The 57,671-nt window shown below is 38.0% G+C and carries 46 protein-coding genes and 2 pseudogenes (1 of these 48 running past the window's edge); 40 read left to right on the forward strand and 8 right to left on the reverse strand.

Annotated elements, in window-relative coordinates; genetic code table 11:
• Positions 1-115: 115 nt before the first annotated feature.
• Positions 116-1,642, reverse strand: coding sequence for a hypothetical protein (locus ACJ2A9_RS00005; protein ID WP_441419548.1), 1,527 nt, complete (start codon positions 1,640-1,642; stop codon positions 116-118).
• A gap of 298 nt (positions 1,643-1,940) precedes the next feature.
• Between ACJ2A9_RS00005 and ACJ2A9_RS00010 the strand changes: the two genes are divergently transcribed.
• Complete coding sequence (locus tag ACJ2A9_RS00010; protein ID WP_441419549.1) at positions 1,941-2,153, forward strand: hypothetical protein; 213 nt, start codon at positions 1,941-1,943, stop codon at positions 2,151-2,153.
• Between the two features lie 257 nt (positions 2,154-2,410).
• Here the strand turns inward: ACJ2A9_RS00010 and ACJ2A9_RS00015 are convergent, their stop codons facing one another.
• Both ACJ2A9_RS00015 and ACJ2A9_RS00020 read right to left on the reverse strand, forming a co-directional pair.
• Positions 2,411-6,757 (reverse strand): hypothetical protein, encoded by a 4,347-nt coding sequence (locus ACJ2A9_RS00015; protein WP_441419550.1) that lies wholly within the window; start codon positions 6,755-6,757, stop codon positions 2,411-2,413.
• Between the two features lie 59 nt (positions 6,758-6,816).
• Positions 6,817-9,798, reverse strand: coding sequence for a hypothetical protein (locus ACJ2A9_RS00020; RefSeq protein ID WP_441419551.1), 2,982 nt, complete (start codon positions 9,796-9,798; stop codon positions 6,817-6,819).
• A gap of 365 nt (positions 9,799-10,163) precedes the next feature.
• Here ACJ2A9_RS00020 and ACJ2A9_RS00025 point away from each other — a divergent pair, with 365 nt between their 5' ends.
• The 4 genes from ACJ2A9_RS00025 to ACJ2A9_RS00040 all read left to right on the forward strand — a co-directional run bounded on the left by ACJ2A9_RS00025 (position 10,164) and on the right by ACJ2A9_RS00040 (position 13,753).
• The gene (locus ACJ2A9_RS00025; protein WP_441419552.1) at positions 10,164-10,352 is read left to right on the forward strand and encodes a hypothetical protein; all 189 of its coding nucleotides are present in this window, start codon (positions 10,164-10,166) and stop codon (positions 10,350-10,352) included.
• Positions 10,353-10,588: 236 nt separating this feature from the next.
• Entirely contained in the window at positions 10,589-11,206 is a 618-nt protein-coding gene (locus ACJ2A9_RS00030; protein WP_441419553.1) for a hypothetical protein, read from the forward strand.
• A gap of 1,063 nt (positions 11,207-12,269) precedes the next feature.
• A complete protein-coding gene (locus ACJ2A9_RS00035; RefSeq protein ID WP_441419554.1) occupies positions 12,270-13,112 on the forward strand; it encodes a hypothetical protein in 843 nt (280 codons plus the stop codon).
• Between the two features lie 152 nt (positions 13,113-13,264).
• On the forward strand, positions 13,265-13,753 hold the full coding sequence (locus ACJ2A9_RS00040; RefSeq protein WP_441419555.1) for a hypothetical protein: 489 nt from the start codon (positions 13,265-13,267) through the stop codon (positions 13,751-13,753).
• Positions 13,754-14,004: 251 nt separating this feature from the next.
• Here ACJ2A9_RS00040 and ACJ2A9_RS00045 read toward each other — a convergent pair whose 3' ends face one another.
• The 3 genes from ACJ2A9_RS00045 to ACJ2A9_RS00055 form a co-directional block, all read right to left on the reverse strand.
• The gene (locus ACJ2A9_RS00045; RefSeq protein WP_441419556.1) at positions 14,005-15,126 is read right to left on the reverse strand and encodes a DUF3466 family protein; all 1,122 of its coding nucleotides are present in this window, start codon (positions 15,124-15,126) and stop codon (positions 14,005-14,007) included.
• A gap of 477 nt (positions 15,127-15,603) precedes the next feature.
• On the reverse strand, positions 15,604-16,869 hold the full coding sequence (locus ACJ2A9_RS00050) for an IPT/TIG domain-containing protein (RefSeq protein WP_441419557.1): 1,266 nt from the start codon (positions 16,867-16,869) through the stop codon (positions 15,604-15,606).
• Positions 16,870-17,826: 957 nt separating this feature from the next.
• A complete protein-coding gene (locus ACJ2A9_RS00055; RefSeq protein ID WP_441419558.1) occupies positions 17,827-18,831 on the reverse strand; it encodes a DUF3231 family protein in 1,005 nt (334 codons plus the stop codon).
• A 646-nt stretch (positions 18,832-19,477) separates the two neighbouring features.
• Here ACJ2A9_RS00055 and ACJ2A9_RS00060 point away from each other — a divergent pair.
• The 21 genes and pseudogenes from ACJ2A9_RS00060 (at position 19,478) to ACJ2A9_RS00160 (ending at position 41,314) form a co-directional block, all read left to right on the forward strand.
• Entirely contained in the window at positions 19,478-20,269 is a 792-nt protein-coding gene (locus ACJ2A9_RS00060) for a hypothetical protein (protein WP_441419559.1), read from the forward strand.
• A gap of 1 nt (position 20,270) precedes the next feature.
• Positions 20,271-20,732, forward strand: a complete 462-nt coding sequence (locus ACJ2A9_RS00065; RefSeq protein ID WP_441419560.1) for a hypothetical protein — start codon at positions 20,271-20,273, stop codon at positions 20,730-20,732.
• 116 nt (positions 20,733-20,848) lie between these two features.
• Positions 20,849-21,337: a CBO0543 family protein gene (locus ACJ2A9_RS00070; RefSeq protein ID WP_441419561.1), complete on the forward strand. Its 489-nt coding sequence runs from the start codon at positions 20,849-20,851 to the stop codon at positions 21,335-21,337.
• 450 nt (positions 21,338-21,787) lie between these two features.
• Positions 21,788-22,081 (forward strand): annotated as a pseudogene (locus ACJ2A9_RS00075) (transposase); the annotation flags it as partial.
• 186 nt (positions 22,082-22,267) lie between these two features.
• Positions 22,268-23,770 (forward strand): amidase family protein, encoded by a 1,503-nt coding sequence (locus ACJ2A9_RS00080; protein ID WP_441419562.1) that lies wholly within the window; start codon positions 22,268-22,270, stop codon positions 23,768-23,770.
• Positions 23,771-23,812: 42 nt separating this feature from the next.
• Positions 23,813-24,013 (forward strand): annotated as a pseudogene (locus tag ACJ2A9_RS00085) (hypothetical protein); the annotation flags it as partial.
• Between the two features lie 416 nt (positions 24,014-24,429).
• Positions 24,430-24,837 (forward strand): hypothetical protein, encoded by a 408-nt coding sequence (locus tag ACJ2A9_RS00090; RefSeq protein ID WP_441419563.1) that lies wholly within the window; start codon positions 24,430-24,432, stop codon positions 24,835-24,837.
• Positions 24,838-25,304: 467 nt separating this feature from the next.
• Positions 25,305-26,015 carry a FadR/GntR family transcriptional regulator gene (locus tag ACJ2A9_RS00095; RefSeq protein ID WP_441419564.1) on the forward strand — a complete coding sequence of 237 codons (711 nt, stop codon included), beginning with the start codon at positions 25,305-25,307 and terminating at the stop codon, positions 26,013-26,015.
• A gap of 218 nt (positions 26,016-26,233) precedes the next feature.
• Positions 26,234-27,337, forward strand: coding sequence for a TRAP transporter substrate-binding protein (locus tag ACJ2A9_RS00100; protein WP_441419565.1), 1,104 nt, complete (start codon positions 26,234-26,236; stop codon positions 27,335-27,337).
• Between the two features lie 148 nt (positions 27,338-27,485).
• Positions 27,486-27,995: a TRAP transporter small permease subunit gene (locus tag ACJ2A9_RS00105; protein ID WP_441419566.1), complete on the forward strand. Its 510-nt coding sequence runs from the start codon at positions 27,486-27,488 to the stop codon at positions 27,993-27,995.
• Positions 27,992-29,296, forward strand: coding sequence for a TRAP transporter large permease (locus ACJ2A9_RS00110; RefSeq protein WP_441419567.1), 1,305 nt, complete (start codon positions 27,992-27,994; stop codon positions 29,294-29,296). Before ACJ2A9_RS00105 ends, ACJ2A9_RS00110 begins: the two co-directional genes overlap by 4 nt.
• Positions 29,297-29,373: 77 nt before the next feature.
• Complete coding sequence (locus ACJ2A9_RS00115; RefSeq protein ID WP_441419568.1) at positions 29,374-30,285, forward strand: DMT family transporter; 912 nt, start codon at positions 29,374-29,376, stop codon at positions 30,283-30,285.
• 57 nt (positions 30,286-30,342) lie between these two features.
• Positions 30,343-31,221 carry a dihydrodipicolinate synthase family protein gene (locus ACJ2A9_RS00120; RefSeq protein ID WP_441419569.1) on the forward strand — a complete coding sequence of 293 codons (879 nt, stop codon included), beginning with the start codon at positions 30,343-30,345 and terminating at the stop codon, positions 31,219-31,221.
• 86 nt (positions 31,222-31,307) lie between these two features.
• A complete protein-coding gene (locus ACJ2A9_RS00125; RefSeq protein WP_441419570.1) occupies positions 31,308-32,750 on the forward strand; it encodes an aldehyde dehydrogenase family protein in 1,443 nt (480 codons plus the stop codon).
• Between the two features lie 387 nt (positions 32,751-33,137).
• Complete coding sequence (locus ACJ2A9_RS00130; RefSeq protein WP_441419571.1) at positions 33,138-33,944, forward strand: GntR family transcriptional regulator; 807 nt, start codon at positions 33,138-33,140, stop codon at positions 33,942-33,944.
• A gap of 31 nt (positions 33,945-33,975) precedes the next feature.
• Positions 33,976-34,818 (forward strand): fumarate hydratase, encoded by an 843-nt coding sequence (locus tag ACJ2A9_RS00135; RefSeq protein WP_441419572.1) that lies wholly within the window; start codon positions 33,976-33,978, stop codon positions 34,816-34,818.
• A gap of 11 nt (positions 34,819-34,829) precedes the next feature.
• Positions 34,830-35,387: a FumA C-terminus/TtdB family hydratase beta subunit gene (locus ACJ2A9_RS00140; protein ID WP_441419573.1), complete on the forward strand. Its 558-nt coding sequence runs from the start codon at positions 34,830-34,832 to the stop codon at positions 35,385-35,387.
• A 114-nt stretch (positions 35,388-35,501) separates the two neighbouring features.
• Positions 35,502-36,869: an adenylosuccinate lyase gene (gene purB / locus ACJ2A9_RS00145; protein WP_441419574.1), complete on the forward strand. Its 1,368-nt coding sequence runs from the start codon at positions 35,502-35,504 to the stop codon at positions 36,867-36,869.
• Positions 36,870-36,896: 27 nt separating this feature from the next.
• Complete coding sequence (locus tag ACJ2A9_RS00150) at positions 36,897-37,940, forward strand: TAXI family TRAP transporter solute-binding subunit (RefSeq protein WP_441419575.1); 1,044 nt, start codon at positions 36,897-36,899, stop codon at positions 37,938-37,940.
• Positions 37,941-37,983: 43 nt separating this feature from the next.
• The gene (locus ACJ2A9_RS00155; protein ID WP_441419576.1) at positions 37,984-39,948 is read left to right on the forward strand and encodes a TRAP transporter permease; all 1,965 of its coding nucleotides are present in this window, start codon (positions 37,984-37,986) and stop codon (positions 39,946-39,948) included.
• A gap of 328 nt (positions 39,949-40,276) precedes the next feature.
• Entirely contained in the window at positions 40,277-41,314 is a 1,038-nt protein-coding gene (locus tag ACJ2A9_RS00160; RefSeq protein WP_441419577.1) for an Rpn family recombination-promoting nuclease/putative transposase, read from the forward strand.
• 225 nt (positions 41,315-41,539) lie between these two features.
• Here the strand turns inward: ACJ2A9_RS00160 and ACJ2A9_RS00165 are convergent, their stop codons facing one another.
• Together ACJ2A9_RS00165 and ACJ2A9_RS00170 are read right to left on the reverse strand one after the other, a co-directional pair.
• On the reverse strand, positions 41,540-42,388 hold the full coding sequence (locus ACJ2A9_RS00165) for an MBL fold metallo-hydrolase (RefSeq protein ID WP_441419578.1): 849 nt from the start codon (positions 42,386-42,388) through the stop codon (positions 41,540-41,542).
• Between the two features lie 188 nt (positions 42,389-42,576).
• Positions 42,577-42,867: a DUF3055 domain-containing protein gene (locus tag ACJ2A9_RS00170; protein WP_441419579.1), complete on the reverse strand. Its 291-nt coding sequence runs from the start codon at positions 42,865-42,867 to the stop codon at positions 42,577-42,579.
• A gap of 958 nt (positions 42,868-43,825) precedes the next feature.
• On the opposite strand from ACJ2A9_RS00170, the gene ACJ2A9_RS00175 reads away from it, so the two are divergent.
• From ACJ2A9_RS00175 to ACJ2A9_RS00240, 14 genes are all read left to right on the forward strand, one after another.
• Complete coding sequence (locus tag ACJ2A9_RS00175) at positions 43,826-44,887, forward strand: tetratricopeptide repeat protein (protein WP_441419580.1); 1,062 nt, start codon at positions 43,826-43,828, stop codon at positions 44,885-44,887.
• A 58-nt stretch (positions 44,888-44,945) separates the two neighbouring features.
• Positions 44,946-46,343 carry a M28 family peptidase gene (locus tag ACJ2A9_RS00180; protein ID WP_441419581.1) on the forward strand — a complete coding sequence of 466 codons (1,398 nt, stop codon included), beginning with the start codon at positions 44,946-44,948 and terminating at the stop codon, positions 46,341-46,343.
• 244 nt (positions 46,344-46,587) lie between these two features.
• Positions 46,588-47,337 carry a DUF6904 family protein gene (locus tag ACJ2A9_RS00185; RefSeq protein WP_441419582.1) on the forward strand — a complete coding sequence of 250 codons (750 nt, stop codon included), beginning with the start codon at positions 46,588-46,590 and terminating at the stop codon, positions 47,335-47,337.
• Positions 47,338-47,407: 70 nt separating this feature from the next.
• Positions 47,408-47,842, forward strand: coding sequence for a DUF6398 domain-containing protein (locus ACJ2A9_RS00190; protein ID WP_441419583.1), 435 nt, complete (start codon positions 47,408-47,410; stop codon positions 47,840-47,842).
• 737 nt (positions 47,843-48,579) lie between these two features.
• Positions 48,580-49,752, forward strand: coding sequence for an ABC transporter substrate-binding protein (locus ACJ2A9_RS00195; protein WP_441419584.1), 1,173 nt, complete (start codon positions 48,580-48,582; stop codon positions 49,750-49,752).
• Positions 49,753-49,825: 73 nt separating this feature from the next.
• A complete protein-coding gene (locus ACJ2A9_RS00200; protein WP_441419585.1) occupies positions 49,826-50,710 on the forward strand; it encodes a branched-chain amino acid ABC transporter permease in 885 nt (294 codons plus the stop codon).
• Positions 50,711-50,716: 6 nt separating this feature from the next.
• Positions 50,717-51,709 (forward strand): branched-chain amino acid ABC transporter permease, encoded by a 993-nt coding sequence (locus ACJ2A9_RS00205; RefSeq protein WP_441419586.1) that lies wholly within the window; start codon positions 50,717-50,719, stop codon positions 51,707-51,709.
• Positions 51,693-52,466, forward strand: a complete 774-nt coding sequence (locus ACJ2A9_RS00210) for an ABC transporter ATP-binding protein (RefSeq protein ID WP_441419587.1) — start codon at positions 51,693-51,695, stop codon at positions 52,464-52,466. Before ACJ2A9_RS00205 ends, ACJ2A9_RS00210 begins: the two co-directional genes overlap by 17 nt.
• Positions 52,459-53,160, forward strand: a complete 702-nt coding sequence (locus ACJ2A9_RS00215) for an ABC transporter ATP-binding protein (RefSeq protein ID WP_441419588.1) — start codon at positions 52,459-52,461, stop codon at positions 53,158-53,160. The genes ACJ2A9_RS00210 and ACJ2A9_RS00215 overlap by 8 nt, the downstream gene beginning before the upstream one ends.
• A gap of 199 nt (positions 53,161-53,359) precedes the next feature.
• The gene (locus tag ACJ2A9_RS00220; RefSeq protein WP_441419589.1) at positions 53,360-54,076 is read left to right on the forward strand and encodes a (Fe-S)-binding protein; all 717 of its coding nucleotides are present in this window, start codon (positions 53,360-53,362) and stop codon (positions 54,074-54,076) included.
• Positions 54,077-54,091: 15 nt separating this feature from the next.
• Positions 54,092-55,558 (forward strand): LutB/LldF family L-lactate oxidation iron-sulfur protein, encoded by a 1,467-nt coding sequence (locus tag ACJ2A9_RS00225; protein ID WP_441419590.1) that lies wholly within the window; start codon positions 54,092-54,094, stop codon positions 55,556-55,558.
• Positions 55,515-56,222, forward strand: coding sequence for a LutC/YkgG family protein (locus tag ACJ2A9_RS00230; RefSeq protein WP_441419591.1), 708 nt, complete (start codon positions 55,515-55,517; stop codon positions 56,220-56,222). The genes ACJ2A9_RS00225 and ACJ2A9_RS00230 overlap by 44 nt, the downstream gene beginning before the upstream one ends.
• Before the next feature lie 319 nt (positions 56,223-56,541).
• Positions 56,542-57,414, forward strand: a complete 873-nt coding sequence (locus ACJ2A9_RS00235; RefSeq protein ID WP_441419592.1) for a LysR family transcriptional regulator — start codon at positions 56,542-56,544, stop codon at positions 57,412-57,414.
• A gap of 226 nt (positions 57,415-57,640) precedes the next feature.
• Positions 57,641-57,671 carry the beginning of an AEC family transporter gene (locus tag ACJ2A9_RS00240; protein WP_441419593.1) on the forward strand. 896 nt of this gene lie beyond the right edge of the window, so the window shows 31 of its 927 coding nt (coding positions 1-31); its start codon is at positions 57,641-57,643; the stop codon falls past the right edge of the window.

The following is a 57,671-nucleotide window of genomic DNA, read 5'->3' on the forward strand; positions in this document are numbered from 1 at the left end:
GAATAGGACTAATCACAATGATTAGTCCTATTTTTTTTTTTCGGGGCCTTAGCTCAGCTACGAGCTAAACGTCCGTTGTATTAACTACGAAATACTTCGTTAAAAGATTTTTGTTTTAGATTGTGATTGGAACTGTTTTACTCCAGAGAAATCCAGTTATGTCTTGGGAGGTGGGGACGCGTGTACCGTCGGTTGCAGATACATAAAGGTTTGTATATTTTGGTATCCACGATACATCAATTTTAGTTGTGAAGCTGCTGGTAACGGAATTGGTAAAAACACGATATTCATTGGATGGACTTTCCACAATGATACGGATTCCATTTGAACCAGGTTTAAAATCGGTTCCAGTGACTAATATCGTACCATTCTCCTTAGTTACTTTGATTCTAGGTGTTCTAGGTGGTAATTCATATCGAGTCCAGCGTTTTCCTTCCTCCCAATACGCTCCTTGTATAGAGTCGTCTAAACCCATCCACCATACATCCATGATGTTTTCCTTTCTCGACACAGCGGTGATACTTCCACATACATTATCAGCGTTACTACTTGGAGCGCCTATTAAATTATATTGCTTCCATTGTGCTCCATCTTCCCAATATGCACCTTGTACCGTGTTATGAACCCCAGTCCACCAAATATCTATAATATTTTCCTTTCTCGACACAGCGGTAATAGTTCCCTCCAACAAGTTAGCACTATTTTTGGGGGCTATTTCATATCGAGTCCAGTATCCTCCTTCAACATAATAAGCTCCTAGTACCTCACCATTTGCCCCCATCCATACTACATCTACGATACCTAGCTTTCTCGACACAGCAGTGATTCCACCTGTGGAAGCAGTACCTGCTGGGGCTATTTCATATTGATTCCAGTGCCCTCCTTCAATATAATAAGTCCCTTGAATCTCTCCGTTCGCCCCCATCCATATTACATCTATTATGTCTGGCATTCTCGACACAACAGTGATCCCACCTATGGAAGCAGTACCTGCTGGGGCTATTTCATATTGAGCCCAGGTTTCTCCTTCTTCATAATAAGCCCCTTGTACCTCTCCATTTACCCCAATCCATACTACATCTATAGTGTTTTTCTTTCTCGATACGGCTGAGATCCCGGTTGTGGAAGCGGTACCTGCTGGGGCTATTTCATAACGAGTCCAGGGTTCTCCTTCAACATAATAAGCCCCTTGTACCTCTCCATTTGCTCCAATCCATACTACATCTATGATATTTTCCTTTCTCGACACAGCTTTGATTTTATCGTTACCAAAGGAAGCACTACCTGCAGGAGCCAATTCATAACGAGTCCAGCGTTCCCCTTCCTCCGAATACGCGCCTTGTATCGATCCGTTTAGTGCAATCCACCATACATCTATGATGCCTGGACTCCTCGACACAGCTGTGAGGCTTGTTAGGTTTTCGCAGCTGCGCAAATAACGGGAGTCACCCGATGAATTCCAATGCTGTTTAAATGGGGTTGCCTTTAGATCAGGGGTAAGGACCATTTGGTAATTCTGGGGTATTTGCCCATGGGTTGGCAACATCAGTTGTTCCGTATTCATCTGAGATGGTATACAAAAATATGGATTACACTGTTGTCCCGAATATTTATTTAATGGCATACCATAGTAAGGCATCATCTATGTTCCTCCTCTGTTATTAAAAGGTAGTCATATAACCATATTTATTGTATGACCTGATTTTCCAAAAGGTGAAATCATTAATTAGTTATAACGAGGGTAATTATCTGCTATTCAACTAGTACTTTAATACAGAAGGTAACAAAGTAAGGTATACATTTGGGGCCACTAAACCAATCATCTCAATATTAGTTGGAAGGAAAGTACACCGACCGGGGTGCCATCTTATCACTCTAATTTTTGACACACATATATATATTGAAAGTACTGTCTAATATAGGAAAGGAAGGTATAAAAAATGGATCAAAGAAATGGAGATAGACAATATGGTTGGCAAGGTGTGTATGGTGGTGAAAACGCCGGTTGGGGCGGTTGGTATCGTAGTTGGAAAGGTGGAAAGGGAGGTCATGGTGCTCGGAAAGGTGGAAAGGGCGGTTATGACGATTGGAAAAGTGGAAAGGGAGGTCATGGTGCTTGGAAAGGTGGAAAGGGTGGTTATCGCGGTTGGTAGTTAGTAAAAACAAAAGCGATCCAAATTATAACTACTGTCCTTTCAGACTTTTTGGAACAATTACTTACGAAAAAGAGTTGTCTATCAGCTCTTTTTCTCATATCCATCCAAAACTCATTGCAAGCACATAAAAAAGCAAGGGCGGTAGATATTTTCACCCTTGCATATTTATTTTTCCTTAATTTACTCATTCATACCAATTTAAAACACTTAACACTACCAATCACTATTCCTTTATCGTTGTAACAATTGCAATTTTACAAGTAAATGATATCCATATATACTGTACGTTTATAGGTTTGCGTATGTTGTTCACCATGAAATATATCAATTTCTTCGACAACTAGCCGTAATGGATATCCTTGATTTTCCTCTGGAATGACTACTTCACCTTCCCATATGACTACACCATTCCCATCTGGGGAGCCCGGATGGATCACTATTTCATCTAAGTTCGGTACGTCCTCCCAACCTAAGGTCTCATCCTCAATCTCAGCAAGCTGATATTGAACTTGGACATTCATCAAACTCGTCGCAGGAGCCGCCGTATTATCTTGTAAGTTTATGATCTTTTTAGAATAGGTTACACCGCTTACCGAGACATTGTAGACGCCAGGATGATTTGGGTTCCGTGTGACAGTTAAGGAACGATCAGGTGCAGTTTGAACGATGTCTGCAAGAACTACGGGTGATATGCGTAAATCAGCAGGCACGATCAACGAATTTGGTTGGAACCGGACAAGGGCTAGTCGGATAAACGGGTAGTAGGCATTACCGGTATCAAGATCTAGGTCACAGTACCACATCTTGCGTTCACGATCCCAATCTACTTCGTAGCAAACTACCTTTACAGGCTGATTAGGAAGTTCAAATAAATGAACATCATAAACCTCTTTATAATTCTTAAAGTCTTCTATGGTCGGCAGTGGGAGTATAGGTGAATCTCGAATGGGATCTTGACCCCAAAAAGTCAAGTAACTGTAAAGAGCTTCTTCTCGATTAGGTACTTTATTTTCAACTAAAACAATACCCAGCATCTCACCGTTTCCGGAAGACCACCATGGGCGGTCAAGATAAAGCCGAACACCTCCCCTTCGTACACTCGTAACTTCTCCATCATCCTCATTCATTTGCTGCCAAGAAAAAGTAGGCAAGACGTATTTAACTAAAGGATTAGAAGGCCTGGCTGTGCTAAGGACGTCTATTTCAATCTCTTGAGTTTCTCGTACAAGGTCCTCATTTGGCATGCTTGGTAAGAAGTACTCACGGAAGCGTGTTGTAGCCCTGACTTTGTAGCGGACACGTCGGTACTTCGTATCCCCAAATCCGTGTTTCTCCACTTTGCTTGCCAAATTCATTTGTTCCTGATTTTCTGGAGTCACAAGTCCTTGTAACAGGTTCCTATATACAGTTTCCGCCTCATAACTGTTGAAGACAAGGCGTGATTCGTATTCCTCTAAATGTAAGGCATTTGGGTTGTCTTTAACGAATACCTCTTTTCCGTGATCTAGCCAAATAGGTAATTCCATCACATGATCACGGAAGGGGACGGGCTCTAATTCTGGTTCAACTTTCGTTATATCATCAACTCTTTCTGTCCATTCAGCAAGAATATCAACTTTGGAAGTGCTTGGGATATGAACATAGATGTTTCCAAAGAGATATGCTTCGGTACTATTCTCCTCACGTGCTCTTATTTGAAGAGTAGGTTGCGAAGGAAAATCGAGTGGTTGTTGAACGGCGTGAACAAGAGTGATTTCTCGAAAAGGGGTGAACAACCAGGTGCGACCATTTAAGATGTCTTTTTCTAGTTCCAACAACTCCTGATCGGTCCAATTGGTTTTATCTTCCTTCACCCACTGTAAAAGTCCCATAGCCTCAAGATTTCCTCCAAACCTTGAGCTAACGCGAATGCCGGAAGCTATACTTGCCTTTGGAAGTTGGATGGTAAGAACTCGGTTTTTTTCGTCCCAAAAAGGTCCAAAAGATCCTTCAACTATACGAATGCGGAACGGTTTAACCTCATACCAAGGATTTGCTTTTAAGTCAATGTAAAACGATTCCCCGGGATCAAGACCGGGTAGTCCGTGAAAAACCACACCAGAGGCCCATGGATCTGGTAAGTAAGGAAGAATCAGCTGCCTCTCAGTGTGAACTGCGTAGCCATCGGTCGATGAAGGATCTGACCCAGTGCGAATAAAGCGCACGGATGGTAACGAAACATCGTTGAATGATCCAGCCTCACGTGTAGCCAAGTAATATACATCCTGTATGACCCTGCGAACCTGATCCGGATGCATGCCGCTTTTCTTAGCATCAAGGGCTGCATCCAGCAGCCCATGCTCCTCAATCATCTGAAGTGAGGCTTTAGGTGGTGCCACATGCCTGTCGTTAAAAGGCTGATAGACAGGGTTGGCCGCAGCATATTCTTCTGTTGATTTGTTATAGTTGCTTCGAATAACCAGCCTTTCCAATGATTCACCTTCCGCATAGGCAGTCGTATCAGGATTATTCAGATTACCACTAGGGCTATACAACTGTCTAGGAACAAGTTCCGGAGGATTAACGGGATCAAAGCGGAGGTACTTAAGGTAACCTATAGGTGATTGATTAAGTAATAACGCTGCTTCAATCTTTTTTGCTTCCTCCAAATTTGGTCCATTGCCTGCTAAATCAACTGTTCGGACACGGAATGTATAATCCTTTCCAAAACGGAGACGAGGTAAGGTTCCATACTCGACCATGAAATCTGTCTCTAGTCCAAGACGCGTCATAGCAGTGTTTTTAACTTGCTGTGGCATAGTATCAGGTTCGTCAGGATTTGGCGCACTTGAACTTGCGCTGATACTCTTGCCAGGGCGAGGTGCTGATAAACTCCAACCATCCCAAGTGAAAAGAGACTCGTGAATGTAAAGTTCCTTAACGGGATCATTAGATTCAGGAGAACTTGTGACACTTGGTTGTATAAAGCCCTCGTCAATAATCTCGAAAGACCCTGGAGCGTTAAGTATTTTATATTGGCCAAACCGCCGATGCAGTGAATACCTATTTTCATTTTGATCAATGACATCTAGACGGTACCCGCGTAAAAGATCTTCTGCATACAGGGGGTTATCCGGTTCGGGAGGACCACTGATAAACATCTGGTTCAATTTTGCTGAGCCGTTAAAAATATCATTTAAATGCTGGGCATTCTTGTTACGTACAACCGAGATACCACCGTTACGCATGGGTGAAACTCCGGACTCTTCGTTTGTATCAATGGGTTTGTCGGTCACCTCTTTTCTATTTTGAGCCGCTATACTTGCCGCAAGATTCAAGGTTTTGAGTGCAGCACCATCAACATCAACTTGAACCAATTCAACATCCTCTTTTTTAGGAATCCAAATACCTCCATCTATTTCGTTTGTAGAAGAGTGGGCAGTAAATAGGTTTAAACCATTTTCCTCCCTATAATGATATGCCGTCCATGGACAATAGTCTTCCGTCCATGAATGGTCTTCCGGCCAGGAAGTCAGATTATCATTTTGGCGAGTAGGGAATTGAGAAGACCAACTAGGAACGATACGCAGTTTAAACTTGCCGGGATCGTTATTTGTTTTCGGTATAGAATCAGCTGGTATATAAAGGTCTATTATCAGTCCTAAGCGTCGTAAAATCTCTGGAAAATCACCTAAGGCTGAGAGCATTTGATGGAAGTCGATTTCTTCCTCAAAGTGAGCTTTGGCTTCAGGACCATCAGGTAGCGGAGTTGGTTGAGTCCAGGCTGGGCGATAGTGAAAAAGCATGGTACGGTAATAAGCATCTTGAACATCATTATCACGGGGGTAGCCTGGATATGGGACTCCGGGACCTGGTGGACCAGTTGGAGCTGTTGGACCTGTTGGACCTGGTGGACCAGTTGGACCTGTTGGACCTGTTGGAGCTGTTGGACCTGGTGGTTCTTGAGTAAAAGGAAATGGCGGTATAATCGCATCTCCTGTTGTTCCTGAATCACGACGCCTACGAGCTTCGACTTTGGCTTCTTCAAGAGACTTGTTTAACAGAAGGCTTAAGCCTTTTTCAGTATTTACCTTATCGTAAAAGAGATCTTGGAGTTCGACCAGTTCATAGATTAATCGATAGATACTTACACATTCTTCATTCGAATCATCCCTTGGAGGGATCATACAAGGTAAGTCATTACGTGCTTCTTTAACAAGGTTTTGATAAAAATTCTTTAGATGATCCAACACGTTTTTAACTGGATAACTTACGATAGGCCGGTTGGAATAGTCATCAAATTCGTACGTGTGAACGGGAATATCTGACTTAAAAAGTGAACTCCAAAGCGGTTGAATGGGAGGTGGTGAAACCCTGTATGCTGGTACCACCTTCTTCTGTGTTCCGTCAGCCACCTCAATTGAAAATGTCGCTCGGTCTGGCTGCATACGATATGCCCAGTTGAGAAAATCAGGAAATGAAGCCAATGTTACCCCTTCATTCGAATCATTCGAACGTAATCGTGGGTTTACGAAAACAGAAAGTCTTAAATTTCGGTTATTTCCATCCATCGTCATTCCATTGGGGAGAGCAATCCAAAGAAGACTTTGAGTCGTAGCCATAAAAAACTCCTTTATCATTTATTTTAATAGATTGAATGTAGTTTACAGATTAATTACTTCTACGCAAATGCCATGCAATATTTTTCCCATTCATAGGGATAGCCACCTTCATATTCAGGGCCCATTATTTGAGCAAAAGTAGGATCCCCTTTTGGTCCTGCGAAACTCCGTTCAACAGTGAGGTTGATGCTCTTACTAAAAAATGCGATCTTAACGCCAACCGTTAAAGTGGCTTGCCCCCAGACTTCTACATTCGTATTTTCCTTCTTACGGATAGTTAGACCTAGGTAGAACTCAACAGTAACCGAAACCAGACCTAGAACACTCACATTGCCGCCACAGCGCAGGTAGCCAGTAAGCTTTACTTCATCCCCGGCCATACCGAAGTATATGCCTGCCATCACATAAACACCGCCACTGGCCACTCCTAGATTTATGCTTATATTCCCACCAAATTCAATGGATGCCTCAATTCCTTCTATTCCTTTAGCACTGAGTGCAAGACTAAAGAAACCTCCTCCTGCAAAGCCCATTACCGAGACATTGAATGGCTTTTGGCGCTCCGAAATGGAAAATTTTACACCAGCAGGCTGATCGACAAAGGGTAGAGACAGAGCTGCACTAAGATCGATATTCTCAAAGCTGAAAATACCAACACCGAAAGACGGGATACCCAGTGTGAAACCTGATGTAACGCCAGTTGCTGACACATCTATGAAAGGTGGGTCGGAAAAGGCATTAGGCGGTATGATGTTTTTTATTGTTTCTACAAATTCAAGCGGCCCCTGGAATATCAGGTCGAGGCCTTCTGCACTGACATCCATTTTCTTACCGTTCTCAGCTGTAAACCTTAACTCAGAAAATTTAAGCAACATGGCACCGACAAATTCCAAAGCAAACTCTTGTAGCTTGCCTAGTACCATGTAGGTAGGAGGGCTACCGTCGGGCGCAGTTACCATTTGTACATTTATGCTTAGTTGAGCATCGTTCCGAAATCCTGTAACCTCTTTTTGTGTTATGAAACGAAAGAATGCGTTCTTATCATCAGGCCAGTTTTTAATACTGGGCTTCCACAAATAACGTGTTTCTATGGCATCATTTGGCAGTAGTCGTTTCGTTAGCATAGGGGCTACTAGCTTAAAATTTGGATCATCGACTTTCTTTATTAATTCGTCGGGTGTTAAAGTTGATTCTATCTCCTTTATTTTTAATGGATCAAAGCTTACTTCTTCTAGAATATCCTTAAGTGTAATACCTCCCAGGAATTTGGCATTATCTAACATGCTTGCTGGGTTGAACTTGCCTAATTTTATATCGTCTGGGTTAGCGACAGGGCCGAGCGCTCTTGACAATCCCTCAATCGATGTTTTGGGTGTGATTAGGCCGCCGGCTTTCTCTGTAGGTAAGGAAAGGTCTAGTTTAGCAAGCTTCGCAAAAACTTCACCTTTATTCAATGTTGCATCAAACCCATGATCTAAGTACGTTTTTTCAAATTCAATAGATTTTTTATCTAATTTCCGACCTGTTACCTGTTCAGCAGCAGGAATGTTCACTTCCGCTGACTCCACTTGCGGAAGAAACCCAGGTTGAAAGTATGGCAACTTCAAGTCACTTAACACTTCTTTTTTTTCACCTATAACAGGTTGTGCCATAAATTTCACTGTTGCTGTTTCGAGTGTAGTCTTACCCTTACTGTCAGCGTCAGTATTAGTAAAGGCAATAGGCTGGTGGTTTAAAGGGACATTTCGTAAATTTGTGTAGCTATTATAGATATCTACTATTTCTTGCCAATTTGGCGGTTTCTCATTGAATGGAACGCACAGTAGAGGCCGTTCAAACGAAACAATGTTCCCATCCCAATCTTCTGCGACCATTTTGAAGCGAAATGGTTCGTCTTTCTCTTTATTCTTCTCGGTAGGCCAGAAAGGCGTAGCGGGGCCTAAGTTCTTAGGCCAAGGATATTTTTCACTAGGAACCAGCTTGGGAGTTGTCCGTGTGGTGATTTTTATCCACTTAAATGGCATTTCTCGACGGCCGTGCTTGTAAACAGGTTCTAGTGTTTCGTAATTTTTCATAGGCTCTCGGACTTCGAGGTATTTATATTGTCGAAGAACTGCTTGTGCACCGTTCTGCCCGTTTGGAATACCGTTAAATTGTCGTTCTGTGATGGTAACTATAGATACCAGATGCCCTGTATCACAAAGAAAGGCCTTCTCTACAGTTTTAACAAATTGGTCTCTGCCCTGGGTCATAATGTGCTGCCATTGCTCTAGGGATAAACCACCTTTATAACCAATTGGGTAATTCCATGCAGCCTCAAAGTTAGCCCAAGCTCCTGCAGAAGAAAGCATCAGTCGTCGTATATTGATAGGACTTGGTTGGTATTCCGAGAAAGCTGTTGTCAACCGTACAATCTGATTAAGGTTCTCCTGGGTTAGGGTTTTATTTTCAATTGGAATATGGCGATTTGACGTAGTAATAAGATGCGTTTTGCCGCCTTCACGTACTAAGTTTTCGTTTTCTTTCTTCTTTTCTCCAAGTTGTGTATGCCATAACACAAATCGACCATCTTGACCCTGTGATCGAATGATATTATACCAAACGCCTGATTCGTCAGGAGAAAGATAGAGACCCGTCGGGATTTCCAGTGCAGTCTTTCCCTCAAAAATCTTCGGGTTAGGTAGGGAATCTGGCATTGGGAGATCTGGTAGTTTTGGCAACACGGGTTTGTAATCCTTCCAGTTTAACAAAGTTTCCAGTGTGAACGGCCATTTGTCTTCATAGTCAGGAAGCTCGAACACTAGGCGGCTTGGTCCGGAAAGCATGGCTTTGATTGGAGTATTTATATTTACATTTTCTGGGAATACCTCTTCTACAATATGCTGTGCGGGAAAGTGAACGATTAAGACTGCCGGTTCACCTGCATTACTCCTGGCAAGGTGTAGAGGAGATCCTTCAGTGTGTATGTTGACTAGTTCAAACCTCAGGACTAGAAAGTCTTCTTTCCGTAAAACTCGGATAAAAAGATTATCATTAGACACAAATTTCTCTCCCTTCTTTAGTAAAAAAAGGATTGGCATGTCATCATAGCAGGTGGCTTAATTAAAATGCAAGATTCATAAACAAAAATATGCATTGAGGAAATGTGATAGACCATAAATTTCCAAATTGTAGGACCGTCTAAATTGTAGAATTTTACCCATATGCCTCTATGTAATCCACTCCAAATGATAAACGCATTGTGTTATTTTATAATTTTGTTTTAATAATAAATTTTTCAGTATCGAAAAGGATTTTAAAATGACATCGGAGAGGGAAATAAGCGAACTAGCTGGACTTAATAAAATTCACTGATATAGACGAATTGAATAAAATAAGAGGGAACAAATGAAAGGGGGAGATAAAGATGGATAGCTATCTTTACAAACGTACTTATGTAACATTAACAGATGGCTCTGACTTTTGGTACTATCCGACTTTGATTCAAAGTTCTTCAGTTGCAGGATACCGTTGGGATGGGCTCCGTTGGGTGGAAAACAGAATTGACTTAAGAAGAATCCGTTGGTTTAATTGTTTGGAACGAACGGAGGAATAGGGGGAATAGAATCTTAAGTAAACCAAACCAAACATTTAATTTCTCAATATATTTCTGTCTTTGTATTAGCGTTCATGTTTATTTTTGAAATAACGGCAGTTGTATCATCTTCATTCAAAACCTATATAACAAAATGGCCACATAACCAAAGCAAAACTAATAAAGGATCCATAAATTGGTTTTCCTTAAGAAAGGGAGTAATAAAATTAATGGAACGAAGAAGGAGAAATTTCTCGATGAATCATATGGCCACAAAAGAATCTGCTAGGTACTATTATCCTCCTAACTACCCGCATTCAAAAACTTCTCAATACTCAGCAATGCCGTTCAATCCTTACAACCTGTATGGATTCCAGCAGAATACATCCTATTATGGTCCGTATAATCCGAAAAATCGACAAACCGCGGGGGCTGTAGCTACAGGTATTTTAACCGGAATCGCTAATGCTAAATCAGCCGTAGACACTGCAGCAAATATCATTAAGCAATTAAATCAAACACGATCAGTGATACTTGAAATTAATAATAATACCGATCTTACGTTTAGAAAGCAATATGAAAAACACCAGGAAGGTGGTTGGGCACTCACTCCTACAGGGCAAATCCCACCTCATCATGCTCTGGTATTCGGTGCTCAAAGTCCTTCTTGGAGTATAACTGAAGGTACAGTAGGCCAAATCATTTATGCGGCACCCGGGGTCGTTATAAGTGTTTGGTGGAGCAATCCAGTTTTTTATCCTAACAATTGTGATTTGCAGATCCTCGGTCCAGATGCAGATAAGTACTGGATTAATAAAGAATGTGGTAAAGGGAATGTCGGGGCACATATGCGATATGAGATCTATCCTCGCTAGAAAAGAGTTAAAAAGGAAGGTACCTAAAATCATTTATTTTGGATAACCCTCCTTTTTTTTTCTCCAATTTACCCTTTTGAATAGATAGATAAGTTGAAAAAATTGGTTCCGAATTAGAGTAAGGGGCCAACTTATTTTATTGGATGAAGGTGTTCGATTGGGTAGGGGGTTTTACTGGGTTCCAGGATCGAAATTTAACCCGACCAAAGGAACTATTAAACAAATGTCATTTACAGTTAGAAGTTGAAACATGGTGCAGATAAGGTAATACATAAGAGAATTTCCGATATATGTATAAGTATGTGAGCAGAAGTTTTTATAGCTTTAGCGAGTAGAATCAATAATGTAATTTCCGTGTCCTTACCAGAAAGAATATAAATCCAAAAAGATTCACCGATTCCAGCGCACTGATACATCGTAGCACTCTATTCAGACTTGGTGCTTGAACCTGATTGGTTTGTTTAAAGCAGTTTTAAAGCCAAACGCCATTGAGCAGTTCGGAAAATTTTGCTTTGAGCTCTGCTCCTAACTCGGCTTCCGTGTTTATTGAGAGAGATAGGATTCTGATGACACAATAATATTCATCTCCCGAGTGAAGTCCTCTTACGAAATTATCACCGAAAGTAGTTTTGAATTCCTATAAACTTGTTGCGGGATTAATGGACTATTATATTGTTTAGTTATCATTCCAAAAGTTAAACAGAAAAATCATAGAAATTTTCATATGAATAGTATAGTGGGCATAATTTAGATTGTCGTTATGAAAAAACTTTCAAATAATAAAAGTAAGTGTAATGCAGTTCTCCTATAAAGGAAATCAATGCGTTTTGAAGAGACCACCAATCAGTTTACCACAAGTATTGACCTAAGATTCAACAGTTGATTGAGAGGAGTACGAGATTAGCTAACAGAATCATAAATGGAAAATGTTTGGAAGGATAAAAAACGTGCTATGAATTTTGCGTTTTAAGCACAGGACTGATAATCAAATAGCCCTGTATTGCTTACCTTTGCACGAGTAGCGATTTGAAAGCATACAAGGAATTGATTGGAGGAATACAGAATGAGAAACATTACTACCGCACTGATATATGTTGATGACTTCGAAGCTAAGATGGGGACGAATGTCGCTTGGAATCTCGACATTAAATTGACCCTGCAGCGGATTCGCACGCTGATCCGAAATCCCGAACTAATTGAGCAACGCGCCCTTAACGCCTGTGGACCGGCGGTGTTCTTCCGTATTTGGTTTGCTCGTGATCCATTTGCAGCTGCGATGTTTGCATGCCAGATGCTCCGCGATGGGTCGGCAAATATTGGTAGCCTGAGGGTTGTCGCGGGTGCCAGGCTACGTAGTAAGGACTATGCGCGCATGAGATCGATCACCGACTCCGCCCACCCGAACGCTACACCGGAGCATGCTGACTGGATGCTCTTAAGTTCGCTACGCGATTCCGAGAACATCTTTGGATATGCAGGCGAGCCCTATACAACTATGGATGCCGTGAGTGGCCTTACACTGCCCAGTACGCTCAGCAATTGGCTCAACGCGACCGGCCTATATAGCAGTGTATCGAACGAGACGAATTTTGTATATGCCCCCAATCAACAACAACTTCTAAACATGATTCCGACCTCCAACGTCGACATAGTCTTGCTCGTAAGTAGCACATTTGATGATGGTCTACAGCCTTTCTTCATGCCCCCGCAGGGCATCCTTCCGGGGCCCGGTGGGGCTCATATCCCTAACCACTATATCCTTGTTACGGCGCCCTTCATCAAGTCAAACGATTCGCTTTGGTTACGGATGGAAGTGTGGTCCTGGGGGAGGAGGATTAGCGGCTGGGTGGGATACACCCAGTTCTTTACAAAGTATTTTGGGCCAATCATCGCAACAGCACGCTAAACGTTAACAGCTTATGTTCAGACAGCCAATGAACCATTTTATATAGATCTAGCATTATGGGTAGTTACCCATTTATACAAAGACAATCATTCAAAAAGGATAGGGCTAAATATAATATTTGGAAAAATAGTTAAGATAAGGAGTGTATGATTTTGTATTATCGCCAACACCCGATAACACGCTCTAGTTATACTCAGCAACAGTATTTAATGGATTCCATGACAGGGGAAAAGTTTGATTATGAACTCATCTCTCCATATCAAGCTCAATTTAGAAATACACCTAACTACTTGTACAATCCCTCTCAAACAATGTATCCTTCTTTTCCGCTAAACCAAGAATCTAGCAATAGTAGGGAAATCGGAACTGAATTTCTTGGGCTAGTTCAAAACGGTAGATTTAGGATTATTTGGCCCCGTTCTGTTTCCGGCATTATTAAACTAACAAAGGATCCGATCTATATAGGACGGCCTATAGAAGAGCTAAGTCTGGAAAATCAAGAAGGAAAGGTTATGTTGGTGGGGGGTGACTATCGAGGAGAATGGATTTACCGAGTTAAAATCATTGAGGAAGCGGGACCAATTCTTGCAATTGTAACAAAGGAGTTATTCAAAGTATCAGATGAATACCTAAATGGTTAACCAGTCTATTTGGTTGTTAAGATACAGCGGCTGTTATTACATGCTGTTTGGGCAAAATTGATCGTCGATTAAGATGTATGTAATAAAAAAGATGCCCCCGTCATGATCCGAAAGCACTTAAAAAAAGTCCAAAATATAATTTAGGCAGTATAAAGTTCATTGAATCAGGAACTTTATACTGCCTTTTTACTTTATAATTAATCCTATTTAAGTTGAAATTTCAATCTAGTCTTCATTCGAAGATTAACAGCCTAGGGTGTGGGAATGAGCAATACTGCGTGATTTTGGATATAGGGGGTGGAACCACGACCACAAATCCACCCTTTGTCGTTTACAGAACGCGCATCAGTTAGAATCCATCCACCTGACAGGCCATGGCCTCCTGGTGCAGCCCCACAAGATGTTGTGTGAATATCCAAAAGACCCATTGTAGGGCTATAAATTGCGCCATGATCTTCTAATTGATTGGTGTCAGGATTAAGAACATTGGTTGTCAAAGCTATGGTGCCGTTCGGTGAGATGTCCCATGCCCCTGCATTTTGGGAGGGACCCATTGGGATTAATTCCATGGCCCCACCCGGACGCACAATAAATCCAGTACGAGGGCGTCTTGGGGCGGACATAACATCGCCAACTCCAACTATTGTACCGCTGTTATTAATGGCTGTAGCTTGCGCTTTTAGGTCTGTGAACGTGGGCACTGGTCGTATGGGAAGGACAGAGGTAAGAGTTCCCAAGTCTCGTGTAATTTTACGTGTATTAGCATCCCATACAACAGCATGCTCCTCAATATTCCCAAAAGTGTTTCGGAACTGGGCACTGCCGACGATTATGTTTTGATCATTTATCCCAAATGCTTCACTTTCTAGGTTTGGGTCTAGAGCATCTAGAGGTATTGGTGAATTGGATGGATTATTCCCATTCCAAAAAACAGCCCTGCGGAAAGTACTGCCTATTGGCTGGGTACTACTCCACCCTACAATTATACGTGATTCATTAATTGCATTTGCCCGACCTGGTCCAAATAGGGATAGAGGCGCCAATTGATAGCCAGAACACCCTCCACTGCTGCAGTCAAGCCAGAGGAACGGTATTTCAATGCCTCCTGGATATACACCACTACTCCCAACAATATCACCTCTGTTGTTTATACCAAATGCTTGTGCAGTTATCCCGATAGGAGGAGGAAGATTAAATACATTTCCTCCTGGGGTCTGGGGTATATATAAGAAAGCATTTAACCCTGCCCCCCATCCACAAACCCAGCCATTTTGATTTATGTCTGTGGCGAGCCCGGCCGAAGAGGGAGTGAGGTCGACGACAGTATACTTTACACATGTTGGCATTATTAATTCACTCCTATCTTTACACATTCTTATAGTTTCTCTATCCCAAGATCTTGCAAGGTAAAGTGCTAAAGATAAACGTAATTGTTTTCCATGAGTATCAACCTCTATGAACTAGATAATAGAAATGCGGTAGAATTGAAGATGGATGTAAATACGAAAAGGAACCTCCTTATTAAGAGTACTGATAGTATATTTGTCTATATTCGCTTTAGTTGATTGTCTGTTAAGAAATGTTTATTTTGGCTAATGAGGATTCTTTGAATAATGACACTGGAAAGTTGATACACGAGGGAAAAATAATGGATTATGGGAAAAGAGCTGGCAAACATCGCTTTTTCGTAGTTGATCGTTCCAATTAAGTGTGAATGGATGGATCTACTAACGAAAGACTAAATTATATTATTTGGTTGCCAGCCCAATAGGTTGTATTATAAACCAAAATCAACTTCATTGGGTTGAATGAGGGTTATTGATATCACAATTATGATTTCTATGTCATTCTTAAAAGAATCTTCGTATTCCTATATTGTAAGAGAATTTCGACTGTAGATTAGGAATTGAGGCATCTCCGAAGGTGTTTTCTACGCGGACATCAACATCACCTGAAAAAGGAGACACGGGTACGAGAACTTCCATTCGTCTTTGGCTTACACTGACAACGGGTGCAGGAAAACTTCCGAAGTACACCTTTGACGAAGCATCGAATCCCCAACCTTCAATTACTACCTTACCAAATGTACTAATCGCTGCAACTGCATTATTAGGTACCACTGATGTGATTGCCGGGGTAATGGCTAGATCTACCTTTAGCGCATCCAATACGTTTAAAATAGGCATAGCAATTCCTCTGCTACCTAATCTATTTCCTAAATCACTAAATGGAATTTCATACAAGAGACCTTCGACCTCATCGTTCTCGTTTAAGATTACAGATCCTGAATCTCCACCACCAGCAAATGCCTTGCCAGGGACTGAGCTAATTACCTCAAATCCTGAAACAATTGGTTGTAAAGCACCGAAAATTAACCTTACCATGTAACCATCCGTATACAACGTGCGTCCACCGCGTTTTTTTACCTTTTTAGGGAGGGACTGTGGGAGTGGGGTATTCCATAGGTGGACTCCCTTAACAGGCCCAATATCGACAATCTCATTCAGTAGTGTGTGATTCGGGGAGGTAACCTCAATGACGGCACAATCGAGCATATAAGGAGAACCATGAAACTTAACATCAGCAACCTTTCCAATAACAACTGCCCCTGGGTGCCCCTCCGGTGGTTGAAATATACTCCTTCCAATGGCGTTGACATCTGGCTCATTATAATCATATTTAACCACATGTGCACAAGTAAGGAGAAGTTTTTTTTGGGGGGGAGTCCGGCTCCGTACTATCGCTCCAAGTGTTCCTGGGAATTCTGATATATTGCCGGTTCTACTTATCGGGTTTATACTAATTCCACCTCGCAAAGGGTTATATGGAGCAAAATCAGAAATAGATACGGGTTGGTATTCCACAACGTCAGTTATAAAACCGGAATATTCGGATGGAATTATTTCAGCAGACGGAACCTCATTGGGAGGCAGCTTTTTGGGAACATAGACGAATAACGCCAACTGATTTGTAAACCGTCCTCCAATCTCCTTAAGTCCGATGCCAACGATGTACTTTTTTGGAGTAATTGAGTCGATCCGCTTTCGCAGTGAAAAGCAAGCATCAATCGCCTCTTGAGGTACTCTTATTTCTTTTTCTAATTGCATAAAGGCCATCTCCATGCCCCTTTCTTTTGCTCCTTTATGTCATAAGCAAAAACATCTAAATACACTTATTTATTTAGTAAAATGGATATAATTCATATACCATAATTAATCTATGCTAACTATTTTTTTATATGAAAATTTGAATATCTTCTTTTCATTAACTTGGCAATTCCTTTTCAGTTGGAAACGAACTCGGAAAGAGATTTATATTAAACTAAAAATCTCGCATTTTAAACAATGTTAGTCACCTGGTTATTTTGTGGGATCTCAAATGCTTATATTTATTTAAAATCAGGTAGTATAACCATCTCTACTTTCGTACATGCCATACATAATCTTCCAAATGATTTAGTTTTTACAACATTAACAACTTCTCGTTATTCCAACTATCTGAGATCTTTACATCATTTTGTAAAGGGATTTATGGAATCATTTTATTTATCGTTATTATTGTCTTAACTTATAATCTTTTATGGTAAGAAATGATAATAACACCAGCTGATAATCTGAAAGTATTTTGGAATAAACAAGCTAGTAGAGAAAAAGGATTTGGAGAAAATGCCTTTATCAATACCCTTTAAAATAAGATAAAATCATTCAAATGAAAATAATTTCACTAATTAGTTTTCGTAATTAAACTAAAGGTGGAATAGTTGAAGATCCGGTTGCCATAATAGGCAACTTTTTGTTATTCAACCTTACGCATCCTTATAATAAGAAATTTATCGTTTCCTAATACGCAGTAGGCCATTACTGCGCAACCATACTGTTAATAGCCTAACATCATAGGGACGATTGCATTCAAAGTGATCGTCTTTTTCTTATTTGACTAAATACTGTGCAATAAATATCTTCTTTATTTAGGTGGTTTTGTGAAAAAATGAACTTAAACGAGCAGTTTTATGGAGGGGGAACTTTTAGTCAGAAATAAAACACCTCCTATTAACAAGAGGTGCAATTGGTTAATTATTTGTCTTTTGCAAGGTTTTTTCTATTTGGAGAAAGTGGAGGCTCCTCTAACCACTTATACTGCGTCATTAAATTGAACCATTCTTTTGTCACCATCAAGTTTTTCAATATAATCTTCTCATATGTTACGGCAAGATCAGTTCGCATTGCAGTAGCAAGTCCAGTTCCATGATAGGCTTGTGCGGTTTGTAGTAGGAAACCAATATGATACAACATTAACTTATCTGAAAAAGGAGAATCCTGAGAAGTTGTGACTTCTGTTTCCCAAGACATTGGTACAGGCAAATTATCTTTCTTTAATATAGAACTAAGTGCTTGAATTTGGTTATCCGAGGTCTTTTGCGATGATTCCAAAAATTTTCTTACTTCTTTAGATTGGGCAACTTGGCTAAATGCAATAGAAAGAGTTTTCTCCAATATCTTCTTTTTCAAATTAAACGAAAGACTGATAATTTCAGTCGCAGCTAAAGGTCGTTTGTCCCCAAAGTAGCCATCTAAAAATTGTTGACCTGAAATAAATTCAGTAGTTGCTTCAGGATAAAAGTAAGGGTCTCTTTGAAAATGCCCCTTTTCTAACAGTAATTCTACCGTTTGATGATACATTCTTTTTCCGTCATTATCGCACGAATCATAAAAATTTCTCAAATCCTTTCTTACAGAGGCACTAAGTGATGTTATGTGTCCCAATAAACCATGTAACGTCATAACGTGTAAATAGTGTAAACAAAAAATGTCCGAAAACAATCTTTTTGTCCCTTTATTAAGGTCTGAATCAGTAAATCCAATTGGTATAGGAAATCCCTCATTTTCAATAAACGTGGCTATCTGATTTTTCTGTTTTGCAAATGTACTTATCGCATCCTCAAAAAGTGTTCTTATTTTTTCGTCTTCTATAATGGATAACATATACTTGTTTATAATATTAACAGCTGTACCATTAACATATTCTGCCCACAAAGTCCCTATCTCAGCAGATGTGAGCTTTAAATCCTCTATATCCATAAAATCACCTCATAAAGTATATTTTACTAATTAGGATAGAAATATAATCTTTTTAAAATATAGAGGAAATGTAAAGTTTAAATTCTTGAGAATTATTTATATAAGTATGAAAGTGTATTAACTAAAAAAGGCAAGCAAAATACTTGACTTGCCTTTTTCGTAAATAATGTACACAAGGTAATACTTGATGAATATTCAATAATTTAATTTAGAGATTGCATCCTTAACATCGTATTTAATCTGAATATGATATTGCTAAAGAAGAATGCTACTCTAACTCCCGCAGTAATTACGCCTGAGAATAAACTAAAAAGAATATCCAAAGTATATCCCTCCACATTGAGTTTAGTGTTAAAAAATAACACTAGATTTAGTATCTAACTGGTAAGGGAATTTATCCAGTGAAATTAATTTTTTCAATCGGTCCAGGTTGTGGAGCAGCTCTTATATTACGTAGTAGACAACTACTGCGCAACAATTATTTTCAATTTTTAGGTCACTTTGTGAAAAAAATGTACCTAAACGAAACATTTAACACAATAAGCTATATATATTTACATAAGGAATTGAGTTAATACTTACATAGGAATAAAAATACCAAATATGGTAAAAATTAACCTTAACTTAAAAAAGTTGAGGATAAATTATGAATAACTATAACCCAATAAACAAGGAACGGCGGTTTAAAGCATACGTAAGTCCGATTGGTACTACACAATTACATCTTCGAAACCCATATATTATTGCTTGGTGGTCAGCAGCATTTCCTGGTTTTGGACATCTCCTATTATCGAAATATCTAAGGGGCTATGCGCTTTTTCTGTGGGAGATCCTCGTTAATAATATGGCTAACTTAAATCATGCGATGGTCTATTCTTTCACTGGGAATATTGATATGGCAAAGGACGTTCTTGAACCAAGGTGGTTACTTTTGTACATACCAGTCTATATCTTTGCAATATGGGATAGTTATCGAACTTCCGTTGATATGAATAAAGTATTCATATTAGCAGAACGTGAGAATGCTGACTTTAATTCGTACACAATTGGTGCTTTTGAAATCAATTATTTAGATAAAAGGAGACCATTGATGGCAGTGGTATGGTCCCTTTTCACACCTGGATTGGGGCAACTATACATTCATCGAGTTCTAACAGCCATTTTTACAATGGCATTTATGATTGTTTTTGTGTACTTCTCTAATATTCTTATTGCAGTCCATTACCTTTTTATAGGAGAAGTTGCACAAGCAACACAAGTAATTGATCCGCAATGGTTCTTGTTTATGCCTTCTCACTTTGGATTTGCTGTGTACGATTCGTATGTTAATACAGTTGAAAATAATAAATTATATGAAAGTGAACAGCGGAAATTTTTAAAAAAGCATTATCAACAGCACCGTGTAAATTTTCCAGTATCAGCAGATGGGGTGAAATAAATTGCAAATCTTTTCTACCTTTGAGCACTCATCGTATCTTGAGTTAGCTATTACCTCATTAGAAAAAATAGGCGTAAAAAAAGAGCATATACTTGCGGTTCCCCTCATCAATCGAGTAGAAGAGAGAAGGCTATTTGATACGCTTCATCGAGCAGATGGGATTAGCTTATTTGATAAAGGAGCAGCAATTGCTACTGCCTTTGCTGTTATTGGTGCAAGTGTTGGTTTTGTATTGGAGTGGGGTCCTATTTATTGGGGCTTAATCGGTGCTACGAGTGGATTTATTGTTGGGTTTATCATCGATTACATCATTTTTAAAGTTGTTCATAAAAGGAAAAGAGAAGTGAAAGGTAAAAAGTCAGAAGTTGTTTTAGTGGTAGAGTGCCCTAGTGAACTTGTGGAGAAAGTAGAAGAGGTGTTATGGGAACACCTAGCATTAGGAATTGCTAAAGTTGAAGGATAATATTCAGTATAGCTGAGTATCGATTATTTGTGTGTCTTTTAAAACCACCAGAAGTATTACCATAATATAAACTACATAAAATGAGCATCCTAACATATAGAGGAGGGTGCCCGGTTATGAAAAGTTATATAGTAGATAAGTTTATTTTACTAAGTTTGCTTGTTTTAGGGTTTTGCTTGTTACCATTTGTTCTCAGGAAGCCTCCAATAAAAGACTGGCTACTGGTTTTTCTTTGGAATGCTGTTACTAATGGAATAATTGATAAGATAGTTGTTTCTTACAAAACAGTTAAGTATCCCGTTCGACTACTACCCAAAATATTTAAAACAAATATTTTGTTTGATTTTTTATTATATCCTATTATGACCATTATTTATAACCAACTAACTGAAAAAGACAAACCATTTTTTTTATTTATTAAATTATTTATTTTTACAATCCCGATGATTTTGATTGAACTTTTGGCAGAACGAAAAACGGGTTTAATAAAATTTAAGAGGGGATGGAAATGGTACCATTCTTTTATCAGTCTTAATATTAAATCTTTATTAACTAGGCTTTGGATTGGATGGGTAAGAAAAATAGAAGAATCACAGAAAGTTTAATACTAGTTAGAGGCTAACTTTAACAAAAGGATGCAAATGTGAAGAAGAACAACTAATAAAAAATTCATATGTTGTACAGTACAAGGATACTATTCAATAGAAAAAGATATTTCTCAAGTTGCGTGATTGCGGAAGACTAAAGCCTAATTCCTCTATAAAATGACGGAGGATTAGGCTTTTTCATGGAAAAAAATCGTTGACGTTCTCCAATTGGTAAACATGCTGACAGCAAGTGGTAAATTTCGTGGCAACTGCTGGTAAAAAAACATGGCAGAGATGGTACATTCTTGTGGCTGTAATCAATCTACCATTAAGAGACAATTATTCAGATAGCATATCAGCAAAACTTCAACTAAAAATATGCAAAAGAGATAAACCAATCATGTTGTAAAATCTTATTTTGGAATTGGAAAGTAGTCTGACTCTAAGACATTACCCTAGGCAATGTTCCCACGGATTAGTTTTGATAAGAAATACTGGTACATTTCCGTAGGGGTTGAAATCGAAATTGAGCAAGTCGAACTTATAAACAGCACGATAGGAATTGATTTAGGAAAAAAAGAACTCGCTGTTTGTTCTACTAGTCAAACAATCAAAAATATTAATAAAACGAAAAAAGTAAGAAAGACTGAAAAACGCTTACGTCGGTTACAACGTAGTGTTTCTCGAAAATATGAAATGTATAAGGAGGGAAACCGTTTCGTCAAAACGAGTAACATTATAAAACTCGAAAAGAAAGTACAAGGGAAGATTAGCGGTCTAGTCACTAGAAAAAAGACACTGTTAATGTGTAGGGTTCGTTGTACCTGAATTTACGCTTGTGGACTGTCACAACAAACCAGAGTAGCTTCGGCAAAATCGGACAGGTGGAAGCAAGAAGTAAACAAGGCGTATAGATTTTTATAAGGTTTTGGCAACGGTGATAGGTTGATGAAAGGGTTTGCCTATGAAACATACGATGGACTAGGATTAGCAGAGTTAGTGAAGAAAAAAGAAGTTTCCCCAAGGGAACTTGTAGAGGGTGTCATCGAAAGAATCGAAGCGCTCAACCCAGAGATAAATGCTGTCATTCACAAGATGTATGACCAGGCAAGAGAGGCTTCGGTTCGTGAGATGACTGGACGGTTTGCAGGTGTACCGATGCTGTTAAAGGACATCACTCAAGAGATGAAAGGCATTCCAATCACATCAGGATCAAAAGCACTGCAGAATTATCGACCGAAAGAGGATTCCGAGTATGTTAGGCGTTTAAAAAAAGCGGGACTGATCTTCCTCGGGAAAACGAATGTTCCGGAGTTTGGTTTAATGGCCATCACTGAACCAACTCATTATGGTCCGAGTAGAAATCCATGGAACATTTCTTATACACCCGGTGGCTCAAGCGGTGGGTCAGGAGCGGCTGTTGCTGCGGGGATTGTACCGATAGCTGGAGCTAGTGATGGCGGCGGATCGATTCGGATTCCTGCGGCTTACTGTGGGTTATTTGGGATGAAACCAACGAGAGGGCGTTCCCCGGTAGGTCCAAGGTACGGACGACTTTGGCAGGGCGCGGCGGTAGAGCATGTGCTCACTCGCTCTGTTCGAGACAGTGCTGCGATTCTTGAAGAGCTAAAGGGATTTGAAAAAAGTGCTGCCTTTTCGGTTGCTCCATATGAAAAGAGTTATCTTGAAACAATCAATACGCCGAATGAACGTACTGTACGGATTGCCTTTTCATTAACATCACCGATCGGAACAGAAGTAGATCCCGAATGCAAAGAAGCGGTGCTGAAAACTGTCAACTACTTAGAAACGATGGGTCACCATGTCGAAGAGGTAGATGCCCCAGTCGACGGAAAAAAGATCGCCAACAGCTATTTGACAATGTACTTTGGTGAAGTCGCTGCTACGTTGTCAGGGCTTGAAGAAGTGTTAGGACGGAAGGTAAGCTATAAGGATGTCGAGCCAACTTCATGGCTGCTTGGGTTATTAGGCAAAGCGACTACAGCTGAGGAATTTGTGTTAAGTCTACGGGCATGGGATGAGGCGGCTTACGCGATGGAAACGTTTCATGAGACATATACGTATTATATCACCCCAACAACCGCCTTCCCTCCTGCAAAAATTGCTGACCATGATCCAAAGCCGATGGAGAAGCTATTAATGAATGTTAGTAACAGGCTAGGATCTGGAGTGTTGTTAAAAAGACTGGGGATTGTTGAGCAGCTTGCAGAAGATAGCTTGAAACGAGTGCCGTTTACGCAGTTGGCCAATCTGACAGGCCAGCCAGCGATGTCATTGCCACTTCATATGACCGCTGATGGATTGCCTGTTGGGGTGCAATTTATGGCCGCTCAGGGACGCGAGGATTTACTGTTTACTATCGCTGCACAGATGGAGAAAACTGAATTATGGCAGGAGTTGACAAAGAATCCTACGTTTACAAAAGTGTAAACAATTAGAAAATTAGTAATTTTCATATAATCGACACCGATAAACCCGTTTTTTCAAAGCATTGAGAAAATAAACATTGGAGGGCTTCCGTTTTTGCAAGGAACAACGTCGATGGTTGAACAGCTTGTCGAGCGGTTAGTTGAAAAGAGTCCAGAGGAATTGCAAGCAGAAGGAATCTTGCCGCGCGGGGCGTTGGAGGAATGGCAGTCGTCACTTGAGGAGAAAGTGCTTGTCGGGATGGTGCCGTACTGGGATTAAGAGTTATCGGATTAAGAATTTGATGATGAGTGTGGAAGAGGGGCAGTTATGGATTAATAATGGACAGGTGAGGAAGAGTGTTGATGTTGGGTTGCTAAAGCGGCAGCCGTCGGTGGTGTTTAAGGAATTGGCGGGGATGGTGGAGTAGAATAGTAAGGAGCACAGGCTGAGGGGATCGGTCTGTGTTTTTTGAGTGTAAATTGTGTGAATTTTAAGAAATATAGTTGTTTTAGGAATATACGTTCGTTAAAATGATATTAAATTAATTAGATCACATGAATTCTTAATCAAACTTATTTTGTGGAAGTTGAGTTTTTCCGGTTAACAAAACTGATATGTACACAAAGTGTAGTAAGCAAATAAAAAATAACTTATAATAATCTAATAGGTAGGTGATCGGAATGGAAGATAGAATTATTGAAATTTTATCAGAACTACAAAAGGGTATGACAGAGCTACAAAAGGATATGACAGAGCTACAGCAGGATATGACTGGAGTAAAAAAAGACATGACTGGGCTGCAAAAGGATATGACTGAAGTTAGACAGGATATGTCTGAAGTAAAACAGGATTTGTCTGAAGTAAAACAGGATATAACAGAAGTAAAACATGAAATGACTGGAGTAAAAAGTGATGTTCAAGAAATTAAAGGAACGGTAAACAGGATTGAAACTTCCCAAACTGAAGATGTAGTAGGAATGTTGAAGGCTACCAAAAAGAAAACAGATTTTGAAGTGGATTATCTGAATAATAAACTAACTGAAATGGACAAGCGATTGTTTAGCCTAGAGAAAAGGGTTGAAAATTAATCATTTAAAGTACTGGCAAATAAGCTTGCTGTACGTTAATTATCGAAAGGGAATAGGTACGAAAAAGGTGCTATTTGAAGTTAATAGAGTTTTAAATAGATATGAATATATAATTTTTAAGGCTTCCTGTCACTAGGAAGTCTTTTTCTATTTTTATTAAAAACCTTATTATCAAAATCCTACTATGGAAAAAGCTCGTGTCTTAATGTGATGGTAGTACCTGAAACTTGTAAACGAAGCGATGATAAAAACCGTCTAGCATAGGATAACTCAGCTCTTATCTAACTTTATACCGTCGTTCAATTGTTTGTAATTTATACGAAATATTAATTACAAATTTAAAACTTATAGTAATATTCGTAAAAAAAGATAAATAGATATAAGTAAATGTATGTTGTCATACAACCTAACTGCTTCTGTATCAATACAGAGAAATTAAATATGGATGAGATTAAGGGGAGATAGAAGTGATACATGAAATTCACAAAATTACAAAACCAGATCGAATCGTAAATATTATTGTTGAACAAATTATTGATTTTATAAAATCCGGGAAAATTCAAAAGGGTGAGAAATTACCTAGTGAAAAGGAGCTTGCAGAAGCATTTGGTGTAGGTAGATCCTCCATCAGGGAAGCATTTCAAGCGCTTGAATTAAGTGGCTATGTTGTAACAAAAAAGGGTGTGGGGAGATTTTTAATAAAAGACTATATCGATGAGGATTCATCTAATTTGCACAAATGGGTGGAAGCAGTGCCATATTTGCAACTAGTGGACGCAAGACTTCATCTTGAAGTCCTTATGATTAAACTTGCAGTAGAACGGTCTTCAGAAGAAATAATTAAGGAAATGGAAGAAACCATTGAAAAAATGAGTCGAGAGGTGGATAACATTGATTCGTTCCAAAAAATAGAATTTCATTTCCACCAAATTATTTATGAAGCGTGTGAAAATGAGGTATTAACAGAATTAATGAGCACGATAACGGAAAGGATCTTTAAAGAATCTGATAAACTGAGGAAATCTTACGTAAGAAATGCTGAGAGTGCTATTGTGGATGCAAAAGAAATTATGGCAGCCTTTATTGCAAATGATGCAGATCAAGCGATGAAAATTATGCAAAGGCATATTGAACAAATCCGTATTACATGTGAGGATGAACTATTAGAAGAAAGATAGTTTGTAAATCCAATATAAGAGTAAGCATAAATGTCATACAGCATTTTATTTACAGGGAAATATCTGAATATTTGGAATGTTAGTTTAGCAAATGTGTTTTTTTTTACGATTCTCTTGTCAGACAACAAACATCATGGAAAGGGGATGAAATATGGTCTAAGGTATTTCGTCAAAATGTAATGGGGGAACTAAAACTATATAAAGGGGTGTCAATTCTTATGAAGAAAAAGGGTAAGGTTCTGAATTGGAAATTTTCACTTGGAATTGTAATGGGGATATTGGTGTTGTTTTTAGTGGCTTGTTCAAATGATTCCAATCAAGAAGGACAACAAAATTCTCAAGAAGTATTTAAGTGGAGATTAGCAACCCATCAAATGCCTGGGACTGCTAGATATGAAGGGACAATAGTTCCATTTGTCGAGTCAGTAAAAGAAGCTTCAAACGGAAGACTAATTATTGAACCATATGGAGCTGGTACTTTATTTCCAGTAAACGAAACCTTTGACTCTGTTAACAATGGTGTTGTTGAAATGGGAGCGATTTTTAGTGGGTTTTGGGCAGGGAAAGATCCTGTGTTTGCGTTAGCAGGTGGTATCCCTGGTGACCCAATCCAGAACTTTAGTGAACATTTTTATAGAGATAAAAAATTGGCACCAATTCTCGAAAAAGCATATGAAAAGCATGGTGTGAAATATTTAGGTTCCTTTGATTATGGTCCGGATGAAATCCTTATGACAAATTCCCCAATTCGATCAGTAGAAGATTTCAAGGGGTTAAATATTAGAGCGGCAGGCCTTGCAACAAGCTACTACGACAAGCTAGGTGCAGCGGCCGTATCTGTAGCGGCACCTGAGATTTATACTGCACTTCAATTAGGAACAGTAGACGGTGCTGAATATAATGACTTTCTCGTAAATTCGGAAATGGGAATGCATGAAGTAACGAAATATGTGATAGAACCAGCAATGCATGTTGGACCGGTTAATGATAAAGAATTAATTGTTAACCCTAGTGCGTGGAATAAGTTACCGGCAGATTTACAAGCTATTGTTCTTACTGCTATGGATCAGGCCAGATTTAATTCTGCCATCGCATATGATGTAGACAATAGTCGTGCAAAACAAGTTTGGCTGGATGAAGGTGTTGAAATGATTCAATTACCAGAAGCAGAGGTTGATAAATTAAGAGAAGTTGCATTTGACTTACTTAATGAATACAGGGATGAAAGTGCAGACACTGCAGATTATCTAGATGCTTATGCAGAAGTATTGTTTGAACTTGGTTATGTTGATGAAGCAAGTCGGCTAGGATACTCAAACTAATTAAACTTTGAAACTAGGTAAACTGGAGATTCACTATTTCGATAGAAGTGGTGAATCTCTCCATCATTCAGAGTAAGCAGGATTAATTTTATCTGTGCCATTAATAATTATTGCAACTAAACTATGATACGAAATTTGGTGAAATCGTATGGCTAAATTGTTAAGTCTAATTAACAAAGTATCAGAGTACTCGGGCAAAATTGTTTCCTTTTTAATTATTCCTCAAATACTCGTTGTTGTATATACCGTTGTGATGAGGTACGTATTTAAAATGCCTCCAAATTGGGGGTTTGAAGTTTCTCTATTTTTATACGGAATCCTAATCATGATGGGAGGAGCTTACTGTTTAAAAGTGAGGGCACATGTTTCAGTGGATATACTACCAAAACTGCTGTCACCTTTTGGGGCAAAAATCCTTCACATTCTATCATCACTCATCATTATTTTTGTTTGTATTATCATGGTCTGGAATGGTTATAAAGCGGCATGGCAGTCGACATTAATCTTGGAAACTTCGATTCATCAAAGTGCATTTAATCCTCAAATTTGGTGGTTTAGATGGTTTATTCCCCTTTCAGCTGCATTGGTTTTACTACAAGCCTTAGGAGAGATTATCTCAACATTTTCTAATAAGCCAGGGGAGGAATTGGAAAGATGATAGAATATTTGCCCATATTAATGTTCGTAGCTTTATTTTTATTCCTATTTATTGGCGTTCCGATTGCTTTTTCCCTTTGTTTTGTAAGTATCGCCTTCGCTTGGGGACTGTGGGGATTTAATAGTACTAGTTTACTAACTAGTGCAGCATGGGGAACGATGAATAATTTTACGTTGATTGCCATTCCTTTGTTTATCTTTATGGCAGTCATCTTGGAAAAAACGAATATTGTATCTGAGTTATTTGAATCGGTCTATAAGTTGTCTGGTGGATTAAAAGGTGGATTGGCCATTGCAACAATACTTGTTGGATCCATTATTGGTGCTGTATCAGGGGTAGTTGCAGCTGGGGTAATCGGCTTAGCATTTATTGCTCTGCCACAGATGCTTAAATATAAATATGATCGGAAATTAAGTCTAGGAGTTGTGATGGCAGGTGGCACACTTGGCCAAATTATCCCTCCGAGCTTAAATATGGTTATTTATGGAGCGATTACTGGTGTTTCAGTTGGTAGTCTGTTCGCTGCAGGGTTAAACGTTGGAATCGTCTTAGCGGGTTTGTTTTGTGTCTACATTTTAATCAATGCTTACTTGAATAAATCAAAATTTCCATCCCTCCCAAAAGAACAGAGGGTTTCCACTATTGAAAAGATTAAATCTCTTAAAAGCTTAATCTTTCCACTTATATTAATCGTACTTGTTCTAGGAACCATTCTTACTGGTGCAGCTACACCAACAGAGGGTGCAGGCGTAGGTGCCTTAGGTGCCCTGTTACTAGGTATCGTTACACGAAGATTATCATTTACTGCTTTAAAGGCATCGTTTATTGAAACTTTAAAAATATCTAGTATGGTTGGTTGGATATTGGTCGGTGCAAGTGCCTTTGGTTCAGTGTTTGCTGGTATTGGAGGAAATGCACTTGTTGCTAATATCGCCCAGTCTTTACCCGGGGGTAAATGGGGAGTTTTAATCCTTTGTATATTGTTTATTTTGTTTTTAGGAATGTTCTTGGAAACTGCTGCATTGATCATGTTAGCAGCACCGATTGTTTCTCCTTTGTTGGTTCAATATGGCTTTGATCCGTTATGGTGGGCCATAATCTTTATGACATTGTTACAGATGGCTTTCTTAACTCCTCCATTTGGTTTTGCTATTTTCTATTTGAAGGGGGCAGTTTCTGACGATATTTCCATTCAAGAGATTTATAGAGCCACGTTTCCATTTTTAGTATTACAGCTTATCTGTGTCATCTTGATCATATTATTCCCTGCTCTATTTCTTTGGTTACCAAATCTTCTATGATTTTAAACAATCATTCTAGTAACAATAGAGTATTTAAAATGCTAAAGAGTAGGTTGATGAGGAAGGAGCGAGACAATTTGTCTCGATTAGTGTCCTATATTCTTTTAACAATTGTCATGTTTATTTGGGGGTTGAATGTAGTTGCTGTTAAGTTCTTAGTAGAACATTTCCCTCCTATAGCGATGCAAGGTTTCCGCCTTTTGATAGCCGGCGTTGTGGCAATGACCTTTTTATATTTCTTTAAAGAGTTAAGAAAAATGTCCAAAAAAGAATGGATCTACATGACACTCGCAGGCGTGTTAGGACAATTTTGTCATCAAGGTTTATTGGCCATTGGTTTAATGAAAACAACGGCATCGAATGGTGCCTTAATATTAGGACTTATTCCATTAACAACGACGATTTTGGCCATTATATTTTTGAATGATCGAATCACTTGGCTGCGAACCATTGGTATTGTCGTTGGATTTACAGGTGTTGGGATCGTAGTTTTACAAAATAATGGTGAAGTAGGTGCGGTTTCCAGTGGAGACCTCATCGTTTTTCTGGCAATGATCGTTCAAGCAGCAAGTTTTATCTTAATTAAAAAAATGTCAACAACGTTATCTCCCAAGCAGATGACAGCTAGTATGTTATTGGTTGGTGCGCTGTTGTTACTTGTGACAAGTGCTTTATTTGAACCGCAGAGTTTTGAACGAATGGCAAGTGGCACAGCGATGATATGGAGTATTCTTCTACTTTCGGCTGTCATTGCAACTGGTTTGTGTCACATCATCTACAATGTTGCCATTCAACAAATAGGAGCGGGGCAAACAGCCATTTTCAATAATTTTGTCCCTTTTTTTGCATTAATAGGAGCTTTCATATTTTTAGGGGAGACTATTTTACTCTCCCAAATTTTTGGCTTTATTCTCATTGTTGGAGGAGTCTTTTTAGGGATAGGATATGTTGATGTTAAAAAAGCAAAAGTGACTAGTAATGAAGAGTAAGAGATTGTTAACCATTTTTACAATATAAAAATTATATAACTGGAAGGGGAATTACAAATGGCAAGGTTTGAGGGAGTTTATGTAGCGCTTGTAACACCTTTTACAGAAACTTATGAGGTTGATTATAAACGTTTACATGAACTGTGTAATTGGCTAGTAGAAAATGGTGTGCATGGACTTGTACCATCTGGATCTCTTGGGGAATATGCTACATTCACAAGAGAAGAAAGAGCTAAAATAATCGATACGGTTGTGGAAGCGGCTGCAGGGCGTGTTCCAGTTATGGTAGGAACTGCCGCACCGTCAACAAAACAGGCTGTGGAGTGGGTTGAATACTCGAAAGATGCAGGGGCAGAAGGAGTAATGGCCTTACCTCCCATTAACTATAACCCACTTGAGAATGAAGTCATTGCACATTATGAAGCATTAAATCGTGTTGGATTACCAATCATCGCCTACAATAACCCGCGTGATTATCCAACAGACTTAACCCCTGATTTACTTAGTAAACTATCAAAGTTTAAAAATATTGTTGGTGTTAAGGAGTTTACAGGAGACATTCGCCGGGTTCATGATATCTTAGATCAAACAAATTTAGAAGTGATGATCGGTGTTGATGATTTAGCACTAGAGGGGCCATTAATGGGAGCGACCGGTTGGATTTCGGGAGTACCTAATGCATTACCCAAAGAAGGCGTAGAACTTTTTAATCTGGGGAGAGAAGGGAAAGTAAAAGAAGCGATGGAGATGTATCGAAATTTACTACCATTGATGCATTATGATGCGAATCCTCAGCTCGTACAATCTATTAAATATATGATGGAGTTGGCAGGACAACCGGCAGGTCCTACGAGACCACCTCGCTTACCATTGAGTGATAACTACTATGCAAAAATCAAAAAGGATTACGAACGAGCAGTTGGAGCAAATTCTTAGTCAATAGATATTGGATGAGGAAGTATAAAATGGTATACTTCCTTTTCCTTTGAATCCATATCTAAATCATAAATGAGGTGAAGTACATGGAATCTATGAATTGGATTGGTGGAGAATGGATCAAGTCACAAGCAAAGAGTAAAGTTGTATACAATCCTTCTAATCTAAAAGAAGAAGTAGGTATTGTAAATTTTTCTGATCGAAGTCATGTTTATGCGGCAGAAAAAGCAGCAAGGCAAGGGTATAAGGTGTGGTCTAAAATGACTGCTCCTGCCAGAGGAAATATTTTAAATGATATGGCAGATAAGTTGGCCAAAAATACAGAAAACTTAGCAACATTAGCCAGTAGGGAAATGGGTAAGCCGATTATGGAGATGAAAGGGGAAGTAACAAGGGCTGTTAATCTTCTCCGGTATTATGCTGCGGAAGGGGTTCGATCAGACGGTGATATTGTTCCAGCATCAGATGTAAATGTATTGCAGTATTCGAAGCGTGTACCTCTAGGAGTTGTTGGAATTATTACTCCATGGAATTTTCCTGTAGCTATTCCTATCTGGAAAATTGCTCCGGCTCTTATTTGTGGAAATACAGTAATTTGGAAACCAGCTGATATAGCTTCTCTAACAGCAACTAAGATGATGGAAATATTTCAGTCAGTGGACCTGCCTGATGGAGTTCTCAATCTTGTAGTAGGGAAAGGGAGTGAAATTGGAAATACTTTATTAGAAGAAATTACGTTGAACGGTGTCAGTTTTACAGGTTCGACCACAATTGGACAACAAGTAGCTTCTATATGTGCAAGAAGAAATATTAAATACCAAACGGAAATGGGAGGTAAGAACGCTGCCATTGTACTAAAGGATGCAGAACTTGATAAAATAATCCCGATGATCGTAAGTGGAGCATTTCGATCTGCAGGGCAGAAGTGTACGGCCACTAGTCGCATCATCGTTGAGAAAGACATTTATTCAGAGTTTATTAAGGGTATGAAGGATGTAATCAAACATGATGTTACGTTGTCTAATGCCCTTGATCCTGAATCCTATCTTGGCCCTGTAGCTTCTAAAGAGCAATTTGATACAGTTAATTCTTACATTAATCTTGCCCGGAAAGAATCTCAAATTCTGGTGGAAGGGACTAGAAAAAATGATGGGATTGAGGGTTACTACGTAAATCCAATTGTAACAACGGGCGTTAGTCCACAACACCCATTGGTGCAGGAAGAAGTTTTTGGACCGGTTGCTGTTGTGTTAGAAGCAAAGGATTTTGATGAGTCCATTCAATTAGCGAATGAAACGATTTATGGATTAAGTGCTTCTGTTTTTACAAGTAATCTCTCTAAAGCCCATCGGTTTCTTGACGAGGTAGAGGCAGGGATGGTTCGAGTCAATCAAGAAACAGCTGGAGTAGAGTATCAAGCGCCATTCGGAGGAATGAAATTTTCTAGTTCTCATACCCGTGAACAAGGGCAGTCTGCACTCGATTTTTATTCTCAATTGAAAACGTGTGCTATAAAACATACATTATAAATCAATCTGAAGGGGGATGTCTCATAAGTGACAGCTCTCCTCGAACGTTTACAAAATGTAGGGGTTACAGGATCAACTTCTATATTTTGCGGTCGAGGTGACTGTTACTTTGCTTTTGAGACATCCCCCTTCAAAGTTTAGATGAAGAGCTATTGGCTCACGGAGCACTACTGAAGCAAGTCCACGTTGAAGTAGCACATAATATGAAAGCTTTAAGTATCCAGTTAAAAGGAGGTTGCTTATTTCGAAATACTGAAAATTTCTAAAAATATGACTTGCAATAATACGTTATATAACGTATTATAAGAACAAGGTTGAAACAATACGTTATATAACGTATTATGTTCTTATAGATTAAAAAATATATATGATAAGAAGTGATATCTAGTGAATATTGATAAGAATAGTTTACAACCGATGTATGAACAAATTTCTCTATACATAGAAGGAGAAATTAATTCCGGATCTTTAGGGGGTGGTGAAAAAATCCCAACTGAAGTGAATTTAATGGAAATGTTTGATGTTAGTAGAATTACTGTTCGAAAAGCAATTAAAGCTCTAATTGACAAAGGATTAGTTGAAAAAAAACAAGGCAAAGGAACTTTTGTAAAGCAAAGGCAGTTCTATCATCAATTAGAAAATTTTAAAGGTCTTTATGAAACCCTACTTGAAGGAGGAGTAAATCCAGAGACCGATTTAATATCGTTTAGTGAAATTAAAGCAACGCAAAATATTGCTCTTGCTTTGAACTTAGTAAAAGGGAAAGAAATTAAGCAGGTTCTTCGAGTGTATTACATTAAATCAGTACCTGTTGCTTTAGCTCAAATCAACTTGCACCCAAAATATTCAGAATCTATAACGAAAGAAGATGCTGAGAAACATCCTATTTTAGAACTAATTGCAAATAATACTGATAGTAAAATAGGTAAAGCACATTTGGAAATTTTTGCTGAAACCGCTACTGAACTTACTCAAAAATATCTCAATGTATCTAGCAAGGATGCGGTACTTGGAGCAGAACGGATTTTGTATACAACTGAAGATGAACCAATTGAACATTCATTACTATGGTTTCGTTCTGATTCATATCGCTTCTCCGTAGATCTTCAAGGAAATCCAATGAATCAACGTTCTGAAGTCAATGAATTTATGTTTAAACCAAATCAGGATGTAAAGAATGACAAAGCTGAATAATAACACTGTTTAGGGTCTTAGGAGGCTGATTGTGAAAAAAGTAGATGTAAATACTATTACTGAAGAGGTAGCAAGACTTTGTTGGGAGGCTTGCTACAACTTACCAAAAGATGTTGTGAAAGCGTTTAAAAAAGCTGAAGATTCTGAGGTTTCACCGATTGGGAAAAGTATTATTAGTGAGTTAATTGTGAATGCAGAATTAGCATCAGCAGAACAAGTATCTTATTGTCAAGATACCGGGATAACAGTTGTATATCTTGAAGTAGGTCAAGATGTTCATATTATTGGAGGTAATCTTGAAGATGCTATTCAGGAAGGTGTTAGGAAAGGATATAAGGATGGCTATTTACGTAAGTCGATAGTTAAAGATCCATTGATACGAATTAATACAGAGGATAATACACCTGCAGTTATTCATACAAAAATTGTTGCAGGGGATGAAATGAAAATTACTTTATTACCAAAGGGGGGTGGGGGTGAAAACTTAAGTGCAATGAAATTTATATTGCCAGGTGAAGGTATAGATGGTGTAAAAAAATTTGTACTTGAAACAATCGAAACAGCTGGCGGCAAAGCTTGTCCTCCTTTTATTGTTGGTGTTGGTATTGGTGGAAGTTTTGAAAAGGTAACAGCTATATCAAAAGAAGCTATTTTAAGAGATATTGGTTCATATCACCCAAAAGAGCACATAGCCCAACTTGAAAAGGACTTATTAGAAGAGATTAATCAAACAGGCATAGGTCCCCAAGGGTTAGGAGGAATCAATACAGCTTTATGGGTAGCGGTTGAAACATATGCCTGTCATATTTCGATTATCCCTGTGGCTGTTAACATCCAATGTCATGCCGCGCGAAAGAAAATTGCAATAATTTAAAAGGTGATGAAATGAAAACTATTAAACTAACAACACCACTAAATAAAGATGATTTAAAAGAATTAACAATTGGAGATAAAGTGTTTCTAACCGGAACAATTTTTATGGCAAGGGATGCAGCACATAAGAGATTTGCAGATTTATTAAAAAACAATAAAGAATTGCCAGTAAATATAGAACGTGAATTGATCTTCTATGCCGGACCGTGTCCAGCTAAACCAGGCCAAATAATTGGTTCCGTGGCGCCAACGAGTTCATACCGAATGGATCCGTTTCTTGAAAGTATGTTCCAACATGGAATAGCAGGGACAATAGGTAAGGGGCCACGCAGTGAATTCGTAAAGGATTTATGTAAACAATATAACAAGGTTTGTTTTTCAGCTGTTGGAGGTTTATCAGTTATTATCAGTAAATGTATTAAGCAACAGAAAATAATTGCCTATGAAGATTTAGGAACAGAGGCAATTCGCCAATTAGAAGTGGAGGATTTACCAATCATCGTTACTAATGATACTAAAGGTAATGATTTATATGAATTAGAAAAACAAAAATATAAAAATAGAGTATAGCTAATTTCTTTCATAACGAGGATTAGTCTACTATTAATTCTTAGTAAACGCATATGTTAAGTAAGTTTATTAGGGGTGAATTTAAAATTAAAATTTGATATTGGAGTGGTATTGATGGGAAATCATATGTTGAGTTCTGATTTGTTCTGTGACCAATTTTCTACTGAGGAGATGAGAAAAGTCTTTTCTGATGAGAATATGGTTCAAAAGTGGATTGATGTAGAAGTAGCGTTGGCTCTTGCTGAGGCTGAATGTGGTGTTATTCCTGTGGAAGCTGCTAAAGAAATTGCAAACAAGGGAAAAGCTGAGCTTTTTAATTTTTCAAATATAAAGGAAGGTATTGATCATACTTGGCATCCGATTGTGCCTTTTATTAGAGAATTTAAAACTCTATGTATAGATGATATGGGTGAATATATTCACTGGGGTGTAACTACACAAGACGTAATGGATACGGGTGTAGTGTTACAAATCAAGGAAGGACTTCAAATTGTTGAGAAAGATTTAAAAAGACTTGAAAATATACTTTGCTATTTAGCAGAGAAATACAAAGACACAGTAATGGCAGGTCGAACGCACGGTCAACACGCACTTCCGATTACATTTGGTTATAAAGTAGCTGTTTGGGCTAGCGAAGTGAATCGTCATTTAGAAAGACTAGAGAAGTTAAAACCGCGTGTATTAACAGGTAATGTCTCAGGGGCAGTTGGAACCCTTGCATCATTAGGGGATATTGGATTAGAAGTTCAAAAAACATTAATGCAAAAGCTTGACCTTAATGTTCCAGAGATTGCTTGGCATGTTTCAAGAGACCGATTAGCAGATGTTACGACATTCTTAGGGATGGTAGGAGCTACATTTGGAAAGATTGCAAATGAAATCATTCAATTACAAAAGACAGAAATTGCCGAGTTGGCTGAACCTTTTCAATTAGGAAAAGTTGGTAGTAGTACAATGCCTCAAAAAAGAAACCCAATGGCATGTGAAGCAGTTATGGCGATCAGTCAATTACTAAGACATAAATCCTCACTTGGTATTGAGTCAATGTTTCAAGAGCATGAAAGAGATATGGGGCCTTGGCAGGCAGAATGGGCATTTATACCAGAAATGTTCCAACTATCATCAGGTCTTCTTTATCACATGAGTTGGATTTTAGAAAAACTTCATGTAAACCCTGATGCTATGTTGGAAAATTTAAATAAGTCGAAGCAGTTAATCATGTCAGAGGCAGTCATGATGCATACGGCTAAAACGATTGGACGTCAAGAAGCTCACGATCTGGTTTACGAAATTGCTATGGAAGCATATGAAAAAGACACAACACTCTCTGAAATTTTGAAAGCAAATCCAAGAATTAAAGGGATTATGAGTGATGAAGAAATTGATGAGATGTTAAATCCAATAAATTATGTGGGTCTATCTCAAAAATTTACAAATCAAGTCATTATGAAGATAAACAAGGGAAATAAAGTTACAACATAAATAAATTTTATAAAGGGAGGATTAATTATGAAACTGAATATAAAAATAAGTGCCTTATTAGTATTGTGTTTAAGTCTATTTGTTTTAGCAGCTTGTGGGGGGCAAAGTAGTGGTGGTACATCAACGGATGAAAACTCAGAAAATTCCGAAGTTGTTGAAAGTGACCGTCCTTCAACAGTAATTATTGGTACTGCTTCACAGGGGGGAACCTACTTCATCTTCGGTGGAGGACTAGCAGGTATACTCGAGAGTGAATTAGATGTAACAGCAAATGTTGAGGTTACAGGTGGTCCAATTCATAATATTCAATTAACGAATTCGAAACAACAGGATATTGGTATGATAACGCTTGGACCAGGATACGAAGCGATAAATGGAGAAGGCGAATGGACAGGTGGAGAAAAGTTTAATGACTTTAGAATTATCTTTCCTATGTATACAACTCCTTTCCAATGGTGGGCACTTGAAAGTAGTGGAATTACTTCACTAGAGCAGACTGCAGGGCATCGTATTGGAGTTGGTCCGGCAGGAGGTACAGGTGGGACTTACATTCCTATTATTCAAGAATTTTTAGGTGTTGATGTTACACCAGTACATGCTGGATTAAGTGACTTAGTAAGTCAGCAAATGGATGGTCAACTTGATATTATTGGTACGGCAGCTGGAATACCGATTTCTGCAGCATCTGAGGTTGAAGCGCAAAGAAAGATTAACTTATTTGGTATTGATGGTGAGTTAAGAGATAAGGTTCTTGAAGAGTATCCTTACTTTGAACCATATACTATTCCAGCAGGGACATATAATCAGTTAGATGAAGATATTGAGACTATTGCAATGTTTAATTTTGGAATTACTCATAAAGAAATGAATGCCGATTTTGTCTATGATTTGGTAAAAGCATACCATGAAAATATTGATAAATTAAAAGTATCCCATGCTGCTGCAGAGGAAGCGGTACCAGAAGCTATTTTACTTAATACCTCTGTTCCGATGCATATTGGTGCAATTCGTTATTATGAAGAAATTGGTATTGATTTACCAGATGCTGTTTATCCACCTGAATTTAAATAACAAGTATGAAAGATAAAAACATAATTTTAAGAGGGGGCAAACTATGGCTGAGTCAAAAGAAGAGATAAAATCCTTAGTAAGTGATGATAAAGCTAAGGAATTAGAGGAAGCAATTGAAGGCCCTTCTAATAATAGAAATCTGACCGGAATTATTGGAATACTTTTCTCGGTAATTGCTATATCTGGTGCTATGTTTCACTTCTACATTCTGAATTTCAATCCAATAGATCCATGGGTTTTTAGAAGTGTACACCTTGCTTTAGGAGCTATTCTTGGCTTTCTATTGTTCAAGGGAAGAAGTAATCAATCGGATAAGGTAGCGATTGTTGATTGGTTGTTTATAGCTGCGACTATTTTTGTAACTTTCTATATAATAAGTAATGTTTCAGCATTATTGTTCCGTTTTGGTGTAATGCCTCAGCCACTTGATGTAGTAGTAGCTGTTTTGGGTTTACTTGTTGTATTAGAGTTGACTCGAAGAACAAGTGGATGGACTTTACCAATACTAGCTGGAGTGTTTGTCTTATATGTATTCATTGGTCCATGGTTACCTGGAATATTAAATCATAATGGATATAGTTTTGGAAGGTTTGTGACATATATCTTCAGTTTGGAAGGTGTATTTGGGGTCACACTGGATGTGTCGTCTAAGTATATTGTTCTCTTTATCATCTTTGGAGCATTTTTGCAAATGTCCGGTGTAGGGAAATACTTTATTGATTTTTCATTTGCTCTTGCTGGCGGGATGAGAGGTGGCCCTGCAAAAGTATCGGTTATCTCAAGTGGTTTAATGGGAATGATGAGTGGTACTTCTGCCGGTAATGCGGTAGCAACTGGTTCATTGACAATTCCATTAATGAAAAAAGTAGGATATAAAGGTCAATTTGCTGCAGCAACTGAAGCAGCTGCATCTGCCGGTGGTCAAATTATGATACCAATAATGGGTGCAGGGGCTTTTATTATGGCAGAGGTAACAGGTATTCCATATTCTCAAATCATAATTGCAGCTGCAATACCAGCTATACTCTTTTTTATCTCAGTATATTTGATGGTAGATTTTCAGGCTGCTAAAGAAGGAATGAAGGGAATACCACGTAAAGAATTGCCATCATTAAAAGGAATACTTAAGCAAGCGTATTTATTTATCCCTATAGTTTTGCTTATAACTCTTTTGGTAATGGGGTATTCAATTATTCGATCAGGGACTATCGCCATCATTGCATGTTTTATGGTAAGTCTTATTCATCCAAGTACTCGGATGGGCTTAAAGAAAGTTATATCAGCATTAGAACTTGGAATGAAAAATGTTATCCAGTTGTTGGCTGTATGTGCTTGTGCGGGTATCATTGTTGGTGTTATTGCATTAACAGGTGTAGGGTTACGTTTTAGTACAATGATCTTAGGTGTTGCAGATTCGAATCAATTTTTAGCGTTATTATTTGCAATGTTTATATCTATCCTACTTGGAATGGGTATGCCAACAACTGCTGCATATGCCGTAGCAGCATCAGTTGTTGCACCAGGATTAATACAGTTAGGGATAGAGCCACTCTTTGCTCATATGTTTGTATTTTACTATGCAGTTATGTCAGCGATAACCCCTCCAGTAGCTATTGCAGCATATGCAGCAGCAGGAGTAGCGGGTACTGACCCAATGAAAACTGGGATAACTGCTTTTAGATTAGGAATTACGGCATTTATAGTACCATTTATGTTCATTTACAGTCCAGAAATTATGATGGTTGGTACTGCTATGAACATTATATTAGCTACAATTACTGCTATAATTGGTATCTATTTATTAGCAGCCGCTGTTCAAGGTTGGTTTGCAGGAAGAGAATCAACGGTAATTGTCCGTATCTTATTAATAGTTTCATCTCTTTTCCTTATTTATTCTAGCTTACTTACAGATATTGTTGCAGTAGCCATTGTATTTATGGCAATTGCGCTATCAAGATTGAGGAAGAAAAACGAGTACTTAAGGGATAAACAAGAAGAAGCAATATAGGAAAATAAACAAAGGATGGATGACTAAATTGTCATTCATCCTTTGTTCCTTGGTGGGGATGGTTGAATAGGGTTAGTTTAGAAGCACAGGCTGTGGGGAATCGGTCTGTGTTTTTTTATGTAAATTGTGTGAATATTTAAAAATCATCTACATTTAGGAACGTACGTTTGCTATAATTAGTATACTGATTTGATGCTAAAGTTTTACGCGTTTATTGTAGGTTTTTTAAGCCGATGATTTGTGAGTTTAGTTATGTAATGAAGTTGGTTAGCTGTTGATTTTGCCTTGTTAATTAATGGTATAATATAGGAAGGAATGGTGAATTCCAATGCGGTCAAAATTATTAAAACGTGTACCACTGAATCGGTTGATGGATTTAAAAATTGATTATGCTTTCAAACAACTTTTTGGAACGGAAAAAAACAAAGAGATTACGGTTGTTTTTCTAAATGCTGTGCTACAACGCAGTGGTCGAGAAAGTATTAAAGACATTTCCTTCATGAACACAGAAGCAGGCGGTGAGTACGAGGAAGATAAACGATCAAGACTCGATATTTTAGCTGTAACCAACAATAATGAAAAAGTCAACATTGAGATTCAATTTACCAACAAATATGATATGATAAAACGTTCGATTTATTATTGGTCAGGGATCTACCGTTCACAAATGAAGCAAAAAATGAGCTATCATGAGTTACAGCCAGTTATAGCGATTAATATTATGAATTTTAATCTCTTTCTTAATACAGATCAGTTCCACACATCCTATCATTTGTGTGAGGATAACGGCCATTTTAAATTAACTGATGTGATGGAATTTCACTTTTTAGAGATGCCAAAGCTTATAAATGATTGGAAGCAAGAAAAGTTAGATCCTTGGAATGATACACTAGCTAGATGGATGTTGTTGTTGGGAATCGTGGATCACCGCAGTAAAAAGGTGTACGAAGATATTTATAAGGAACTGGAGGAAATCGCGATGAAAGATGAAAATTTAAAAAAGGCCTTTCAAGGTTGGGATTTACTCAGTGCCACTCAAGAAGAAGTTTTAGCATACGAAGCACGGTTGAAGCAAGTGCTTGATGAAGAATCTGCCAAGCGTGAAGCGGAATTGCGTGAAAAAGAAGCAAAAGAAAAGGCACTAAAAGACGGACATGCGCAAGGACATGCGCTAGGACGTGAAGAAGGACGTGAAGAAGGGCGTGAAGAAGGTAAACAAATAGGGTTATTAGAAGGGATAGAAAAAGGAAAGTTAGAAATGGCTAGAAACTTATTACTAGAAGGAGTTCAGCTTGAACTAATCGTACGCGTATCAGGGCTATCAAAGGAAGAGGTCGAGAAGCTTAGGACCGAACTTAACAACTAACTAATGAACCTATAGCATAGACGATAATTAGTAAAATAAATTGACACTGTTAATTAACTGTTGATTCGATACTTTTCAGTGATTCTATGAAAAAACTCCTTTGTAGAAGGTTTTTGTAGAACAACACAAGGCCAACAATTTCTACAATAGGAGTTTTTTCAGTTAAGTGTGGCAACTTAAGAAGCGATTATAACAATAGATCATAATAAATACATGAGTGACGTGTTACTTATACCCGTTCACAAAATACCTGATTATTTCTAAATCGTCTTCGGTTAACTGGCGTTGAAAATACGAGGACATCTCTGTTGCAATTTCCTCCAGCTCCCCTTTATGTTTCTCCGTTAATATAGCACTTGTTTTCAATAATGAAAAAAAGGAAGCAAATTCATCCTTTGTCAATGGTGCTGGATGATGAGACAGGAAGTAGATTTCCGCATCATAATTTTCGATCTTATCCAAAAGCTTACACATCTTTTCAATGGTATAGTGCCATTTTTCTGCGTACATATTTGCATATAGGCAATCACCAAGAAATAGCGTTTTTTCCTCTTGTATATAGATGAGATTCGAATCGGATGAATGATCTCCACCAACCTGTTCAATGAAACAGGTCACTCCACCAATATTCAGTTTTATTTTCGTTTCAAAAATGATAGTGGGATCTGGTATGGTCAGCTCTCGTTTACTTCCAAGTTCTAGTATAATCGCGTTTGCACAGAACGGAATTTCAATCCCTGCTTTTACACGTTCATCCAAATCCTTGTCCTCCCATGAAAATCTTTGTAGTTCATTTATTTTTTCATAGGTCATGAAATTGGAGATAGAAGGCATGTTCATCTCAGACAAGCCAAATACATGATCCCAATGCCAATGTGTAAGAGCAAGAATATCTCCGGTGACATGATAGGAAGCTAATTGTTCTTTGAACTGTTTAGCGTGATTAGTAGAATTCCCGGCATCAATCAACAGTGTTTGATTATCCCCTACAATTGCAGCTAATATCGGACGATCTGTTTTTTGATATGGAGGGAGGTAGAAGAGACGATTGGAAAGCTTTTGTAACGTTTGCATGTATTTAAACCCCTTCAAAAATGTATGTATCGTTCATTATTTCCTTTTTATATAGATGACAAAACAAATAGTTATCAAAGAAGAATGTTAATTAATTCAGTAAATAAATAAAAAGTCATAAAATACAGCTTCGTGTTCAGAAGGTTGTATTTTATGACTTTTTTATTAATGATTTAATTCTTATTCATTTAGTATTGCGGTACTAATGGTAAGGTTGGTAAATTCGCTTTAAAAAAGTGAGTTACGTTTTCTGCTTCATTCCAGTCAGCAATGTTAAAGGCTCGTTTAATATGTTCAGGTTGCATAGCATCATCTATACATAGCAGTGTTGAACGTCCTGTTTGCATGCATACAACGAGAGGCTTTCCAAAAAATTGAGATGTGTAGATGATCCCAAAGTCATAACGTGCTTGTTCAGTAGCAAAACCAATAAATTTAACGTTAACATTTTCCATTACTTCATATAAATGTTCGTGCATAGTAAATTCCTCCTCTAATAAAATTTAGTTTCTTAGATTTACGAAAAAATTCTTATTGAGTTTATTAGTTAAAATCGGTCTGTTCAATTTGTTAGAATGGTTATTTATTTAAAATCTATCTTACTTTTAGTATATAGTGGAAACATTACTTGTGGGCATTAGTAATGTGAACATTCATTATCAAACTTGTGAAAACTTTATGATAAATCTAGTCTTTGACTGACTCCTGGGGTGTAAAGATTCCATAATAGGACTAGGGGGTGACCATAGGCGCGGAATAATCTTGTAAATAATCCATTCTAAACAATAAGAGTTCAAAAAATGTTCAATGTTTTCGCTAAGGAGACCGACTATTTTCGGTTATACTATAAGTAGAAAGAGATATAAAAAAATAAAAGTTAACACATTAGGAGGCTCAACCATCTACGTTGGTTCCGTTATTGAAGTGATAACTAAATAACGACTTAACCATAACAAGCATATTGTCATTAACAGGTCTAACCTGAAAATTCTAACGACAATTAGTGCGGATCTAAAAAAATCCATGGATGAATGAGCAAATCCAAAGTCTACACCAATCAATTCTTTCGTGATGTATGGAAGTGATTTCGAGTAAGTGATACCACCAGTAGCTGAAAGGAATTTCTAAAACCTACGGAACGAACAAACATCACCAGCGGAGCTTTACAAATCAGTTAATAATCACACTGATTGATGAAAGCACAGTAGTAAAAGGGTGATGTTAGAGGGTTGGGTCTCCTAAGGTGTTAACGGGTAAAAACTCTAGCTAATAATAGCTAGGGTTTTTTGATGTGCTGCTTTGATACATTAGTAGTATGAATAGGTGTCGGGCCCTCACATTATATAGGTGGGCTTTTTACGGTTGGATGATACGATTATTTCCTTTTTGCCATGGTAATATAAACCTAACGGAATAGAAACGAAAGCAGGTGGATTTATGAAAGTAAGGGATAAAACGATTGAAGAACTGCTTGATCTTGAAGAGGAGCTCCAAGCGGAAAAAGAAGAAGCTGAGAAGGATGGATTGTCTGCGAAATTAATTCAAGTATATAAAGAGCTCTATCGAAAAATTTACCGTGACAAGGATAGTGAATATGCTCCAAGTCTCGAAAAAATTAAAAAACAACTGATTTTTTACCTTGTGCAATATGGGACATACTTAAAAACTGTGTATCAGAAAGATGATAATACCGCTGAAAGCAGTTTGAAAGAGGCGCTGAGGTACGAGAAGAATCTTCCTATTGTCTATTATCGTTTAGGTTTTCTACTTTACAAAAAGAAGCAGTATCCATCTTCACTTCATTATTTTCAACATGCCCTTTTGTATCAACAGAAAGCACCAATCAATAAATACAGAATAACTGACCAGCAAATATATAACAGCCATTTATATTTGGCGAACTGTGGTCTTTTTATTGCGAAAGATGCAAAGGAAGTGCTGGAAAAAATGAACCTTACTGTCGAGCGAGAAGTTGTTACAAACTATGAAATATCCCCATTATATCAGATGATTAATGAAAATAACCTGAGTTTAGAAAGCAGTGCTTATCGGATCATTTCCAGTGATGGCAGCCGGTACTGTAGCAGGGAACAATGTATTGATATGGTGGACCTTGAGAATACAATTATCCTTGATTTGACGAATCGTGAGAATATGCTCATTTTTAATGGAACAGAGAAGAGTTTATCAAAGGATCAAGTCGAAATGCTTCGGTTATACATCATGAAAAGTAACGAGTCTAACCCGTTAATAAAGAATGATTTCTTTGATTTGTTTTCAAGAAGGGATGATACAGCGGAGATTAAGACTAATACCTATACAAAGAGAGTTAATAGGCTAACTGAAAAATTAACTTCTGTCGGTATAGCAGAGGTTGTTTTAGTAAATAAGAGTTGGCTTGTTGAAAATAACAGGACGATTACTGGTTATTATTACAATCATCAATATCCGTATGTCATTATGTATCGTAGTGATGAAACCTTTATATTACCTGAATGACAGGGGTGTCATCGCCATTTTGAGATAATGTGTTTATCAACAAAAGGGAGATGATACGATGAAAACCTGGAATCAAATGTTTGTGAGACATGGCTGGCTAATTGTTGAAATAGAAAAAGGTGTTTTTGATTGTAAAAATGAAACTGATGTAAATCTTGAATTTCTTTTTCAAAGTCTAGAGAAGGTAAATATTCGCTATACCCTTGAAAGAGGAGTTCTCACTCTTCTAGGCTCACCCATTTCAGAAGAACAGTGGCTTGACGCAATTGATGTTGCTCATCGAGGACGAGGAGAAGGCTTATGGTTCAATCCTACTTACGAACAGCCAAAAGTTCGTGAACTGGATACGTATATTAGTGGTTTGATTCGCCAGATGAACAGGCTGGGATTTTCGACATTGGGATCTTGTGACGGTCACGGAAGAAGGCCGGCACATGTCATGGTTTCAAAGGAAAGTAATATCGAAGTTCTTATGGAGTTGCTTATCGCGCTTGGATGTAAACGTATTTTTAAGAGGGACCACCGAAATAACTATCACCTATCCATTCACCTTGAGTGTCATGAACTTCTTGAACTTGCCGAAAAAATGAGTCAAGTTGACGAAAGTTGGCTCGAGAAAGGCTATGATTTTATAAAACAGCAATTTTTTAATGCCTCACTCGAAAAGTTATTAAGCATACCAGGTGAGAGTGGCAACGAAAACTTGATAAGGAAGTTTGTGATCGAAAAATTATCACCTTATGTTGACTATCTAACAGTCGATCATGCCGGAAATATTTTAGCTGAAAAAACATATAAAGGTGGAAACGGACCCGTTATTTTGTTAAATGCTCATCTCGATACTGCATTTGAACTGGACTCAGACAGAGAGATTATCAAAAACAGAAACAATTGGTCTAGCAGTAAGGGCATACTCGGAGCGGATGACCGGGCTGGAATTGCGGTTCTGCTTCATATTCCAGAACACCTTTGTGATCATTCTTCTTTCAGCGGGAAAGTGAAGTTTATTTTCACGGTTGAGGAAGAGTGCGGGTTAGTTGGTGCAAGACAGGTGAATGAATATTTTCTTTGGGGTACAGATGCGTCCATCGTCGTTGCCCGCCGTGGCAAAGGCGACATTGTTACCTCATGTGGGGGCTATATTCCGTTTTGTCATCATCATTACGGTGTTTTTTTCGAGAAAGTGGCAATAAGTGAAGGTTTAAATGGATGGGCAACGACTAATGGCGGCAGCAGTGATACGAGAATTTGGGCTGAACATGGTATACAGAGTGTGAATCTTTCTGCTGGTTACATGAATGAACATACAGACCAGGAGTGTCTTGATGTAGAAGCTTGTTACAACACTGCTAAATTGGTAGAGGGAGTCTTTCGGAACGGTAAGCAATTAAGAGCAGTTATACGCGAGATAAATCGTGAGCAACAGGCTGAGAGAATTTTCACTACTGCCCTTTAACGAGTGAAGTTAAAAATGGAGGGTTTCGATGATGAATTGTTATGGAATGGCAATAGGTTTATCAAAAGCTATCATTTATGGATAGCTTTTTTTATGCTGTTTACCGAATAGCAATTTGTTCTATGATAATATGAATGTATAAATACGAAAGTCGATGGATCAGTGAAATTAAAGGTTTCTAGCTAAGGAATAAGACTATTAGTTTTAAACAAGTTAGAAGGCTTAAGTATAAGGAGGTATTCGTGTGATTCAAGTGAAAAATACACCAAATTTAGCAGGTGTAACGATCAGTGGGGATTTTTATGATTTGGAGATACTTTATGATTCACTTCATACTATAGTAGGTGAAGAATGGGAGTGGAAAGGTTATGAGAGTGCTCGATTAAGGGTACTTGGTGTTTGTTATGATATTCGGCATGCTTTAATGGGACATCGTGATGTAGAGTTTGTTGAAAATGGACTTGATCAGGATAAGATGAGGTTTTTATCGATTGCAGCAAATGATAAAAATGTTTACCTTGCATGCAATGTATTATGGCCAGAAATCCTTTTTGTCACAATGGCTTTAAATGATTTTGTTAGGCTGTATGCAAAAAAACAGGCTAAAAATAATTATAATAGCTATACTGATTATCGAACTGTTTGGGATACATCAATTTCAGCAGTTCGAATCTTTCAGGCTGCAATTGCAAGCTGTATTAAAGAGACGTTACCGGAAACATCAGTTAACCGGGTATTAAAATTAATGAACCATGACTATACTTGGTCCGACGATTATGCAACACAGTACATTGATGAATTAAATTGTAAATTCATTGAAATGAATCGGGAAAAAAGGGAAAAAAACATCTCAGTTACAGCCAAACGAATAGCAGAAAAAGGACGGGAGTATCAAGCGATAGAGAACGCTGTTTTAGAAGCAGCCAGAAAATATAATTGCCATATGACAGAATTACGTTCAACGGTTGAATATCCTGAATACATAGAGTGGTAAAGAGGCTCGAAATCAAAGGAATGATAGTTTCTTTTAGTGCAAGAAATAACAGGTTGGGAGAGATTAAACGATGGCTAGGGCGAGTGTTAAGGAAAAGGTAGAGGAAAAGAAAGCAGAATTATTAAAATTAACACTAGAATTTAGTAAGAAATATTTAAATCAAGAATACATTGATGTGATTCAAAAGTTAATAAATAAAATGGCAAGGAAAAGAGAGGTGCCTTTTCTGACAGGCCGTATTGAAATTTGGGCTGCTGCAGTCATCCATGCTTTAGGAACAATCAATTTTTTATATGATAAATCGAGTCAACCATATATCTCAGCAACAGACATTTATGACTATTTTGGCACGAAACAAAGCACTACCTCACAAAAATCAAAGAAAATTAGGGACATGTTTAATATGGGCTATTTTGACCAAAATTTCTCCATACAGTCTGTTAATCAGCAAAGCCCTTATAATAATCTATCTATCGTAAACGGGTTAATTGTTCCTCAAGATTAAAGGTGAGGTGCGGGCCGTAGCTAGCATACATAAGAGCCGCGGTGTCCGGGTAGCTTATATTCATTTCCCCGCGGCCACCAGAGTCCCTATTTCGTCTAAAGAGACAAGTTTTCAACCTTTCGCGGACAAGAGAGCACTTAATTACTATTTTCTGCGCAATAATCATGGTAATTTTGGTCAATAGGGTCCGTCATGTCCGCTTAGGTTGTCGATTAGGCACTATTACCCCACATAAGAGCCGTGGTGTCCGCATAAACTTTTGTTCATTTCTCCGTTGTCACACCAGAGCCCTTATCTATTTTATCTTAATGAATAGCATATACTTTAACCCTATTATTACGTTAAATCTACTTAAAACACAAAAATATTGCAATAGTATATATTGATAATACAAACTTTTGCGATGATTATGAAAAAAATATAAGCGAGGGGAATTATTGTATTGTAAATGTTATTGCTGTAAACTTTTAAATCGTTAAAGGATTTCAGTACAATGATCAAATATTTTTTCTGCTATATTAACTTTCTAATACGGTTTGATAATCTGAGAGTAAAAGTAATACTTTTCTTCCTTTATTATTCTATTTACTAGTTTTAATGCTTGATTTCTATCATTTTTTTTTGTAAAATTAACTGAAAATTATTAAATATTAAAATAATTAATTTTTTATCGCTGTTTACTATATCTAAATAGTGATAAATAAAAAATAAAAAATACATAAAAAGGGGGAATCAAGATGAATAAGTTTGTCAAAAGCCTTTTTACCATGATTGCTATTTTAACAGTTTTATTTATTACAGCTTGTGGTGGAGAGACGACAAATCAAGAAACAGATGATCAAACTGATGGTAATGATTCGACTGTTTCGGATGAAGTAAGTGTAAAGGTTGGTGTTATTTCTTATTTAACAGGTGCAGGAGCAAGTTATGGTGAAGCGATTACAAGTGGTTTAAAGCTAGCTCAAAAGGAAATAAGTGAGCAAGGAAATGTAAATTTGGAGTTAGTCATTGAAGATTCGGCTGGTCAGCAAGAACAAGCTCTTTCTTCAGCACAAAAGTTAATGAACTCGCAAAATGTTTCAGTCATTATTGGGCCAACGTTAAGTACTGAAATGAATGTTGTTGGTCCAGAAGCAGATTTAAATGGAGTACCAATCATAGGAACATCGACTACTGCAGCAGGGATTCCGCAAATTGGTGAGTATGTATTTAGAAACTCTATCCCTGAGTCATTAGCCATTCCAGCATCTGTGCAAGCAGCCGTAGATGCTTACGATGTAAAGAAAGTAGCTATTATTTACGGGAATGATGACGTATTTACGAAATCAGGATACGATACAATGCACGAAGTTGCTGAGCAGATGGGTCTGGAAATTTTAACGGTTGAAACGTTCCAAAAAGGTCAATCTGATTACAATGCGCAACTTACAAAAATTAAAGGAACAAACCCAGATTTAATTCTGGCTTCAGCTCTTTATAATGAAGGTGCTGTTATTATGAACCAGGCAAGAAAAATGGGGATTGATGTTCCATTTGTAGGAGGAAACGGATTTAATTCTCCAGAGGTGATTTCGATTGCAGGAGAAGCTGCGGATGGTCTAATTGTAGCAACCCCATGGTTTACTGCAAATGAAGATGAAAAAGTGCAAAACTTTGTAGAGAAGTTTACTGCTGAGTATGGTAAAGAGCCAGATCAATTTGCAGCGCAAGCTTATGATGCTCTTTATGTTCTGGCAGAAGCAATTGAGAGAGCCGGAAGCGATGATCGAGATGCAATTCGTGATGCTTTAGCAGAAACGAGTGGTTTTGAAGGAATATTAGGTGAGATGTCATTTGATAGTGATGGGGACGTTGTTATGGATCCTATCGTACTAACGATTAAAGACGGTAAATTTCAGTTATTCCAATAATCAAGATCATTTGAGAGAGTGAAAGAATCACTCTCTCAATCTTTTCCATCAACATGAAAGAGGTGAGACACAGTTGCTTTTAGAACAGTTAATTAACGGACTAACGCTAGGAAGTATTTATGCAATTATTGCGCTAGGCTACACATTAGTATTTGGTGTTTTAGGTATCATAAATATGGCTCATGGCGAAATTTTTATGTTTGGTGCATTTATGGGTGTTGTAGTTACATACACGTTACAATTGCCATTAGCACTTGCGTTTCTGGTCGCCATTATTATCACTGCAGGCTTGGGACTATTATTAGAAACTGTTGCATTAAGACCATTAAGGGGTAAAAAAGGGGTTTCCCACCTTGCCCCATTAATTAGCACAATTGGTGTTTCGATCTTTTTAGAAAATCTTGCCCATCATTTGTTTGGGGCAGGGAATAAACCATTTCGTACAACGTTCTCTGAGCTAAGCATTCAAATCGGCTCATTAACCATTTATGTTGTCCAGATTGTTATCTTTGTTATCGCTGTCGTATTGATGGTAGGTCTTTCATTCTGGCTTATGAAAACCAAGGCTGGAAAAGGTCTTCGTGCATGTGCTGAAAATTTAGAAGTAGCAAGTCTATTAGGTGTTGATACGAAAAAAATGATTACCATGACTGTCATTATTGCATCAGTGATGGGGGGAATTGCAGGTATATTAGTAGGAATGGCGTTTAATTCTGTTGCTCCTCAAATGGGGCTTGCTATGGGATTAAAAGGTTTAGCCATTATTATTTTAGGTGGTATGGGCAACGTAAGAGGTGCTGTTGTCGGAGGGTTGATCCTAGGCGTTGCTGAAACAACTGTTGTTGCATTTGGTGAGTCAGGATACCGTGATGCGATTGCGTTTGTTGCAATTATAGTTATTTTACTCGTTAGACCACAAGGAATCTTTGGTAGTGTGGCACCAGAGGCAAGGCGGTGATGATAGATGTTCGCAGAATTAATTAATCCATATTATTTGCAAGTATTATCCTTTATTCTGATCAATATTATTCTAGGGGTTAGTATTTATATTACATTGTCTACTGGACAGTTATCTTTGGGACATGCTGGATTTATGAGTATTGGTGCATATACGTCCGCATTATTGACGATCAATTTTGGTGTTCCTTTAGTTATCGGTATTTTATGTGGGGCACTTTTAGCAGGATTTGTCGGTATTTTAATTGGAATCCCTACTTTGCGGCTCCAAGGTGTTTATTTAGCCATCGCTACACTTGGCTTTGGGGAAGTTATTCGTGTTTTATTTGTGAACTGGGAAGGACTTACTCGAGGTGCTGTAGGGATATCATCCATTCCCCATGTCGGAAGGGAAATGTTAAAATCGCTGGAAGGCATAGGGTTTGAGGCAAGTATGCTAGGGATGAAAAATAACCAATTTATTAGTTTAAGTGTGTTTCTTCTATTATTAATGATTACAGTCGTTACGATTGCCTTTTTTATTAGGCAGCATAACTCAAGAGTAGGCCGTGCCTTCGCTGCGATCAAAATGGATGAAAGAGCGGCTGAAGCAATGGGAGTAAACATTACGTACTATAAAGTGCTGGCTTTTGCTCAAGGCGCAATGCTGGCTGGTTTTGCAGGTGCCTTATTTGCTCATATTACTGCCTATATAAGTCCAGCTGACTTTGATTATCACCGTGCAGTTGAAATACTGATTTTTGCAGTATTTGGAGGAAGCGAGATTATTTGGGGAGCTATATTTGGCGCAACTTTTTTAACTGCTATGCCGGAACTTCTACGTGGAGTAAGTGAATATCGGTATATGATCTACGGTATTATTCTTATTGTTATGATGGCTTTTAGGCCACAGGGTGTTATCGATTATAGAATGATGTATAAGTTGAAAAATTGGCGTAAAAAGAAGAAGAAGGAATCAACAGATAAAGGAAGTGGAAATAGTCATGGTATTGGAAGTTAAAGGTATAACGAAGCATTTTGGTGGAATCCAAGCCTTGACTGACGTGACGTTCCAAGTCGAGAAAGGTGAGGTCTTTGGGTTAATTGGACCAAACGGAGCTGGTAAGACGACGATGTTTAATGTCATTACATCAATGTTCCCCCCTACAGCTGGTGAAGTCAAATTTTCAAATCGAACACTAACGGGTATGAAGCCGCATGATATTACAAAGACAGGGGTTTGCCGAACATTTCAAAATATCCGCTTATTCCCGGAAATGACTGTCCTTGATAATGTAACGGTAGGGCAGCATTGTCGAACGAAATCGGGAGTTTGGGCGGGTGTCTTTAAGACAAAAGCACAAAAGCAAGAAGAGGAAAAAATCCGTTTAAAAGCGATGGAGCTATTACAATTAGTCGGGCTCGATGACTATGAGGACTCTTTCGCAGAGAATTTAGCATATGGTCAACAGCGTCGACTCGAAATTGCCCGTGCACTAGCTAGTGAGCCTACATTATTATTACTTGATGAACCAGCAGCCGGGATGAATGAAAAGGAAACGAATGATTTATTTGAACTGATTCAAAAAATAAAAGAATTAGAGATTACTGTATTATTAATCGAACACGATATGCCCTTAGTAATGAAGGTATGTGATCGAATGGCTGTTCTCAACTTTGGAAAAAAGATTGCGGAAGGGACACCAGAAGAAATCAAAAATAATCAAGAAGTAGTCGAAGCCTACCTCGGCCGAGAGGAGGAAGAAGAACTTGCTTAATGTTAAGAATATAAGTACGTATTACGGGAATATTCAGGCGCTTAAAGATGTCAGTATTGATGTTCCTGAAGGAAGTATTGTAACGATTTTAGGAGCAAATGGTGCTGGAAAAACGACAACGATGAAGACGATTGCGGGGTTATTAAAACCGAAAAGTGGCAGTATTACATTTTTAAATGAAGATTTAACGGGTAAAAGCCCGCATCAACTCGTTGGAAAAGGGATGGCGCTTGTGCCTGAAGGTCGTGATATATTGGCTGGTATGTCTGTATTAGAGAACCTCGAAATGGGCGCATTTCAACGTAAAGATAAGGAAGTAAAAACCGATTTAGAAAAAGTAATGGATCGCTTCCCTATTTTAAGAGAACGAAAATCTCAGTTAGGGGGAACACTTTCGGGAGGACAACAGCAAATGCTTGCTATTGCAAGAGCTCTAATGTCAAGGCCAAAATTACTGCTGTTGGATGAGCCTTCGATGGGGTTAGCTCCACTTGTTGTTCAAGATATTTTTAAAATTGTCACAGAAATCAATAACGAGGGTACGACGGTTTTATTGGTTGAACAAAATGCGAGACAAGCACTGAAAGTAGCTCATCATGCATATGTTCTTGAAACAGGTAAGGTCGTGAAGAGCGGACCGGCAAATGAATTGTTGAATGATTCGAGTATTAAAGAAGCGTACTTAGGAAGCTAATAGGTGTAGAGTACGTGCAGATCATGGTCACTATAAGCCTGCACGTACTTTCTATTAAAATATTATCTAAATGCTTTGGGAACTTACTTTCAAGAAAGATAGAAAGTTTTTGGTTAACATGCTCTTCGATTAATGAGGAGCTTTTTCTTTTCATCTTACATATGAATAAAAGAATTACTTTAAAGGAAGGGATGAAAATATGAAGGTTTCACTATTTGTTACCTGTTTAGTAGATTTGTTTTCGTCGGATGTTGGAGAAGACACTGTAGAGCTTTTGGAGAAGCTTGGATGTGAAATTGAATTTCCGGAAGCACAAACGTGTTGTGGACAACCCGCATACAATAGTGGCTTTCTAAAAGAATCTGTTGAAACAATGAAGCACATGATCCAAACGTTCGAACACTCAGAATATGTTGTATCCCCTTCTGGGTCTTGTATTACGATGTTCAAAGAATATCCGAAAATTTTTAAAGATGATCATGTATGGAGTATAAAGGCAGAGAAACTTGCAAGTAAATCGTATGAATTAACACAATTTATTGTTGACGTTTTAGGAATGAAAGATGTAGGCGCGAAGGTCAATGCGAAAGCAACTTATCATACATCCTGCCACATGACAAGATTGCTTGGTGTGAAGGATGCACCTCTAGAGCTATTAAAAAATGTAAAAGGTTTAGAGGTTCTGCCATTACCTCATAGTCAGGATTGCTGCGGTTTTGGGGGCACTTTCTCAGTTAAGATGGCTGATATTTCAGAGCAAATGGTCGATGAAAAGGTTAAACATGTTGAAGATACTGGAGCTGAATTATTAATAGGGTCAGATTGTGGGTGCTTAATGAATATTGGTGGAAGAATCAATCGACAAGGTAAACAAGTTCAAGTTAAGCATATTGCCAACATTCTAAACCAGTCGTAAAGGAGGCTTTAATAAATGAGTATGAAAATCGGACAGGATCCTTTTCCAAAAAGAGTATCAGATAGTCTGGAAGATACATTTATGCGTGAAGCAGTATCAGCTGCTCAAAGTCGCTTAACAGGGGTCCGCGAAGTAGTGATAGAAGAGCTTGGAAATTGGGAAGAGTGGAGAGAGTTATCTGAATCGATTCGAAAACATACGATTGATCATTTAGATTATTATCTTTATGAGTTAAGTGAAAATGTAAGTAAACATGGAGGGAATGTCTTTTTTGCTCAAACCGCAGAGGAGGCCAATGAGTATATTGCTTCCGTAGTGAGAAAGAATGAGGCAAAAAAAATTGTCAAATCGAAATCGATGGTAACCGAAGAAATCGGATTAAATCACGTACTTGAGGCGGAAGGATGCGAAGTCATTGAAACGGATTTAGGAGAATATATCATTCAATTGGCTGAAGATCCCCCATCTCATTTTTTAGCTCCTGCCCTTCATAAAAATCGTGAACAAGTAAAAGATGTTTTCATCGAAAAAAGAGGGTATACAAAAACGTCCCAACCTGAAGAATTGACATTGTTTGCAAGAGAACAGCTGCGTGACGAATTTTTGTCAGCTGATATTGGAATTACGGGATGTAATTTTGCGATTGCAGAATCAGGGACTGTTTCTCTTGTAACGAATGAAGGAAATGCAGAGATGGTAACAACTTTTCCTAAAACACAAATAACAGTTATGGGAATGGAGAGGCTTGTCCCGACATGGAAAGAATTTGATATCTTGGTCAGTATGCTTGCGAGAAGTGCAGTAGGACAAAAACTTTCAACTTATGTAGCCACATTGACTGGACCTAGGACTGAGAATGAGATAGATGGACCTGAAGAATTTCATTTAGTCATTTTAGACAACGGGCGTTCTAAAATGATTGGAAGTGAGTTTCAAGAAGCACTGCATTGTATACGTTGTTCAGCTTGTTTAAATGTGTGTCCAGTTTATCGTCATATTGGTGGACATGCATACGGTTCAATATATTCAGGTCCGATCGGAGCAGTTATATCTCCAATCCTGGGAGGCTATGACGATTATAAGGAACTTCCATATGCTTCCACATTATGCTCTGCCTGTACAGATGCTTGTCCTGTGAAGATTCCTCTTCATGAGCTCTTGTTAAGGCATCGTCAAAACATTGTTGAAAAAGAAGGGAAAGCTCCAATCCAGGAAAAATTGGCGATGAAAGCATATAAAATGGCAACAACATCTGAATCACTATATAAAATGGGTACAAAAACTGCATCACTAATGTCAAAGCCATTTAGTAAAGATGATAAAATTGAAAATGGACCTTTTCTTTTAAAAGAATGGACAAAAGCAAGGGACTTTCCTGCACCATCAAAGAGCCGGTTTCGAGATTGGTTTAAAAATCGTGATAAAGGAGGAACTTCACATGAAAGTGCAAGGGCAGGTAAAGAACCGAGAAGCTTTTCTTAAGCATATAACTGAAAGGTTAGGAAGGCATGAAAGGTTGGAAAATGTAACAGTTCCAGAATGGGAATTAAAACCTCAATATAAAATACTTAACGATGCCTCACAGGATGAACTTGTGGAATTGTTTAAGGCTGCTGCTAAAAAAGTCAACACGAGCGTACTTGAAACATCAATCGAAATAATACAAGAAACAGTAAAAGAGGCGATTGAATCATTAGGAGAAACATCGATTATTACATGGGATGATCAGCGATTTAAAGATTATAAACTTACTGACATATTAATAGACTATGAGCACCATACATGGAGCCCAAGTTTAGGAAATGAAAATATCAAAATTGCCGAAAGAGCAGGAATTGGTATTACATTTAGCGATTATACACTGGCCGAATCAGCGACGGTTATTTTAACAACAGCCCCTGGCAAAGGCCGGTCAGTCAGCTTACTGCCAAATGCATTTATAGCACTTATACCAAAAAGCACCATTGTACCGCGTTTAACTCAAGTAACAGACAGCATTCACGAAAACTATCAAGAAAATGATCAAATTTCATCTTGCATTAAATTTATTTCTGGCCCAAGTAATAGTGCTGATATTGAATTAAATTTGGTAGTAGGTGTACATGGTCCCGTCAAAGCGATTTATATCATAATAGATGATTGTTAGATAAATAAATGAACACAAATTGAGGTTTGTCAGTTTGTGTTTTTTGTTTGTAAAAAATTAATTTTTTGTTATAAGTAGAATTCATGTTTGTGCTATGTTTCTAGAAGTAAGATCAGTGCTTCTTTTTCATATAGGGATAATGAAAAACTGTGTTTACCGCAGAATCAATGAATCAATACCAATTTTTTGATATAATTACATTAATAAGTTGCGTTGAGATCATAGGTAGGAGTTGTTGTATATCTCAACGAGGCTAGCACATTTTTTATGGTTTTCTTTTTAACAAAAGTTAGTGAATATGAGAAATTTGGAGGAAGTTATGGAAGAACGTGATTGGCTGATCTTAAAAGTTCTTTATGAAAAAAAGAACATAACAAAAACAGCACAAAGTTTATATATCTCACAGCCATCATTAACGAAGAGAATTCAACAAATAGAAAAAGAGTTCGAACTGGCAATTATTAATCGGGGAGCAAAAGGTGTACAATTTACACCCCAGGGGGAATATTTAGTGAAATGTGCAGATGAAATGCTTGCGCGTCTTCGCCAAATTAAAGAAACTGTGAAAAATATGAATCATGAGGTAAGCGGGACTTTACGAATTGGGGTTTCGAATTATATTACAAGACATAAGTTGCCAGGACTTTTAAAACTTTTTCGAGCAGAATTTCCTAAAGTGAAATATAAAGTAGTAACAGGTTGGAGTCGTGATATCTTTAACCTAGTTTATAATCGTGATGTTCATATTGGTATTGTACGAGGGGACTATCAGTGGTCCGATTCCAAGCAGCTTCTCTTTGAAGAAAATATTTGTGTCACCTCGAATGAAGCCATTGAGCTTAAGGATTTACCATTATTGCCGAGAATTCAATATGAGACTGATGCTACATTGAAGGTATTAATCGATAATTGGTGGACGGGGACATATTCTGTACCGCCCTTAATTGAGATGGAAGTGGATAAAGCAGACACGTGCAAAGAAATGGTTCTGAACGGTCTGGGATATGGAATTCTTCCTAGTGTACTGGTTGAAGATCATCCAGAACTTTGTCGTATCAATCTAAAAGATGAAAATGGCGAACCACTCGTCAGAAATACGTGGATGTTCTATCACAATGAATCTCTTGAGATGAAGGTAGTTAAAGAGTTTGTTGAATTTGTTAAAAAATTGGATTTTAAAAATGATATTTAATGAAGTGGGTGTCTCATAAGTGACAGCTCTCCTCGAACGTTTACAAAATATAGAGGTTGCATTATAATTTCTATATTTTGTGGTCGAGTTGACGGTTACTTTGCTTTTGAGACATCCTTTTTGTTTTCGTATATTCTTTTTTTGAATCGTTGTCGATAGATTATTTGTATTTTAATAAAATTTTTATTGTTCCTATAATTAAGTTATGAATGGGGGGACTTATTATATGGATGTTTTTTTTCTTATTTTATTGCATG

The organism is Anaerobacillus sp. MEB173 (assembly GCF_052119505.1).
Lineage (GTDB): Bacteria > Bacillota > Bacilli > Bacillales > JBJMAU01 > JBJMAU01.

What these genes read in the sequence shown, in the direction of transcription:
- ACJ2A9_RS00080 (WP_441419562.1), top strand. Translation starts at nt 22,268, where the DNA reads ATGAAAGGGTTTGCCTATGAAACATACGATGGACTAGGATTAGCAGAG.
- ACJ2A9_RS00210 (WP_441419587.1), top strand. Translation starts at nt 51,693, where the DNA reads ATGGTATTGGAAGTTAAAGGTATAACGAAGCATTTTGGTGGAATCCAA.
- ACJ2A9_RS00070 (WP_441419561.1), top strand. Translation starts at nt 20,849, where the DNA reads ATGAAAAGTTATATAGTAGATAAGTTTATTTTACTAAGTTTGCTTGTT.
- ACJ2A9_RS00190 (WP_441419583.1), top strand. Translation starts at nt 47,408, where the DNA reads ATGGCTAGGGCGAGTGTTAAGGAAAAGGTAGAGGAAAAGAAAGCAGAA.
- ACJ2A9_RS00195 (WP_441419584.1), top strand. Translation starts at nt 48,580, where the DNA reads ATGAATAAGTTTGTCAAAAGCCTTTTTACCATGATTGCTATTTTAACA.
- ACJ2A9_RS00205 (WP_441419586.1), top strand. Translation starts at nt 50,717, where the DNA reads ATGTTCGCAGAATTAATTAATCCATATTATTTGCAAGTATTATCCTTT.
- ACJ2A9_RS00180 (WP_441419581.1), top strand. Translation starts at nt 44,946, where the DNA reads ATGAAAACCTGGAATCAAATGTTTGTGAGACATGGCTGGCTAATTGTT.
- ACJ2A9_RS00220 (WP_441419589.1), top strand. Translation starts at nt 53,360, where the DNA reads ATGAAGGTTTCACTATTTGTTACCTGTTTAGTAGATTTGTTTTCGTCG.
- ACJ2A9_RS00230 (WP_441419591.1), top strand. Translation starts at nt 55,515, where the DNA reads ATGAAAGTGCAAGGGCAGGTAAAGAACCGAGAAGCTTTTCTTAAGCAT.
- ACJ2A9_RS00160 (WP_441419577.1), top strand. Translation starts at nt 40,277, where the DNA reads ATGCGGTCAAAATTATTAAAACGTGTACCACTGAATCGGTTGATGGAT.
- ACJ2A9_RS00090 (WP_441419563.1), top strand. Translation starts at nt 24,430, where the DNA reads ATGGAAGATAGAATTATTGAAATTTTATCAGAACTACAAAAGGGTATG.
- ACJ2A9_RS00125 (WP_441419570.1), top strand. Translation starts at nt 31,308, where the DNA reads ATGGAATCTATGAATTGGATTGGTGGAGAATGGATCAAGTCACAAGCA.
- ACJ2A9_RS00150 (WP_441419575.1), top strand. Translation starts at nt 36,897, where the DNA reads ATGAAACTGAATATAAAAATAAGTGCCTTATTAGTATTGTGTTTAAGT.
- ACJ2A9_RS00030 (WP_441419553.1), top strand. Translation starts at nt 10,589, where the DNA reads ATGAATCATATGGCCACAAAAGAATCTGCTAGGTACTATTATCCTCCT.
- ACJ2A9_RS00005 (WP_441419548.1), bottom strand. Translation starts at nt 1,642, where the DNA reads ATGATGCCTTACTATGGTATGCCATTAAATAAATATTCGGGACAACAG.
- ACJ2A9_RS00015 (WP_441419550.1), bottom strand. Translation starts at nt 6,757, where the DNA reads ATGGCTACGACTCAAAGTCTTCTTTGGATTGCTCTCCCCAATGGAATG.
- ACJ2A9_RS00155 (WP_441419576.1), top strand. Translation starts at nt 37,984, where the DNA reads ATGGCTGAGTCAAAAGAAGAGATAAAATCCTTAGTAAGTGATGATAAA.
- ACJ2A9_RS00010 (WP_441419549.1), top strand. Translation starts at nt 1,941, where the DNA reads ATGGATCAAAGAAATGGAGATAGACAATATGGTTGGCAAGGTGTGTAT.
- ACJ2A9_RS00035 (WP_441419554.1), top strand. Translation starts at nt 12,270, where the DNA reads ATGAGAAACATTACTACCGCACTGATATATGTTGATGACTTCGAAGCT.
- ACJ2A9_RS00060 (WP_441419559.1), top strand. Translation starts at nt 19,478, where the DNA reads ATGAATAACTATAACCCAATAAACAAGGAACGGCGGTTTAAAGCATAC.
- purB (WP_441419574.1), top strand. Translation starts at nt 35,502, where the DNA reads ATGGGAAATCATATGTTGAGTTCTGATTTGTTCTGTGACCAATTTTCT.
- ACJ2A9_RS00055 (WP_441419558.1), bottom strand. Translation starts at nt 18,831, where the DNA reads ATGGATATAGAGGATTTAAAGCTCACATCTGCTGAGATAGGGACTTTG.
- ACJ2A9_RS00170 (WP_441419579.1), bottom strand. Translation starts at nt 42,867, where the DNA reads ATGCACGAACATTTATATGAAGTAATGGAAAATGTTAACGTTAAATTT.
- ACJ2A9_RS00235 (WP_441419592.1), top strand. Translation starts at nt 56,542, where the DNA reads ATGGAAGAACGTGATTGGCTGATCTTAAAAGTTCTTTATGAAAAAAAG.
- ACJ2A9_RS00140 (WP_441419573.1), top strand. Translation starts at nt 34,830, where the DNA reads ATGAAAACTATTAAACTAACAACACCACTAAATAAAGATGATTTAAAA.
- ACJ2A9_RS00100 (WP_441419565.1), top strand. Translation starts at nt 26,234, where the DNA reads ATGAAGAAAAAGGGTAAGGTTCTGAATTGGAAATTTTCACTTGGAATT.
- ACJ2A9_RS00045 (WP_441419556.1), bottom strand. Translation starts at nt 15,126, where the DNA reads ATGTGTAAAGATAGGAGTGAATTAATAATGCCAACATGTGTAAAGTAT.
- ACJ2A9_RS00175 (WP_441419580.1), top strand. Translation starts at nt 43,826, where the DNA reads ATGAAAGTAAGGGATAAAACGATTGAAGAACTGCTTGATCTTGAAGAG.
- ACJ2A9_RS00225 (WP_441419590.1), top strand. Translation starts at nt 54,092, where the DNA reads ATGAGTATGAAAATCGGACAGGATCCTTTTCCAAAAAGAGTATCAGAT.
- ACJ2A9_RS00025 (WP_441419552.1), top strand. Translation starts at nt 10,164, where the DNA reads ATGGATAGCTATCTTTACAAACGTACTTATGTAACATTAACAGATGGC.
- ACJ2A9_RS00110 (WP_441419567.1), top strand. Translation starts at nt 27,992, where the DNA reads ATGATAGAATATTTGCCCATATTAATGTTCGTAGCTTTATTTTTATTC.
- ACJ2A9_RS00105 (WP_441419566.1), top strand. Translation starts at nt 27,486, where the DNA reads ATGGCTAAATTGTTAAGTCTAATTAACAAAGTATCAGAGTACTCGGGC.
- ACJ2A9_RS00050 (WP_441419557.1), bottom strand. Translation starts at nt 16,869, where the DNA reads ATGGCCTTTATGCAATTAGAAAAAGAAATAAGAGTACCTCAAGAGGCG.
- ACJ2A9_RS00120 (WP_441419569.1), top strand. Translation starts at nt 30,343, where the DNA reads ATGGCAAGGTTTGAGGGAGTTTATGTAGCGCTTGTAACACCTTTTACA.
- ACJ2A9_RS00165 (WP_441419578.1), bottom strand. Translation starts at nt 42,388, where the DNA reads ATGCAAACGTTACAAAAGCTTTCCAATCGTCTCTTCTACCTCCCTCCA.